Here is a 57,671-nt window from a genome sequence, read left to right as displayed (position 1 = left end):
ATAATGACAGTTTATCAGGAAATTTTTGAAGTTATCAAGGAGAGAAAGAAGCAGTTCGAGAACGGCACAGCTGCTGAGAATTCTTATACCTGCTATCTCTTTGAAAAGGGCGTGGACAAGATATGCAAGAAGGTAGGCGAGGAGGCTACCGAAACAGTTATCGCAGCCAAGAACGGCGACAACGACGAGCTTATGAACGAGATAAATGACCTGCTTTACCATGTAATGGTGCTCTGCGCAAATCAGGGACTTGACTGGTCTGAGGTCGAGAGAGTTCTCGATGAGAGAAACGAGAAGATAGGCAATCTCAAGAAGTTCCACGAGGTAGATAAAAATACATGATAAAAAGCCTGAGAAGCAAGTTCTTCTCAGGCTTTATTTTATCCGTCAAGTCGTTTTTTGAGTTCCGTAGTATCAAGAAAATCAAAAAGGGCGGTCAGAATATCATTGTAGCAGGGGATATAGATATGCATACCGTCACCCGAGGTGTAATCCTCACGGAGATTCTGCTCCTTGTCAGAGACAACGGAATATGCGTCAAAATAGATGACCTGTTCCGAGTCTATATCCTTTACCATTTTTTCAAGAGCCGTATTATATTCGCGGATAATGCTGTTTTTCACAACAGTGCAGTAAGAGCACACAGGAGTTATAGCTGCGACCACGATATTTATCTCCGGCATACGCCTTATTATCTCGTCGATGACCTCGCGGTAGCGCTTCACATAATTTTCGGGATTATTCATGTTTATGTCGTTCATTCCCACTGAGATATAAAGCAGTCTCGGGCGTACCTCGGTTATGGAGTCCACCAGCCCGAGCTCCCCGTTTCCGTGGTCGAAGGTAAAGTAGTCCAGATTCCACATGGATACTGAATCCCCTGCGATACTGTGCATTTTAGGTACAAAGCCGTAATAGCAGAATCCAAGTGCAAGAGAATCTCCTGCAACTGCAAGCCTTTCCTGATAAAACGCACTGTTGGGAGAGGTCCCTGCATAGCGGTCGGGCTGCAGCACCTCATATGGCGAAGTTGTTGTTGTAATTGCTGTAGTTACTGTAGTGGTCGTGGAAGTCGTTGTGCAGGCAGTAACGGGACAGGTGGTCAGCTCATCGTTGACAATGTCCGCAGCCGCATCGACAGCGGCAACTGCAAATGCTCCTGCTGTTTCCGAGTTCTCATTCTGTCCGAATGAGGAAGTGAGGGAAAAGGTAAGAATAACTGACAGGAATAAAAGCATAGCAAGCACAGGACTTTTCAGCAGACCGATAATTTTATCTTTCATAGTCAACACTTCCTGTTTGACGCGGTGTTTCATAATATTGCTCCGTCAACTAAACCTTGCCAGCCAATATTCGGCATAAAGGAAATATCTCGGCGTCAGAAAAACATGAAATGCCACAGCATTCCTGCGTTTTCCTTCCTTGAAAAATTTTCTTCCTGCTTTCGCCTTTCCGGTAAAGCATAATTGGCGGAGCAATAAATCAGCCGTAAAATGGCATAAATATATTTTACCATATTTTTCCATAGTTGTAAAGCGCAAACGAAAAAACGGCTGAAAAAGCAGCCTGTGATATTGACTTTTATAGATGCAGGTAGTATAATAATTATATCTGTATATATTTTTTGAATTAGGAGTCAGGAAAAATGGAAAATGTAAAAATAAATCAGCTTTATGACCTTTCTCATACTGCTGCAAAGAATTATCTCACTAAGTTCACATATCCGTGGGAGGCTCTCAAGGGTATCAGTGAGTTTATAATCACACTGGGCAAGTCACTCAGCAAGGATGAGTATGATAACCCCTCCGAAAACGTGTGGGTACATAAAACTGCAAAGGTATTCCCCACAGCATACCTCGGAGCTCCCTGCATTATCGGAGCTAATACAGAGGTACGCCACGGTGCATTTATCAGAGGAAGCGCACTTGTAGGCGAGAACTGCGTTGTGGGCAACTCTGTCGAGCTCAAGAACGTTATACTCTTCGATAACGTGCAGACTCCACACTATAACTATGTAGGCGACAGTATACTTGGCTACAAGTCACACATGGGTGCAGGCTCAATAACCTCAAATGTAAAGTCAGACAAGACCAATGTTGTGGTAAAGTCCGGCGATGAAAAGATAGAGACAGGCATCAAGAAGATAGGCGCAATGTTGGGCGATTTCGTAGAGGTAGGCTGCAACAGCGTTCTCAACCCTGGTACTATCATCGGAAGAAATTCAAATATCTATCCTACAAGCTGCGTAAGAGGTGTTATACCCTCAGACAGTATTTACAAGACCGGCGGAGTCATTGTACATAAGCAGTGAGGTGAGCACTGATGATAAAAAAGACGATTTCGGCTGTTATGTGTGCAGCAGCTATTGGGCTTGCCTTTACAGCTGCCTGTACCGATAACAATACCGATGATTATATTCCTTTTGACGCAACAACAGAGACAACTACAGAAGTCACAACGACCTCCACTACTCAGCCCACTACAGAGGCAACAACAGCTGCAAAGAAGGAGTATCCCGAGCTTGTGAATACCTATTCGGGAACTTATGAGGCAGCTAATGGACTTACTGCTCTTGATCTTTCAGTATTCGGAACAGACGATGACGGCGATATACAGGCACTTTTCTCATTCCATGAGGATCCTTCGAATCCGGGAGTACAGGCAGGCAGTTATCTTATTGAGGGAACTGTCAAAAAGTCTGAAAAAAAGGATGTCATTGAAGTTGAGTTTACCGGCTCAGAGTGGGAAAAGTCCTCCGTGACATACGACATCGTTGATTTTACGGCATATTTTGACACCAAAAACGGCACTGTCACCTCTGATAAATATGAGGTCGATCTTAAAAAGTCAGCAGGTGCAGAACTTGACTTCCTTATCGGCGATTACAACGGCACTTATACTCCAGAAACAGGGGAAAACTCAATAAGCTTCACAATTGAGGATATCGGCGATCACGGTGATATACAGGCAGTATTCGAGTACGAGCCGCAGACAGGAAAAAAGTGCAGTTTTATCAGCAAGGGACAGGTAACAAATATCGCTCCCGATGGCAGAGTTGCAGTTAGCTTTAAGGGCGATGAGTGGATGGTCGAGCCAGACGAGAAAAAGTTCATCGACTTTGACGGTGTATTTACCGCAGACGGCAGAAGCTTTACCGAAAACGGCGGTCATAATATCAATTTAACAGTAAAATGATCTTTCAGCTCCCATTAGGGAGCTTTTTTGTTGATTTTTTTCGCCTTAAATATTGTAAAAAAAAGCAAAATGTGGTATTATTAATAATGTAATCTCAATAACCGCCTAAAGGCAGTTATTGCTCCGAACTGCGTTCGGGGAGCGCAAAATCTTTAATAAATTCAGAAATTTGCGCATCACATTAAATATGTATATTTTTTCGCCGAGGGCAGAATGGAGGATCGTATGGAGAACAAGATCACATTCAGCGGCAATATAGCCGCTCAGATAAACTTCGCAATGCAGCAGAATTATGTCCCTGTTTTCAGAAATATCGTCATGACAAACAATACTGACGAGGAACTGACAAGCGTAAAGCTGAGGATAAGGTTTGAACCCGAGTTCGCAAAGACCTTTGAATCAGCGCCTGTTGATCTTAAACCGTCACAGCCTGTTGAAACAGCTCCGATAAATATAATCATAAATGCCGACTATCTTTTCAGCCTTACGGAAAAGCTTGTGGGCAGTGTTACTATTGAGGCTTTGCAGGGCGGCGGGGTCATTGCCGAGGAGACACGTACTATCGAGCTTCTTGCATACGATCAGTGGTCTGGAATTAACTTCATGCCTGAGACTGTTGCTGCCTTTGTTTCGCCTAATCACCCGAAGGTTCAGGAGATAGTGTCAGCGGCAGGGAAATATTTGCAGAAATGGTGCGGCGATCCTTCATTTACAGGCTATCAGACAAGAAATCCAAATATAGTCAAGCAGCAGATGGGCGCAGTTTATGCGGCTTTACAGGAGCAGAACATCGCCTACGCTATGCCGCCTGCAAGTTTTGAACAGGCTCAGCGTATCCGTATGCCTGACGCAGTTCTTGAATCAAAGCAGGGAACCTGCCTTGACCTTGCGGTGCTGTACGTCTCCTGCCTTGAGGCTGTGGGACTTAACCCCCTCATCATAATGATACATGGTCACGCTTTTGCAGGCTGCTGGCTGGAGGAGGAGACCTTCTCGGACTGCCTCCAATACGATATGTCCGCAGTTACAAAGAGAGCCGCACACGGTATCGACGCTATAAGCCTTGTGGAGTGCACCGACTTTACCGCAGGAAAGAATACCGACTTTGACTGCGCTGAAGGTCACGCTTTATCTGCACTTGATGACGAGTCGAAGTTCTATTTTGCAGTGGATATTAGCCGTACCCGTTCCAGCGGTATACGGCCCGTGCCCTCAAAGATTTCGGAAAACGGGACCTTCAAGGCTGAGGATTACGGTGAAAGGAAAAAGTCAGAGATAACCTCTGCACCCAATGAGATAGCTCAGCAGGGCGTTGTCAGCGGAGATGGCAGAGAGGTGACAAAGCAGCTGATTTGGGAGAGAAAGCTCCTTGACCTCAGTCTGCGAAACAGTCTGCTGAATTTCCGTGCAACTGCAATGAGCGTTCAGCTCATGACAAGTGATTTAGGTGTATTAGAGGACGAGATTTCCAAAGGCGAGGACTTCAAGGTAATGCCCATGCCCAATGATATGACCTTGCAGGTATCAGACAGTAAGATATTCGAGATTGAAAACGACCGTGACATCATTACCAATATATCCGAGTCAGAGTTTAAAAGTCATCGTCTGCGCACCTTTTTATCTGAAACAGACCTTGAAAAGACTATGAAGAAGCTGCACAGACAGGCAAAGGTGAGTATTGAGGAAAACGGCGTAAATACCATATATCTTGCACTTGGCTTTTTAAAGTGGTTCGAGACCGAAAAGAGCGACAAGCCTCGTTATGCACCGCTGGTACTTATCCCGATAGACATTATCCGCAAGGTACAGGAGAAATCCTATGTTATCCGTATGCGCGACGAGGACACACAGGTGAATATCACCATGCTGGAGTATATCCGTCAGACCTACGGCATCGACATAAAGGGACTTGATCCTGTTCCCGAGGACGAGAACGGCGTGAACCTACAGCTTATTTTCAACACGGTAAGACAGGGCATACTCTCTCAGCCCCGCTGGGATATAGCGGATTATGCCTTTATAGGGCAGTTCTCCTTCAACCGCTTCATCATGTGGAACGATATCCGCAACCGTGCCGATGAGCTTGCAAAGAATAAAGTCGTTGCAAGCCTTATATCCGGCAAGACCGAATGGGCGGGGGACGACCTCTACATATCTCCACTTGATCTTGATAATAATGTTGCGCCTACCGATCTTGTTGTACCTCTCAGTGCGGATTCATCGCAGCTTGCGGCGGTATATGCAGCCTCACAGGGCAAGAGCTTCGTGCTTCACGGACCTCCCGGAAGCGGTAAGTCACAGACTATAACGAATATGATCGCAAGCGCTCTTTATCAGGGAAAATCCGTGCTCTTTGTCGCTGAGAAAATGGCAGCTCTTTCTGTTGTTGAGAAGCGTCTCAACAAGGTCGGTCTGGGACCGTTCTGCATTGAGCTCCACTCAAATAAGGCACAGAAGCGAGCCGTGCTCAGTCAGCTTGAGGAAACTCTCAATGTGGGACGTATCAAGAAGCCTGCGGAGTACAAGGCTCAGGCTGACAAGATAGCGGAAATGCGAAAAGAACTCAACGGCACTATGGAGGAGATACATAAGAAGCGCAATTTCGGCTGCTCTATGTATGACGCGGCTGTAAGATACGAGAAAAACAGCAGCTTCGGCGGAAAATTCACATTTACCAATGAGCAGCTCGACGCTATGAGCGAGACCTCTTATTCTGCATGGCGTGAGACACTTGAGAGCCTTGCTGCGGCAGGGCGTGAATTCGGTGACGTTACAACTACAGCTCTCGGAGTATGTGAGCTTACAGAGTGTACTCCCGAAACAAGGGGAGCTATGGAGTCAAAGCTCCGTCAGCTAAAAACCGCCCTCACTGATGCACAGAGCGATACACCGCAGATAGCGTCATTCACAGGCAGCAGCGAGATGACCTTCGAGGAATGCAGACTGGCGGCAGAAATAATGACTGCTTCTGCAAAGGGTGAGCAGCTTCTCCCCGATATGATAACAGACAGCCGCTGGAACGGCTTCAAGGAGCCTGCTCAGGCGCTTATTGCTACAGGCAGGGAGCTTATGCAGGTGAAGAACGAGCTCCTTGAAAAGTTCGAGCCCTCAGTACTTGCCTATAATGCTCAGGACGCTCTTGTAAGGTGGAAAACTGCACAGGGCAAGTGGTTCCTTGCTAAGAGCATTGGCAGCAAAAAGCTTGTAAAGGAGCTTGCAGCTCATGCTAAGGTTTCTTCGGCTGTTACAAAGTCAAATATCACTGAGTATTATGACAAGATAAATAATTTCAATGCTCTCAGATCACAGGTGACTTCTGCTCAGCCTGAGTTATTGAAGTATTTCGGTAATCTCAGACTTGATGAAAATACCGACTGGAACGCTGTTGAGAGCATAGCTGCACGTTCCTCGGAGCTTGGCGAAAAAGTTGCGGCTTCAACATTCTCTCCCGAGATAAAACAGAAGCTCTGTTCAAGTCTGACTACAGGCGTAAACGTTGATACAACGAAGCTGACAGCAGATTATGCGGCTCTTGAAAACGCAGCTTCACAGCTCCGCGAAGAATTTGGTATCAACACTGACAAGCTCATCACAGGCGAGAGCTGGGGCAGTGACGCACAGCAGAAGACCGATGCAATTATCGACGAGCTGCCTATGCTCAAGGAGTGGACAGGTATTGTCACTATCTGCAGCAGGCTCAGAGAGCTTGGTATCGGCAATGTTGCCGAGGCATACATGAACGGAGAAGTTCCCACAGAGCAGCTTATACCTGCCTTTGACTGTGATATCAGCAAGGCAATGGTAACAAGTACTATCTCTCGCAGCAGTGTGCTTTCAAGGTTTCAGGGAACGCTCTTTGATGAAACTATCAGAAAATTCGGCGAGGTGCTTGATAATTTCTCTACACTTTCTATCAAGGAGCTTGCCGCTGAGCTGTCGGCTAAGATACCGGCTCCCGGAAGCTCTGCAAACAGCTCTGAGATAGGTATACTGCAAAAGGCAATAAAGTCGGGCGGACGAATGATGTCCATTCGCAAGCTTTTTGACAGCATACCAAATCTTCTGCGCAGAATATGCCCTGTAATGCTCATGAGCCCTATTTCTGTGGCTCAGTATATTGATCCGTCTTATCCTAAATTCGACCTTGTTATATTTGATGAGGCGTCACAGCTCCCTACCTGTGAGGCTGTAGGAGCTATCGCAAGAGGTGAGAATGTTATAGTTGTGGGCGATCCAAAGCAGCTTCCGCCTACAAGCTTCTTTGCTTCAAATCAGGTGGACGAGGAAAACTATGAGAAGGAAGACCTTGAAAGCGTTCTGGACGATTGTCTGGCACTGTCTATGCCTCAGAAGCACCTGCTCTGGCATTATCGTTCACGTCATGAGAGCCTTATCGCATACAGCAACTCAAAGTATTATGAAAATAAGCTTTATACCTTCCCGTCTCCCGACGATCAGGTATCGGAGGTAAGCTGGGTACACGTTGAGGGCTACTATGACAAGAGCTCTACACGTACAAATAAAGCCGAAGCACAGGCAGTCGTGGCTGAGATATGCCGCAGACTGAGAGATGAGAAGCTGAGAAAGCTCAGTATTGGCGTTGTAACATTCAGCCTTCCTCAGCAGAATCTTATCGACGATCTGCTTATGGACGCTTACCGCGAAGATCCTAAGCTTGAGGAATACGCCAACGAGATGTATGAGCCCATCCTTATCAAGAATCTTGAAAATGTACAGGGTGATGAGCGTGACGTCATCATGTTCTCTATCGGCTACGGTCCCGACAAGGAGGGAAAGGTCTCTATGAACTTTGGTCCTCTCAACCGTGACGGCGGCTGGAGGAGACTCAATGTTGCTATATCACGTTCAAAGTGTCAGATGATAGTTTTCTCTGTTATCACTCCCGAAATGATAGACCTTTCGCGTACACGCTCCGACGGTGTTGAAGGGTTAAAGGGCTTCCTTGAATATGCGGCAAAGGGCAGAAAGGCTCTCCCTGTAAGGGCAGGTACAAGCAGCGGCTCTGAGGGCTTTGAGACAGTTGTGGCTGCGGAGCTGAAAAAGCTGGGCTATGACTGCAAGTGCAGCGTGGGCTGTTCAGACTACAAAATAGATGTTGCTGTAGTAAATCCCGATAAGCCTGACAGCTATATCATGGGTATAAACTGCGGAAACGAGGCAAACTTCCACAATGGCACCGCAAGCGACAGAACTCTGTCACAGCCGAGTGTACTGAAGGGACTTGGCTGGAACGTTATGAGCGTTTATATCATCGACTGGCTTGATAACAAGGAAAAGGTTCTCGGCAAGATAAAGGTTGAGATAGATTCAGCCGTTGAGCGGTATCGTAATCCGCAGGAAGCTCCGAAGACCGAGGAAAAGAAGAAGCAGGAAATAGTTTTCGAGACCGAGGAGGTCAGCAGCTTTGCCGAGAGCTTCGACGAGTTCAGGTCCTTCAAGATAAAGGCGCTGGGCAGCTCCGAGAACTTCACAGAAGCAGCTTCTGCAAAGATAACCAAGTGTATCAATGATATTCTGGCGGCTGAGGCACCTATGAACAGGAAAGTCCTTGCTAAAAAGACATTCTCATGCTGGGGTATATCACGTCCCGGCAGCAATATGAAGGCACTTTTTGACAGTGCTTTTGAGAAGTCAGAGGCTAAGGTAACTCAGGCAGGAGAAAATGAGTATGTATGGCTCAGCTCACAGAAGCCCGAAGAATATGACAGGTGCCGTACAGTTTATAAGAACGACGAAAAACGTGATATTGACGATGTTGCTCCCGAGGAGATTGCTGTTGGCATCAGAGAGATAATGTCCCGTCAGGTGGCTATGGCACGTGAGGACCTGCTTCGCGAGGTGGCACATCTCTTCGGCTTCACAAGGATAACACCTTCACTGGAAACGTCAGTATCACTTGGCATTAAAGCGGCTAAAAACCGCGGCTGGGTAGGCTTCTCCGAGGACGGAAGAGTGTCCTACACAGGAAATTGAAGCAATGGAGAATTAAATTGAAACGACTTTTGATATTAATAGGAAAGATAATTGTTAAGCTTTTACAGCTTATGCACCGCAATGCAGGAAATCTGCCGGGAATCGTGCTGTGGCATTTGTCACGGCACAAGGCGGTGTCAATGTTCAGGGTGGACTGCCCAATAATAGCTGTAACTGGTACAAACGGAAAGACCTCAGTGACCAACTGTATTGCACAGCTTTTTGAGCGCAGCGGCAAGAAGATAATCATCAATAGAGAAGGCAACAATCTCGATACGGGTATATGCTCTATGCTGCTGAAATACTGTGATATGTCGGGAAAGGTCAAGGCTGATTACCTTATTCTTGAAACAGATGAATCACACGTGCCGGTAGTTTATTCACAGCTCAGACTGGATACCCTTGTGGTGCTTAACTTCTTTCGTGACCAGCTTGACAGAAACGGCGAAATGGAAACTCTTATCCAGAAGATAAACGGCTTCTGCAAGTCCTTTGAGGGCAATCTTATACTCAACGGCGACGATCCGAATACTGCTCGTCTGGGCAGGGCTAACCCAAAAAACAAGAACGTGAAGTACTTCCATGCAGAGCCTTATGCTTTTGCAACAAAGAAAATATTTGAAGCCTCTGAGGGCAGGTTCTGTCCGTTCTGCGGTGAGCCTTTAGAGTATGAGTATTATCAGTACTCACACATCGGAAAGTTTATCTGTAAAAAATGCGGCTTCGGCGATTATCAGCCGTATATCACAGCTAAGGATATTGACCTTGAAAAGCCTGTGTTCACAGCTGACGGGCATACCTATTCGCCAAAGCTCAACAGCATTTACAACGTATATAATATGACGGCTGTTGCAGCAGCAGCAAAGCTGTACAGCATTGAACAGAGCATAACTGACGGTGTTATCAACAGCTACACCGTGAAAAACGGTCGTATGGAGAACTTCATGCTCGGCAGGAGCAAGGCTACGCTGAATCTTGCGAAGAATCCTGTGGGCGCAAATATGACGCTCCGTGTAATGAACGAGATGCAGGGCGAAAAGGAGCTCCTTTTCGTGCTCAATGACAACATCGCCGACGGTCTTGATGTATCGTGGATATATGATATAAATTTCAGTATCTTCGAGCGCGTAACAAGAGTGGTCACATCCGGTACAAGAGCCTATGATATTGCTGTCCGCATAAAGACAGCAGGCTACGATCCCGACAGGATCGTTGTGCGCCCTGACCTTGACAAAGCTGTTGAGGAGCTGGCAAGTACAGAGGGAAGAAAGTTCATTATCGCAAATTACACGGCTGTACAGCCCACAAGAAGCGCACTGAAGCGCTATATCTCAAAGCATGGAGGTAACAAATGAAAACTGTAAAAATACTTCATATGTACGCCGATATGCTTGACCTCTACGGCGACAGCGGCAATATGGAGGTGCTTTCATTCCGCTGTAAGAAGCGCGGCATAGACTGTCATATAGACAAGTATTCCATTGATTCGGAAATGCCTGATTTCAGCTCCTATGACCTTATCTACATCGGCGGCGGAGCTGACCTTGAGCAGCAGCATATTTCTGCCGACCTGCTGAAATGCAGGGACGGCATAGTCAAAGCCTATAAGAGCGGAACGTTCCTGTTTCTTATATGCGGAGGCTATCAGCTCATGGGCAAGTACTACCGCGATGCTGACGGAAACGACATCAAGGGACTTGGATTGTTCGACTATTTCACAGTTGCGCCTAACAGCCGCAGAAAGCGCTGTATCGGCAATATCGTTGTCGAGACTGAGCTCACGGGGAAGCCTGTTAAGGTCGTGGGCTTTGAGAATCACGGCGGTCAGACTCAGGGAGTAAAATCACCCTTTGGAAAGGTGCTTTTCGGTAACGGAAACTGCTCAAAAAGTGAGTCTGAGGGCTATTGCGAGAAGAATGTCATTGCCACTTATCTGCACGGTCCATGCCTGTCAAAAAATCCGGAGATTTCGGACTATATGATAGAGTACTGCATCAACAGGGGAGAGAGTGAGCATATCGCTCTTGAAAAGTTTGATGATACCCTTGAAAAGGAATGCCGTCAGGTAATGCTGGACAGGCTTCTTAAAAAGTAGTTTATAGGCGCACATTGTGCGCCTTTCTGTTTAGCAACAGACAGTTGCTTGCTTTTTTTACAGGCTGTGGTATAATATCCTCAGAGGTGATCATATGGAAACTAAAAATATTATTCTTGAACTCAGAAACAAACACGGATTGTCACAGGAGGAGCTTGCCGAAAAGGTCTTTGTTACACGTCAGGCTGTGTCACGCTGGGAAACAGGCGAAACTGTGCCCAATACAGAGACCTTGAAGCTGCTGTCGGGGATTTTCGGAGTGTCAATAAATACAATTTTAGGCTCGCCGCGAGAGCTGTACTGCCAGTGCTGTGGTATGCCTCTTGAAGACGCTTCCATAAGCAGGGAAAGTGATGGCTCGTTCAATGATGACTACTGCAAATGGTGCTATGCAGGCGGTCAGTACACCTATCATAATATGGATGACCTCATTGACGTATGCGTAAAGCATATGGCAGGCGAGGGCTTCACCGAGGATCAGGCACGTGCTTATATGAAGGAGAGACTGCCTCAGCTTGACTACTGGAAAAATCACAGGGAGCTTGAGGACGGCGGTAAATTCGAGAGCTTCAAAAAGCAGCTCATTGACGAGTTCAACGCTTTGAATATCAATGGTATGCCAAAGGTGGAAAAGCTCAATGCGCTGGTTGGCAGCTATGTCAATCTTGCCTATCCTATGCCGAGCGGCTGTGCTGTGAAGCTTCTGGACGACAATGCTACATACCTCGGTACTCAGCTTGAAGGTGAGAACGGCAGATGCTTCGGTGTGCTTGCAAATGAGAACTTCCTTATGGCGGCTGCATATGAAAAGGACGGCACGGAGCCTGAGCTACTTCTCTATAAAAAGAGATAAAGCCTTTCATATATACGCCGAAAATGCACTTTTTTCAATGCAAATACGTTTAATTTCAGAAAACTTTTTTTGAACTTTGTATACCTGAACAAATCATGATACATATATTTGTAGATTTTTAACGGGCAGCTTTTTGCTGTCCGTTTTGTCATTTTCGCAGCTTTTATCCCATAAAATGTAGAAAAAACGGAGGAACTGCGATGATAAAAAGTAAGGTAGTCCGCGATACACTGCTGCTAACCGTAATGCAGCTGTTTCTCGACTCCGCAGCACTGCTGCTCAATGTGTTCATAAATAAACAGCTTGGAACTTCAGCTATAGGCATACTTAGCCTTATGGGCTCTTTTCTGGGACTTGCAGGGATACTTTCAAACGGCAATGCCTTTCTCTGCACAAGCCGTCTTATTTCAGAGGAATTCGGCAAAAAGTGCGGTGATCCTGCCCGAATACTAAGCTATGGCGTAAGACTCTGTCTGATGCTGAGCGCCGCTGTATCGGCGGTGGTCATATTACTTGCTGAACCTATAAGCCGTCGTTTCTTCAGCGGTGCTCACATGACCGCAGCCCTGCGTCTTATGCCCCTTGCACTTGTTACGGGTGCAGTAGCAGCCTGTTTGAAGGGTTATTTTAATGCCGCTCGCAGGGTGGCAGTCACTGCAGCTGGTGATATTGCAGAATTTATTACGAGGTGTACGGTCATTGTTTCTGCGACCTATGCTGTTGGAAGCTGCACAGAGGATATGGTGTGCGGTATAATGATATGGGGCATAATAGCCGGAAATACGGTCTCTTTGCTGTTTCTTGCCGCTTCATATCTCAAGTGCAGGGAAAAGAGAAACGGGTGCTGCTCTATCAGCTTTCGGCAGTACGCTTCATTTTCATTTCCTATAATGGGCGGTAGTGTTCTGACGGCTGTTCTCAGCAGTACAAATGATGCGCTGATACCTGTATGTCTACGGCAGTATGGGGACACAGCAGGAGCTGCGCTTGGAAAATTCGGAGTTTTTGAGGCGATAGTCATACCTACGCTGTTTTTTCCGTCGGTAGTATTATGTTCAATGTCGGGAATAATAGTCAGCGAGGCTGCCCGTGCAAAGGCTGCAAAAAACAGACAGCGCATAAAAAGTCTTACAGAGCGTATCAAGTTCTGGACGCTGGTGTTTTCGGTATTTGCAGCGGCTGTACTCATGCGGTTCGGGCGACAGATAGGGGAGCTTCTCGGAGGGGGAGAGCTGGCAGGGACAATGATAACAATAATAGCTCCTGTGGTGCCGTTTATCTATATGGAAATCGTTCTCGAAGCCATAGTAAAAGGACTGGGGCTTCAAAGCTTTTCTTCTATGAATTATCTTGCGGAATATGTCATAAGGATAGCCGCCGTCCTCATTCTTGTGCCGAAAATCGGCTTTTACGGCATAGTGGTGTCTTATTATGCAAGCAATATCTTCGGCAACTGTATGCGTTTCGTAAAGGTAACGAAAGCAGCAAAGGCTCGGCGGGCACTTTGTGGAACATTGATACTTCCCGTAATACTGGCATTTGTAACGATGTGGGCTGCGGAAGCAGCGGTGAGCCTTTTAGGGCTTGATCTCGAAAAGCCCGGTATTATGCTGTTTTTCGGGATCATCTGGGCAGCGGTATATTTCACGGTTTTCTGCGCATTGGGGAAAGTTAAGCTATTTAGTAAATGCGGAGAAGGGCTTTTTGTAAAAAATGCACAACAAAGTATTGAACGCATATTATAAAATGTAGAAAATTTTATGTTAGTATTGCAATTTTTTTATTAATGAATTATAATATTTGTATGCCGTGAATATCAGACGGATAAACCATTTAAGAGGAGATACTTTGTCATGAAAGAATATGATGTAAACAAGGTGAAAAACATAGCATTTGCAGGCCATAACGGTTCGGGAAAAACTTCTCTTGCAGAAGCAATACTCTATAAGGCCGGAGCTTCCGACCGTCTTGGAAAGACTGCTGACGGCACAACAGTTTGCGATTACGATCCTGAAGAGATCAAGAGACAGATTTCTATCGGTACTTCTCTTGCTTCCTTTGAATATAACGATCTTAAAGTTAATCTGCTTGACACACCCGGTCTGTTTGACTTTGCCGCTGAAATGATAGAGGGTATCAGAGCTTCTGATACCGTTATGATAACCGTTTCTGCCAAGTCGGGTGTTAAGGTAGGTGCAAAAAAGGCTTATGAGGAAGCTGTAAAGCAGGGCAAGTCAAAGATGTTCGTTGTCACAAAGATAGACGATAAGGACGCTAATTTCTTCAATGTGCTTACTGAGCTCAAGACAGTTTTCGGTCCTACAGTATGCCCTGTAGTCGTTCCTGTTGTAAGCAACGGTCAGATAGTTGAGTACGTAAATCTCATTGAGATGAAGTGCTATAAATATGACGCAAAGGGCAATCCTGTTGAGACAGAGATGCCTACAGCTGAGATTTCAGAGAAGTTTGAATACCGTATCGACGGTCTCGTTGCTGCTGTTTCAGAGGCTGTTGCAGAGACCTCTGAGGAGCTTATGGAGAAGTTCTTCGAGGGTGAGGCTTTCACTCAGAAGGAGCTCATCGACGGTATACACGACGGTATGAACAGAGGTATCATTACTCCTGTGGTGTGCACATCTGCTGCTGATCTTGGCGGTATTGATATGCTTCTCAAGGAGATAGAGCTGCTTCTCCCGTCACCTAATGAGGTATTCGCAGCTGAGGCTTATACTACCACACAGGACGTTACAGAGGTAAAGTGCGAGGTGGGTGATCCGCTTTCAGCTTTCGTTTTCAAGACAGTTGCCGATCCTTTCGTAGGCAAGATGTCATTTATAAGAGTTATGTCAGGCAAGCTTTCTGCTAACAGTGACGTTATCAACTCTACTACAGGCACAGCTGAAAAGATAGGCAAGCTCTATTCGCTCTGCGGCAAGAAGCAGACCGAGGTATCTGCTGCTATGGCAGGCGATATTGTTGTTGCTTCCAAAATTTCCGCTAATACAGGTGATACTCTCTCGGATGCTTCAAGAGTTCTGGAGTTCGGTAAAATGGAATTCCCGAGACCATGCTACTCAATGGCTGTAAAGGCTAAGGCACAGGGCGATGAGGCTAAAATATCTGCAAGTATGCAGCGTCTTATCGAGGAGGATCCTACTCTCACATATGAGCAGGACGAGACAACTAAGGAACAGATACTCAGCGGTCTCGGTGAGCAGCATATCGAAGTTGCAGCTGCAAAGCTCAAGACGAAGTTCGGCGTTGAGGTGAACCTGACAGTTCCTAAGATCGCTTACAAGGAGACTATCCGTAAGAAGGTTAAGGTTCAGGGACGTCACAAGAAGCAGTCAGGCGGTCACGGACAGTTCGGTGATGTATGGATTGAGTTCGAGCCCTGCGTAAGCGATACTCTCGTATTTGAGGAGAAGATATTCGGAGGCGCTGTTCCGAAGAATTACTTCCCGGCAGTTCAGAAGGGACTTGAGGAGAGCGTCAAGAAGGGCGTTCTGGCAGGCTGCCCTGTAGTCGGACTGAAGGCTATACTTGTGGACGGTTCCTATCACCCTGTAGACTCATCGGAAATGGCATTCAAGACTGCCGCTTCTATCGCATACAAGGAAGGCCTCAGACAGGCTGATCCTGTTATGCTTGAGCCTATCGGCGAGCTTAAAGTAATTGCTCCCGATGAAAATACAGGTGATATTATGGGCGAGCTCAACAAGCGCAGAGGCAGAGTTCTCGGTATGGAGCCTGTTGGAAACGGTATCACTCAGATACTTGCAGAGGTACCTATGCGTGAGATGCACGACTTCGCAATGTATCTCCGTCAGACCACAAGAGGCATGGGAAGCTTTACCTTTGATTTCGTAAGATATGAGCAGCTCCCTGCAAATCTGCTTACTGAGGTCATCTCAGCTGTTGGAAATGTTGAATAAGTAATATAAAGCGGCTGCCGCGGTTGCGGCAGCCGCTTTAGTATTTGTAAGGGGAGAAGGATATGGGGAAAAACCAAGCCCAAGAGCAAAAAGCGCGTGGTTCTTATAGTGATCGCGCTGTTTATCATTATTTCTATCGTTGTAGGATATATCATAACCTGTGTGGAGATGAACAAGAATTTCGGACGCGGCGATTATCCCGAAAGACGATTTGCAGCTACATACTTCTATGACCACTATGAAAATGACTATCCGCGGCAGGACGTAAGCTTTACATCGGGGGAAAATACCCTGAAAGGCTATATCTACGGCAGCGGCAATGACAGAGGAGTGATCGTATTCGCTCATGGCATAGGCGGCGGTCATGAGTACTATCTCAAACTTATAACCGATCTTGTGGACTGCGGTTGGTGTGTGTTCGCCTATGACGCCACAGGAAGCGGTACAAGTGAGGGAGAAGGCTCAAAGGGGCTGGCACAGTCCGTTCTTGACCTTGACAAGGCTCTTGATTTTATGGAGAGCGATCCGCAGCTTGGCAGCCTTGATACCTATGTTCTGGGACACAGCTGGGGCGGCTATGCAGCGGCGGCAGTTCTGAACTTCGACCATGATATAAAGGGCTGTGTAACAATGTCGGGCTATAATACTCCATATGAGCAGCTTGCGGAATCCTGTGACAGTATGTTCGGAAAGCCTTCGTTCCTGCTTTATCCATTTATCTGGACGTACAACAAGATGACATTCGGCAAGGATTCTTCATGGTCTGCCGTTGACGGCATAAACAGGTCTGATATACCTGTGCTTATAATCCACGGCAATAACGACGAGACTATCGACTTTGAAAATTCAGCAATAATCGCTCACAAGGACGAGATAACCGCTCAGAATGTGGAGTACAAGGTTTTCTCAGAGGCGGGCAGAAACGGTCATAATACCTATTTTTATACTCCTGAGTACAAAGAATACAAAGAGAAAGTGCTTACTCCAAAGTATGACGCTCTTAAAGAAAAGTACGGCGAGAATATCCCCGCTGACGAAATGGAGGAGTACTTTGCTTCAATTGATAAGGAGCTGTATAACGGCTTCAATCAGGAGCTTATAGACATTATCGACGGATTTTTCACAAAATGCAATGGATAATTCAAAGGGCTGCGTAAAGCTGCCTCTTCTTAGCGGAAAAATATGGTTATCGACCTGAAACATCAGGCTCGTAAATACAGCCTGCTTTCTGCCTGAGGGGACTCACCTGCGCAGCCGTTTTCGCGTCTGTAAGGGACTTGATTTATTTTTGTCAACGTGATATAATATAATTTGAACGATTTTATAGAAAGAAGTGTTTGTATGACAAAAATAACTATTTTCTCGGGATTCCTCGGCGCAGGAAAGACCACTCTTATAAAGAAGCTCATTCAGGAGGGATATAAAGGCGAAAAGCTGGTCCTTATCGAAAATGAGTTCGGTCAGATAGGTATCGACGGCGGCTTTTTACAGGACGCAGGTGTCGAGATAACCGAAATGAACTCAGGCTGTATCTGCTGCAGTCTTGTCGGTGACTTCGGCAAGGCTCTTGAGAAGGTGCTGGCTGACTATGCTCCTGACCGTATCCTTATCGAGCCCTCCGGTGTCGGCAAGCTCAGCGATGTTATCCGCGCTGTTCAGAACATCAATGCTCATGATGTAGAGCTGGACGGCTTCACTACAGTTGTTGACGCTAAGAAGTACAAGATGTATATGAAGAACTTCGGCGAGTTCTTTGACAATCAGATAACCTATGCAAGCTGCCTTATCCTCAGCCACACAAGCGGACTTTCACAGGAGAAGCTTGACGAGTGCGTAAAGAGCCTCAGAGAAAAGAATCCTGCTGCTCCTATCGTTACCACAGAGTGGAGCGAGCTTACAGGCAAGCAGCTTGTTGATGCTATGACTCAGAAGAATACCCTTGATGACGAGCTTAAAGAGCTTCTTGAGGAGGCTGCACATCACGATCATGAGCACCATCATCATGACTACGATCACGACGAGCATGAGCATCATCATGACCATGATCACGATGAACACGAGCATCATCATGATCACGATCACGACGAGCATGAGCATCATCATGACCATGACCACGATCACGATGAGCATGAGCATCATCATGACCATGATCACGATGAACATGAGCATCACCATGATCACGGTCCTGACTGCACCTGCGGCTGTCATGACCATGACCACGATCATGAACATCATCACCACCATGCTGACGAGGTGTTCACAAGCTGGGGCAGAGAAACTACAAGAGCTTATACTATGGACGAGATACAGTCTGCCCTTGAAGCATTGGGAAATGAAGAAAAATACGGTATGATACTCCGTGCAAAGGGTATCGTTGCAGGAACTGACGGTCAGTGGATACACTATGACTATGTTCCCGACGTTCCTGATGTACGCACAGGCAGTGCAAGCACTATCGGCAGGCTTTGCGTTATCGGCTCAAAAATAAACGAAGAAGCTATTGCCGAGCTTTTCAAGGCTTGATAGAAAGGAGCATTTAACGTGCCTGATCAGAATGATTTGATACCGATTTACCTGTTTCTCGGCTTTTTAGAGTCGGGAAAGACTAAGTTCATACAGGAAACTCTGGAGGATAAGCGCTTCAATAAGGGAGAAAAGACACTTCTCCTTATTTGTGAGGAGGGCGTTGAGGAGTACGACATCTCACGTATGCCAAAGAAAAATGTCATTACTCATGTTATCGACGATAAATCTGAGTTTACTATGGAGAACTTCACAAAGCTGCTCAAAGATAGCGGCGCTGAGCGCGTTGTTGTTGAATACAACGGTATGTGGCTTATGAATGACTTCTATGCGGCTATGCCTGATGAGACTACTATCGCTCAGGTAATGTGCTTCGTTGATGCTTCTACATTCAATAACTATAATGCAAATATGCGAAGCCTTGTGGTTGATAAGTTCAATGCCACGGAAATGGTGGTTTTCAACCGCTTTGACAAGAGCTATGATCCAAATGAGTTTCACAAGATCGTCAGAGGTGTAAGCAGACGTGCCGAGATCGTTTATGAGTATACAGACGGTCAGGTAGCTTACGATGATATTGAGGATCCGCTGCCATTTGATGTGGAAGCTGATGAAATAACTCTCGAAGACAAGGATTTTGCTCTCTGGTACAGAGATATTATGGAAGAACCCATGAAATACGACGGCAAGACCATGACCTTCAAGGCACTTACTGCTAAGAATGAAAAGTTCCCTGTGAATACATTCGCTGTGGGACGTCATATCATGACCTGCTGTGTGGAAGATATTCAGTACTGCTGGCTCGTAGCGCAGTATGAGGACGGTGCAGAGCCTGCAAACAAGGAGTGGGTTACTGTTTCGGGCAAGATAAGCGTACAGAAGCATAAGCTCTATCGAGGAAAAGGTCCTGTGCTTCTCGTTAGAAGTATCGGAAAGGCAGAGGCTCCCGAGCAGCCTGTGGCTACATTCTATTAAAAATAGTAAAGCTCCGAAGTGGTTATGCTTCGGAGCTTTTTGTAATAAATCATAAATTAACGCAATAACTTGCCGAGCCCATGAACGGGATTCCAAAGGGACTGTGTTCCTTTGGCGGAGTCCAGAGGCAGCGCCTCTTGTGGGGTGACTCCCCACAGTGTGGGGAGATGTCGCAAAGCGACAGAGGGGCTGGGGCGGTTAGCCTGGGGCAAAGCCCCGCAGTTACGAAGGCGCTTCGCAAGGGTGAATTTCAAAAACAGTCCGGTGGACTGTTTTTGAAAGAGGGTGACTCCCCACGTGGTGGGGAGATGTCGCAACGCGACAGAGGGGACGGACCCGATTAGGGGGCCTTGCAAGTGAAGGCGTCCCTTAACGGGACGTCGAGGACGCCGTCCCCTACGTTTTTTCAACGGGCGTATAATATCCGCCCCTACAAATTATGATTTTCTTGATTTTTATTTGCGTAAGTGATATAATTCTTGTTGCGGATAGTAAAAAACAATTTTTGTTTTGCCGCGCTAACAAGATTGAAAATTTTTTTGAAATTATTTCGTCTTTTTCGGCGTCTGAAATCACTTATATATGAAAGCTTTCATTGGAGATTCAGAGGAGCTTGCAAGTCAGGGAATGCCACTCTGCCTCTGATACTCGAAAGGAGTGAGAAAAATGAACGCCGATACTAAATTACTAAGCGGAGGTGACGGAGCGATTTTTACTAATGTATTGAATAAGGAACAAAGTTTTTCTGCGGATAAAGATGATACTGTAAATCGCCTTATCATAAGCTGCAAAGAATCAAAAGAAAGCCTGAATACCCTCTATACAATGTTCAAGGACAGCGTTTTTGCTGTTGCTTTCGGTATCACATCGGATTATCATCTTGCAGAGGATTGTGTGATCGAGACTTTTGTCAGACTTACACAGGTGAAAAGATTTTCTGCTCAGAAAGGTGACGGAAAGGGCTTTATTCTCACTATTGCGCGCAACGTTGCATTAGAGCTTCGCCGAAGACATAAAAGAGAGGTCTCAAATTTTATCATACAGAGCTACGGCGAGGCTGAAAAGACTGTCGAGGACAGTATTTACATAAATCAGCTTTTAAAATATCTGAACGAAAAGCAAAGACAGACGGTGATACTTCACTGCTGTGCTGAGCTTACGTTCAAGCAGATCGCTAAGATAATGAAATGTCCCGAGACTACGGCAAAATCAAGGTATCAAAAGGCAATATCCATATTAAAGGAAAAGGCAGGTGAACAGCAGTGAAAGATAACAGAATCAATGGTGCGGAGGAGCTCGAAAAGGAGCTCAGAAGCAAGATGTCAGAGCTTTCGGCTAATGTTGATTGCTTTGATAAGATATCCGCAAGAGCTTTTCCTGAGAAAGATCAGGCTTTTTCAGACAGTGAGCTGACCGTAAGCGACCTTGAGAATGTCACAGGCAGACGCAGTGCTGTTCCGATTTTGAAATGGGTATCCATTGCTGCGGCAGTTGTATTTTGTCTTGGGGTTCTGCCGAGAACGGTGTTTTTTCAGGATTTTATGGCAAATATCAGTACAGATACAAATAAGAAGTACCGCGGTATAATCTCCGAGATACAGAGTGAGACTAAAGAAAATGACTATAAGGTCTATGATATGCCGCTGAGTGAGTATGTCAAGGATGATATACTGGTTACTCCATTATATAGCTGTCCTTTTGAGGCAGAGGATTCGGACGATATCAGCGTCCGCGTCTTTGTCAGAGAGATAGATGGGCTTCCCACAAATCAGATATATGCAGTGGAGTATACAGGCGACTACAGCGAATCAAATTTCCTTGCGGCTGCGGAGTCAAATGCTAAATTTACCGATAAGGATGTAGAAGCCATTGGAGTTATAAATATAGAAGCTGATGACGGCATGGCTTATATGGCTGCCTGCAATGCATTTACCGGTGATAGATACTTTATGCTCACTGATGAGAATGGTAAAAGAGCTACCGCTGCTTCTTTCTCATATGTCCACATATTTAAATATGATGACACGGTAAAGGCTTTGCAGACGCAGGCGCTGTACTGCAATTATGCGAATGAAAGTGATACGTATTATTACGATACGCTGACAAGATGCTATGACGAGAAAAATAAGGCTATGATCGAATATGAGATGCCCGAGGCTAAAAAGCTTTGGAAAACATCGCTTAATTACGACGGATCAAATGCTATGCCGGAGGAGAATGATTCAGATTTTATTAAGAAGGATTTCTTTGCAAATATTACCGAACGTGATGACGATGAAACACTCAGCTGGTATGAGCCATACAGTATAGCAGCTGATGCTCTTGTTGATGACAAGGTGCAGACAATGAGATTCGGGCTTAACGCAGACAGTATTGTGTTTAAAACTCCTGCTGACAGCATAATGAAGCAGACTATGTGTATATATGAGCCTTATATCACTCATTTTATGTATTCATCGCAGAGCGATCCGACTATAGACATCAGTATCGACGGCAGAGATGAGCAGATAATCGTTCATAATAACGATATTCAGGGTGCATTTGCAGAACTGGGCAAAAATATAGATACAACGTCGGTTATTGAGTTCAGTGATGAACGTCTGTTTGAAGGACAGGAGCAGATCCGTAAAGAAGTCGAAAAAAACAGACAGGCTTATGAGCAGGAAAAAGAGGTAAAGAATGAAGCTGAAATAACTATCCAGCCTTATGAATCATTTATATTCAGTACAGATTCACCATTTATACTTAAAAGCGAAGAACAAAAATAAGCTTACGGCAGCTTGCTGAAAACAAAAGAAAGAAACATACAGCCCTCCGCGAAAACGGAGGGCTGGTTTTATACAAAAAAAGATGCTGTCTGCGGGGGGAATTGCAGACAGCACGGAGTGAGGAATGGTGATATAGAACAGATCGCGTGTCGATCTTGGATCAAGCTGCGTGACTGAGCTTCTCAGGCTTAGCCTGTGGAGCTGCTATGTTTTTTTTGAGCGTATGCTCAAAAGCGGTCATGTTGAGAATCAGAGCTCCTATCCATGCCGAGGCTTCTGCATAAGCAGTAGCGCGGAATCCGATTACCGGCATGAACAGTGCGATAACGCCTATTCTAAGAGCCATTTCTACGATACCCGATATCATGGGAGTCATAGGCTTTCCAAAGCCCTGATTGCCGTTTCGGAAGATGAAGAGGAAATCAACGGCAAAGAGGAATATTCCGCATATTGGAAGATATGTCTTTGCAATAGCGATAGGCTCTGAACCGTTTACCATTATTTTTGCAAGATATGTAGGCAGGAACACCATTACCGAGCCGAGTATCACATAGGAGACAGTTGCTATTGCAAGGCATACGTGAAGTCCCTCACGGATACGGTCGAATTTGCGGGCTCCGTAATTCTGGCTGGTGAATGCTGACATCGCAAATCCTGCTGTGCAGGCTGGCTGCATAAATAGAGTATTGAATTTGCTGCAAGCGGAATATGCTGTGGTATAGGCAACGCCCAGACCGTTTATGAAGTACTGGATCACCATGCAGCCTACGGCAGTAATTGAGTTCATAAATGCCATAGGGAGACCGTTGCTGAAGAGCTCGATATAAAGAGCTCCGTTGCTGCGGAAATCCTCCTTTGATATGTTGAGAACGTCTATCCTGCGTATTTTTCTGAAGCATATAACCGTTGAAACTATCTGTGAGAAAATAGTTGCTATTGCAGCTCCCTCAACGCCTGTTTTCAGCACGAATATGCAGAACGTATCGAGGAAGATGTTAACTATGGTCGATATGATTATTGCTACAAAAGGCGTTTTGCTGTCGCCCAGTGCGCGGAGTATGCATGAACAGAGGTTGTAGGCAATAGTGGCGATAAGTCCGCCGAAAATAAAGTAGCCGTATACAAGACCGTCGTGCATTATAGCTTCGTCGGTGCGGAGCAGGTGTAGTATAGGCTTTAAAAAGGCTGTACTCATTGCTGTCAGCACGATTGCTATGATGAAGCAGAGTATTGCCGATGATGCAACTGAGCGGCGGAGCTTTGAGTAGTCCTTTGCGCCGAAGCTCTGTGCAGTTATTACTGAAAAACCGTTGGCAAGTCCCATTGAGAATCCGAATATAAGAAAAGTAAGTGACGACATATTTCCTACCGCTGCAAGTGCGTTGTCGCCTAATCCCTTGCCTACTATGGCAGTGTCAGCAATATTGTACATCTGCTGAAGCATATTTGTCAGCAGCATAGGGAAGTAAAATTTGAGAATGAGTGAGCTGACTTTTCCCTGCGTGAGGTCATTTGCCTTTGCCATAACCATGCCTCCCCTTTGAAAATACTTCTTTTTTGCTTTCTGACTCTATTATAATCAAAACTCTGAGTAAATTATATCAAAACTATTGCTTTTATATCAAAAATCCGTTATAATAGGAACAAAGCAAAATATGAAGCATCACCGCAATTATTGAAGGGAGGTATCCTATGAAAACTGACCGTGATCTGAACTACAGGCTGTATATCCAGCGCAGTGACGGATTTACCCGTAATCCGTTCCAGAGAGAGCTGAGCTTCTACAGGACTATTCAGGCAGGCGATGTTGAAGGCGTAAAGAAGCGGTTTGAGATCGTTCGCAAGAATTTTTTTGAGGGCAAGGGGACTCTTTCCGATGATCCTGTGCGTAATATCGTATATCATTTTGTTACGGCTGTAGCTCTTGTGTGCCGTTTCTGCGTTGAGGGCGGAATGCCCCATGATACGGCTTACACTTTAAGCGATATTTATATACAGCGAGCTGACAAGCTCAATGACGTTGAGAAAATGATAGACCTTTTCGGTGAAATGCAGCTTGATTTTACAGAGCGAATGCATATTCTCAAAAAGGAAAACGTCATATCTCTCCATGTACGCAGATGTATAGATTATATATATGAGCATCTTCATGAGGAGCTGACTCTCGGCATACTTGCGGACTATGTCGGGCTTAATCCGTCGTATCTCTCCAAGCTCTTTTCAAGGGAAACAGGTCTGAGCGTAAAGGCCTTTGTTACAAAGGCAAAAATATCAACAGCAGAGAATCTGCTGAAGACTTCAGACTTTACCTGCCTTGACATCTCGCTTGCGCTGGGCTTTTCGTCGCAGAGCGCCTTTATAAGCGTGTTCAGGAAGGTCAACGGTATGACACCTAAAAAATACAGGGAGATGCATTACATGGACGTCATCGAAGCCGACAAAAAGGAGCAGGACGCTTAATGAAGTATTGTAACATCAAGGCGGCAGAATTTATATCCCGTCCCAACAGATTTATTGCCAAAGTCAGGATCGGAGGCGTGGAGGAGACTGTTCATGTGAAGAATACGGGCAGGTGCAGGGAGCTTCTTACTAATGGCTGTAGCGTTTATCTTGAGGAGTCAGATAATCCGAGCCGCAAGACAAAATACGACCTTGTAGCCGTAGAAAAGCTGAGAAATGGCAAGCAGCCCCTCCTTGTGAATATGGATTCCCAGATACCAAATGCCGCAGCCGAGGAATGGCTGAGAAAGGGCGAGCTCTTTTCGGAGCAGGCTGTGATACGCCGTGAATTTACATACGGTGAGTCGCGTTTTGATTTCCGCATAGATGACGGGGATAGGATTTCATTCCTCGAAGTCAAGGGAGTTACCCTTGAAAATGACGGCATTGCCAGCTTTCCCGATGCACCTACAGAGCGCGGCGTAAAGCATATACATGAGCTTATCCGTGCACACAGAGAGGGCTTCGGAGCTTATATCCTCTTTGTTATCCAGATGAAGGAGATACGTGAGCTTCGCCCCAATGACTTGACACACAGAGCATTCGGGGACGCGCTGAGACTTGCAGAGAGTGAGGGCGTGAATATTCTTGCTTATGATTGTATCGTAACTTATGACAGTATTACTATTGATAAACCAATTCCAATAAGGACGGAGCTGAATATATGAACTGGAAAAATCTGCTCTGCGAAAAAAGACGCAGAGGCTATTCAACATCGGCTGTCAGTGCCGATCCGAGAAACGAATTCCAAAAGGACTATCACAGGATAATCGGCAGCGCTTCATTCAGACGGTTACAGGACAAAACACAGGTCTTTCCTCTTGACAGGGGAGATTTTGTGCGCACCCGTCTTACACATTCGCTTGAGGTATCGTCCTTCGCCAAGTCGCTGGGACAGATGATATTCCGCAATATACTGGAATACAAGAAGGATAGCGAGCTTGAAGGAGCGGATATAGAGAAGATATGCAGTATTCTTGAATGTGCAGGGCTTGTTCACGATATAGGCAATCCTCCCTTCGGTCACTTCGGCGAGGATTACGTCCGTGACTGGTTCAGAAGGAATCTTCCGGAAATGGAGTTTGACGGCAAGAAGCTTGATGAGCTTCTCTCACCGCAGATGATGGGTGATCTGTGCAACTTTGAGGGCAATGCACAGGCGCTGAGACTTCTCACAAAGCTGCATTTTCTTGTTGATGAGAACGGTATGAACCTTACGTATCCGCTGCTGAATACTATTATAAAGTACCCCGTGCCGTCTACAGGCATAAACAAAAAGAGCGGCAACATCAAGGACAAGAAAATGGGCTTTTACTATGCCGATAAGGAGATATTCGAGGATATTGTAAGCTCTACAGGTGCTGTGGACTGCCGTCACCCTTTGGCATTTATCCTTGAAGCTGCCGACGATATCGCCTATAAGACAGCTGATACCGAGGACGCAGTAAAAAAAGGGTTTATAAGCTATTCTCAGCTTCTTTATGAGCTTAAAAATACGTATATGGACAAATGTGCAGATGAGGGTGAGCGGCAGGAATACTGCCGAGCTGTTGAAAAGCTTGAAAGCTATTACACTCAGGCTGTTGAGAATGGGCTTTCGTCTCCGGAGCAGAATGCAGTTCAGCGCTGGATAATCTATGTGCAGGGTGTTTTGCTGAGATGTGCCGCATTTGGCTTTACGAGCAATTACAGCGACATTATGCAGGGCACATTCCCGAAGGAGATATTAGCAGTGTCCCACGGAAATGCCCTTGCCTATGCTCTCGGAGACATGGCGTACCGTTTCGTATTCAGGTCAAAAGAGATATATAAGCTTGAGGTGGCGGCAGGGGAGATATACGAATTCCTGCTTGACAAATTCACAAGGGCGGCACTTCTTTACGATACAGAGCTGGAAAGCTCTGCTATAGAACAGCGTGTTATGCGGCTCATATCCGAAAACTATATCCGTGCCTACAAGGTGAACTCTAAGGGGAAAACAGAGACTGAAAAGCTGTATCTGCGCCTTATGCTTGTTACAGACTATATTTGCGGCATGACCGACGGCTATGCAAGAAAACTTTACAGGGAGCTGAGCGGAATTGAGTGAAAAGACAAAAGACGGCATTAAAAGGCGTGTATTTGACATTATACAGATAGGCAACAGAAATGATCTACCCAGCCGACTGTTTGATTACTTCATAGTTGCGGTAATATTTATCAATATCACTATAGTTATTCTCGGAACATTTGACGAGCTTTCGGGCTATTATATCCTTTTCAGAAATATTGAGACTATAACCGTGGGAGTTTTCTGTATCGAATATATCCTGCGTATCTGGACTGCTGATCTTTTGTATCCAAAGAGAAGTACTCTGAGCGCAAGGCTTAAATTCCTCCGCTCATTTGACGGTATAGTTGATCTGCTGACTATACTGCCGTTTTTCTTCCTCAGCGGCTTTATTGTATTCCGTATGCTGAGAGTCGTGCGTATATTGCACCTTTTCCGTGTCAATGCACATTATGATTCAATTCATGTAATAACTACCGTGCTTGTTGAGAAAAAGAACCAGATATTATCATCTGTATTTATCATAATCGTGCTTATGCTGGCTTCGTCACTGGGTATCTACAGTGCAGAGCATGAGGCACAGCCGGAGGTTTTCAAGAACGCCTTTTCGGGCGTATGGTGGAGCGTTTCTACCCTTTTGACTGTGGGCTACGGAGATATATATCCTGTTACGGTAATAGGCAAGATAATGGCTATCCTCAGCGCTTTCCTCGGTGTCGGAGTAGTTGCTATCCCTACAGGTATCATCAGTGCAGGATTTGTTGAGCAGTACACCAAGAAGCAGTATTCAGATGTGCGGTTCAATGACCTTGACGAGATAGGAGAGATACTTGTTGATAAAAACAGCAAGCTTAAAAATATGACTATCTCGGAGTACACCTCGAAATACAATATCAATATACTTGTTATCCTCCGTGATGACCTGACAGTGGTGCCAAATGATGATATGCGTATCAAGCAAAATGATATACTTATTGTGCGCGGTGACAAGATTGATAAGTGAAATATTTATTTAAATATAAAATCAGGGGCAATATTTGTTCAGAATCCCCAAATAATGCTTCCCCTTATTGACATTAGTGAATATAAATGATATAATGTATATGCGAAAATAATTGGGTTATTATTTGAGCGTGACCGATGTCGGCTATCTGCACAACAGCTGTACGGAGGTAATTTCTTTGTAATGGACAAATCAGAGGAGCTGTATTCATAGGCGAATACAGCTTTTGTCCTTTTTTGAGATAAAATAAAGGCAAAAAGGTCTCCCGAGGGAGACCTTAAATATTTGCATCGTATAAAAAAGCTTTACAGTTATTTCTTTATTATTATCGTATATTTTTGTGAGCTATATTCTTTTGCTCGATGTATATTTCCTTATAATCACGTCCTTTATCGTCAGCGCACCATACGGTTACCGCTGACAGCAATATCGTTACGATTATTATTCTGAGCACAGAGCTTTACCGCTCAGCTGCCGCAGAACAGCTCGTAAAGTCTGTCGGGCATTGGAGCATAGCCCCAATCAGTTCCGTTCTGTCCGAACTTCATTACCCATTTGTCCTCAAAGTTAAGCGCATATACTCTATGGTCATCGCTTTCGTCTATGAGGTAAGTATTGCACATTCCGCGGTCATCGTCAGGGGTGTATGTGATGCTTCTGAGTATCTCAAACATTTCCGGACACTGGTACGAACGCCATGTTACATTTGAAGCTTTGGTACATGGCAGATGTATTACCCAAGGTTCTGTTGCAGATGTCGGTTCCGTTACTTTTGAAACTGTTGTTTTTACTATAGTTGTGGTAGTTTGGGCTGTAGTAACAGGCTTCTGAGTTGTAGGTTCAGATATTGTCTTTTGGGGCTCTGTATTGAGCTCGGTTGGTTTTTCATCGGGAGCGTTGTTTTCAACATTTGCAGGCAACTCGTCGTTATCGGCTTGGAAGTTCACAGCAGCAGGCTTTTTCTCCTCATTTCCCTCAGTTGTGGGCGCTGTATTTGAAATTTCCTTTGTTTCTTTCACTTTATCCTTTTCTTTCTTGGTTGCAGGTTCGGTGTTTTCTGTTTGTTTATCCTCTGTAACTGTGGTGCTTTCTGTAGCAGGAGGCAGTACTATCTCAGACGGCTCTATATGCCTTGTGGGACGGTGCTTGTGGAGCAGGCCTCCGACTGCACCAAAGCCTGCTATAAGTATGAAAGCCGAGGCGAGAGCGGCTATGCGCTGCCACCTGATACCGCTGCGGACCTCAACTCCTGAAACAGTTATAGCGGATTCTTCCTCAGAGGTACTGCCTGCCTGTTTTTCTGAGCTCATATCGGCTTCTCTGATAAGGTCATCATCAATAAGGTCAATAGCTTCAAATAATTTCATTTTATTCATGCTTGAACCCCTCTTTCTTTAAAAATTCTTTTAGCTTCTTTCTTGTCCGAAAAAGATATGTGGCGACTGTTTTCTCGTTCATGCCGAAATACTCGGCTATCCTTGACAGGCTGTCACCGTACCAGTAGCGGCGTACAAAAATCTTTCGGTGACGCTCGTCCTGTGTCCGCAGAAAACTGCTTATTGCCTCAGCAAGCTGCTTTGCGGAGACATGGTCATCGCTCCTGTCGGGGATACACTCTGCAAGCTCGTCAAGGGATACACTCAGCTGTGCGTTCCGCTTGGCTGCTGTGTTGTATTTGAGGCGGTCTATAGCCTTGTTCCTGACAATGCGGCACAGATATGTTTTTAGGTCATCAGGTTCGTCAGGCGGTATCTTGTTCCATATGTCATAATAGGCAGAGTTTATGCACTCATCGATGTCCTCGTGCTGTGAAAGGATATTGCCTGCTATATGACAGCATAGTCTGTCGTATTTCAGCTTCAGCTCGGCAATTGCCTGTTCATCTCTGATTAGGAAAAGTTCTATGATGCTTTTATCATTCATTGTGTTTCCTCCTTTCTGGAGGTTGAGATCCCTCTTGACTATATAGTCGATTTCTTGAAAAGAATATTTCATATTATAAAAATTTTTCGCTTTACATTGAAATGAAGTATGGACTTTTCTGCAATTAAAGTGCCATAAATAACGGCTTTAGCGGTCTTTAACGGCACGACTTTCTATATTATTCCCGTAAATCGTTGACATATAGATAAAAATATGTTATAATTCTACAAATGATACGGTGCTGCTTGATTTTTCAGAATTATATTTTACCGGACAGCAGCTGCAATTCGTATCAATTATCCGGAGCTGTGAAAAAGGCTTATCAAACAAGGTTTAAAAGGAGAATTATATATATGTTTATTCCCGAAATACCACACAACAGTTTGACAGATGAAATAACTCAAATCGTTGAGTTGAGTAAAAAGCTTGAGGAAAAAGATTATTATTTTGAATTTTTACAGCCCGAAGATGAAGGAAAAATTATTGCGTGGGAAAAAGAAAATAGTATTATCATTCCTCAATCAGTAAAAGATTGGTTACAGTTTACAAGAGGAGCAATTTTAGCTGATGATATAGCTAGAATTGGCGGTGTTAATGGATTTGAATTCGGACGTGATTATGTGCCTGATGAAATGGTAATAATCGGTCAAATAATAGGCGATGGCCAACTTATTGGTTTTTCAAAAGAAACAGGAGAGATCATGTGGGAAACTCATGCGGATATTGTTAAATTCGATTCGTTTGCATCGTTTTTAAATGAAGTAGTAATTAGAATGTTAAAGAGATCATAGTAAAAGGAATGCCGATAAAATGAGGAGAAGGTTATGAAAGAACTGGAACTGGAAGCTAAAGTAGAAAATTTATCAGACGTACTTGCTTTTGTTGACGAGGAGCTTGAAGGAGCAGGCTGCTCCATGAAAATTCAGATGCAGATAGATATTGCTGTTGAGGAAATCTTTGTGAACATTGCAAATTATGCTTATTCTCCCGAAATAGGGACTGCGACTGTGCGCGTCGAGGTCATGGGTGATCCGCCTGCGGTAGATATAACATTTATTGACGGCGGTGTTCCGTATGATCCGCTTGCAAAGGATGATCCCGATGTTACCCTCCCTGCAGATGAACGGCAGGTCGGAGGTTTGGGGATATTCATGGTAAAAAAGAGCATGGATGATGTTAAATACGAGTATCTTGACGGGCATAATGTACTAACGCTGAAAAAAGGTCTGGTGAGCAGATGAAAAAAATATTTGGTTTGACATTCGGCGGACTTCATCAAAGGATTCTTAACCTTGTGCTGATCTTCATACTGGCGATAGTAGGCGTTTTCGTTTCTGTTGCAGTTTATCAGAGCAAGTCACTTTCAGATACTGTGAGTGAGGCGAGTGATGAACAGCAGAGGTCGATCAATTCAGTTTCAAACGAAACTATGGAAGCTGTGGTTGCTGCATCTCTTACAAGCTCAACGGGTATGCAGGCATATATTGCTGATGATATGTTCTCTGATGTAAAGAGCGATGTGCTGACGTTGCGATCTATTGCAACTGCGCTGTTTAACAATGCCTATAATTTCGACAGCCGTCCGGTAAGTTACCCTGACCCTGCAAATGACGGCACTGCCACAGTGCAGATCCAGCACGAAGAGGGGGTTGACCCGGAAAGTACCGAATCACTCGCACTTATCAGCAATATGAGCGATGTTATGCTCTCTATGTTCAACAGCTCAGACAAGCTTGACAGCTGCTTTATCGGAACGGCTGACGGTCTTATTCTTTACGTTGATGACCGTTCGGGCTCTTACGTTGACGAGAACGGCGAGAGCATCAAAACCTTTGATGTGAGGAACCGCCCCTGGTACAAGGGAGCTGTGGAAAAGGGAGATGTTTATTTTACCGGCATAGAGCTTGATACTTCTACGGGTATCGCAGGGCTTGTATGTGCAGCCCCTGTTTATAAAGACGGTGAGCTTGTGGCAGTTGTAGGTGCTGATATTTTTCTCACCAGTATTTCAGACTATGTCAGCAGGTCCAACGAGCAGGGTGGTTTTATCTGCGTAGTCAATGAGCAGGGCAAGGTGATTTTTTCTCCGCAGACTGAGGGGACTTTTAGTGCAAAGCTTTCAAATAATGCGACGGATCTCAGAAAAAGTGACAATGCGGAGCTTTCTGCTTTTGTTACAAAGGCACTGACCGAGCATACAGGTCTCGAAACGATCATCGTTGACGGAACGGAGTACTATCTCACAGGTTCACCTATGAGTACTGTAGGCTGGACAGTCATAAATGCAGTGGAAAAAGAAATTACCCGCCAGCCAACCGAAATGATGCTGGACCGTTACAACAGGATAAACGAAAGTTCGGCGGAAAAGTTTGAGCAGGGTGTGGATAGATCGAGACAGACACTGCTTGTAATGACACTGGTGGTCTTGGTGCTTGCGACGATAGGTGCACTGTTTGTGGCAGGAAGGATAGTAAAGCCGATTGAGCGTATGACTGCTCGTATGAGTATGCTGAGCGGTACAGACCTTGCATTCGAGATGGAGGACGCATACAAGACAAATGATGAAATTGAGGTCCTGGCACAGGCGTTTGCTACCCTTTCAAAGAGAACAAGGGACTATATAGACCAGATCACCACGATAACTGCCGAAAAAGAACGTATCGGCGTAGAGCTGGAGCTTGCAACAAAGATACAGGCGGATATGCTGCCTAATATTTTTCCTGCTTTCCCGGAACGTGATGAGTTTGATATTTTTGCTTCAATGACTCCTGCAAAGGAGGTCGGCGGTGATTTTTATGACTTTTTCCTTATTGATGATGACCACCTGGGAATGGTAATGGCTGACGTTTCGGGCAAGGGCGTTCCTGCGGCACTGTTCATGATGATGTCAAAGATCCTTGTAAATAACTTTGCCATGATGGGCGGCAGCCCTGCTGAAGTCCTGGAGCAGACCAATGCACAGATATGCAAGAATAACGATGAGGAAATGTTTGTAACCGTTTGGTTTGGCGTTATGGAGATTTCCACAGGTAAGATAACTGCCGCAAATGCCGGTCATGAATATCCTATGATAAAAAAAGCTGACGGCAGCTTTGAGCTGTTCAAGGACAAGCATGGCTTTGTGATCGGCGGTATGGACGGAATTCGCTACAGGGAGTATGAGTTCACGCTTGAAAAGGGCGGAACACTGTTCTTGTATACTGACGGCGTGGCGGAGGCTACAAATGCTCAAAACGAGCTGTTTGGTACTGAAAGAATGCTTGAAGCACTTAACGCAGAGCCAAATGCTGCGCCAAAAGTGCTGCTGAAAAACATTAAGGATGCAGTTGATGGCTTTGTGGGCGATGCTCCTCAGTTTGATGATCTTACCATGCTCGGAGTAAAGCGGATTTAATTTATTCCGTTTATACATAACTTTTTTCGCGGTCAGCTTCTGATTAAATGACAAAGAATTCAAAGGCATTAACAACAATAAAGCGAATCTTCAGCATAGGCTGAGGATTCGCTTTTTCTGATGAATCATAACATAGATATGTGCAAAAAAGAATCAGGTAAAAAATCGGCTCATATATTTTGGTTACAACGTTTGGGATTGACTCAAAGCATACATTGCCGATCAGGCAGAGGGATCAGATTTGTCGTTATTACCTTGACTACTCCAAACCTTCGGAGCTATTTCTTTGATTATATCAAGTATTCCGCCTCCGCTGACATCTTCAAGCTGTTCGAGGTCGAGCTCTTCGTTGTCAATGTTTTTATTGATGTTATCGGTCATAGTGATTCCTCCTTTGTGAAATCTGTTTATATTTCTTTTTGTGAAATACAAACAATTTACGTTCGTATTCTTCAATTTTATTATATCATAGCATTTTTTTAATTAAAATAGACAAAGTGTAAACTGTCAAAGAATAGTCAACAAATTTCAGCTGCGGTCGATGTGCATATTCCACAAAAATGCGAAATTTCACAAATATTTTCTATCGAATATACGGCATTTTATTGACTGTTTTCAATTTATGTGGTAAAATAATTATTAGATAACAAAACATTATCAGCATATACAGCAGGAGGTAACGACTATGACTGTAACAATGAACAGAAATGATAAAGAACTGGCAGTAGCTATTAACGGAAGACTTGATACACTGACTTCACCTGAGCTTGAAGAAAAGCTTGAGCCTGAGCTTGAAAACACAGAAAAGCTGATATTTGATTTTGAGGGGCTTGAATATATATCGAGTGCAGGACTCAGAGTCTTGTTATCCGCTATAAAGGTAATGGATGAACAGGGTGAGATGATAGTAAAAAATGTCCGTCCAGAGATAATGGAAGTCCTTGAGATTACAGGTTTTGTTGATTTCCTAAACATTGAATAATTCGGGAGAATAGTATGGCTGAACAAAAAGAAAAGATTTTCAGGAAGGAATCACTTGAACGTATTTCATCGCCTGAGCAGCTTACAGATTATTTGCGTGTCACAAATCCTGGTATATGGATCGTCCTTGCTTCTATAATTATTTTACTTGGAGGTCTTATTGCCTGGAGTATGGTTGGAAACCTTGAAACAGTTACAGACAGCGTTGCAGTTATTGAGAACGGTCGTGCCAAATTAATAGTGAATGACAGGACATACAGTGAAATAACTTCGGGAATGACGATACGTATCGATGATGATGAATACTGTATTTCCTCAGTTGATAAAGACGATTATGGAAGAACAGTTGCATACGCTGAAATTGATAAAACTGACGGCAGATATGAAGCGGAAATAGTAACAGAAAGCGTTCATCCTATCAAATTTTTGTTCAATTGAACGAGGGAAAAATGAGTAAAAATAAAGCTAAGATAATTCAGCCTATCAAAAAGGGCATAGCAAAAGTTCCTGTAATTATGCAGCTTGAAGCGCTTGAATGTGGAGCAGCCTGTCTTACAATGGTATTGGCTTATTATAATAAATGGACCCCTCTTGAACAGGTAAGGGCAGACTGCGGTGTATCCCGTGACGGTTCAAATGCAAAGAATATCGCTAAAGCAGCAATGTCTTACGGATTAAAGGTACGTGCTTACAGCCTGTCGCCTGAGTCTATAAAAGAAAAAGCTGATTTTCCCTGCATTATCCATTGGGATTTCAATCATTTTGTTGTGCTGAAGGGCTTCAAGGGGAAATATGTATATATAAACGATCCGGCAAGAGGCGATGTCAAGGTCGGTATAGAGGAGTTTGACAAGTCGTTTACAGGTATTGTTATCTGTTTATCTCCTGACGAAGGCTTTGAGCAGGGCGGCAAGCGAAGAAGCACTCTGGATTTTGCGCGAAAACGTCTTATCGGTGCCGGGGCAGCTGTGGCATTTGTTATGCTCACTACAGCTATAACCTCAATTTTCGGCATTATTAATCCTATAATGTCCAAAGTATTTATGGACAGGCTGCTCACAGGTCAGAATAAAAATTGGCTCATGCCGTTTATAGGGATAATTTCATGCCTCGCAGCCGTACAGATAATCGTTGAGTGGATCAAGGCTGTATATAGTCTTAAATTAAACGGAAAAATGTCTGTAACAGGAAGTACGTCATATATGTGGAAGGTGCTCCATATGCCTATGGAGTTCTTTTCACAGCGAATGGCTGGTGATATTCAGTCAAGACAGAGCACAAATGCAAGTATTTCGGGAACACTCGTTAATACTTTTGCTCCGCTTCTGATCAATACAATTATGATGATATTCTACCTTGTGCTTATGTTAAGACAAAGCCCTGTCCTGACATTGATCGGCATTAGTACCCTCGTTCTGAATATTATTATGTCGAGATATATCTCTGAAAAGCGTATAAATATTACAAGAATAATGCAGCGTGACAGAGCAAAGCTTGGAGCTACTACTGTTGCTGGTATTGAGATGATAGAAACGATCAAGGCAAGCGGTGCTGAAAGCGGTTTTTTTCAGAAGTGGGCAGGCTATCAGGCGTCGGTAAATGCACAGGAAACCAAGTCTGCAAAGATGAATAACTACCTTGGAATCGTCCCTGTTTTTTTATCTCAGACAGCAAATTACGCTGTTTTGATAATGGGTGTATGGTTCGTTATGAACGGCAGATTCACACTTGGAGCATTGCAGATGTTTCAGGGATTATTAGGTGCGTTTATGTCGCCTGCAATGACACTGATAAAGGCAGGTCAGACGCTGCAGGAAATGCGGACATATATGGAACGTGTCGAAGATGTTATGCAATATCCTGCTGATCCTAATTCAGCAGATCATAATGCTTCGGCTGAGAATTTAAAAAAGCTGAAGGGCGGAGTTGAGCTTAAAAATATAAGCTTTGGCTATTCTAAGCTTTCTGCTCCGCTTATAAAAGATTTTTCGTTGAACATAAGACCGGGCGGAAGAATTGCTTTTGTAGGTGCTTCGGGCTGCGGAAAATCAACAGTTTCTAAGCTCATCTCGGGACTTTATGAACCGTGGAGCGGAGAAATACTCTTTGACGGAAAAAAAAGGAGCGAGTATGATCGCTCCGTTATGACAGGCTCGGTAGCAGTAGTAGATCAGGATATTACACTCTTTGAGGGTACTATCGCTGATAACATAAAGATGTGGGACGAGTCAATAAAGGATTTTGAAATGATACTTGCAGCGCGTGATGCACAGCTGCATGAGGATATTATGGCAAGAGACGGCGGCTATCAGTACAGGCTGACTGAAGGCGGACGTGACCTGTCGGGCGGTCAGCGCCAGCGGCTTGAAATAGCCCGTGTTCTTGCACAGGATCCTTCGATAATCATACTTGATGAAGCTACCTCGGCACTCGATGCTAAGACGGAATATGAAGTGGTAAGGTCAATTAAAGAAAGAGGTATCACCTGTATTGTTATTGCTCACAGGCTTTCGTCTATCCGTGATTGCGATGAGATAATCGTGCTTGAACACGGACAAGTAGTTGAACGCGGTACACATGAAGAACTAATGAAGCTCGGAGGGGCATATACTGAGCTTGTAACCAACGAATAAAGGCGGTGAGAAGGATTTGGGTTGGTTTGAACACCAGATAAAGCAAAGAAATGATTATGACCAGCAGATGTTTGAGGATTCCTTCTTACGTGTTGCAGGCGTTGTTTTAGGCAAAAGAACTGCTGAGAAGATAAGTGATGACTACATAATTACAAAACAGGCAATAGACGATGTTTTGAAGTATTATCATTTTAAGCCTGTTGATATTCCTAAGGTCATAAAAGATCATGAGGAGCAGCTTGATTACTGCCTTAGACCTCATGGCCTTATGAAAAGACAGGTAATACTGGACAGAAACTGGTGGAAGGACGCATACGGTCCGATGATAGCTTATACTAAGGATAAGGGCGAGCCTGTTGCGCTGCTTCCCTGCAACTTGAATGGATATTATTATCTTGACAGGAACAGCGGGAAAAAGGTCAGGATCAAAAAAAGCGTTTCAGAGCTGTTCAAGCGGGAAGCGTATTGCTTTTATAAGCCGCTTCCTCAGAGAAAGCTCGGGATCACTGAACTGCTGTTGTATATGAAAAGCTGTATGACTATGAGTGATTCTGTAATAATGGCAGTATTGACACTTGCGGTTACAGGAGCAGGTATGCTTATGCCGAGGATAACAAAGGCACTTACAGGTCCTGTAATATCCAGCGGCAGCAACAGAGTTCTGATCGGTATTGCAATATGCTTGCTCTGTACAGCTATATCTGCACAGCTTCTGAACGCTGTAAAAACTTTGTTTAATACAAGATTGCAGACAAAAACAAATCTTGGTATACAATCTGCGATGATGATGAGAATCATGAGCTTGCCTGCCAATTTCTTCAGAAAGTACAGCGCAGGAGAGCTTAACAGCCGTTCACAGTCGGTCAGTCAGCTATGCTCTCTGATGATCGGTCTTTTCATAGGGACAGGTCTTACATCTATAGCATCACTGCTGTATATAACGCAAATAATGAGCTTTGCACCCAAACTTGCTGTTCCTTCACTGATTATAATTCTTATTACCGTGACCTTCAGTACAGTTTCGTCGATAGTTCAGATACGTATAAGCAAGAAACAGCTGGAGCTTGACGCTAAAGAAGCCGGTTTATCTTATGCGGTGGTAAGCGGTGTACAGAAAATAAAGCTTTCCGGAGCAGAAAAGCGCTTTTTTGCCCATTGGCTCAATCTCTACTCGGATAGTGTAGAGCTTACCTACTCACCGCCGAACTTTATTAAGATGAATAGTGTTATAACAACAGCGATCTCTCTTATATCAACTATAGTACTGTACTATCTTGCTGTGAAAAGCGGAGTTGATCAGTCAGGCTATTATGCTTTTACAGCTGCATATGGTGCAGTAATGGGGGCTTTCGGTTCGCTTTCGGATATAGCTTTGGCTGTTGGCAAGATAAGACCTATCATTGAAATGGCGGAACCATTTCTCAAAGCTGAACCCGAAACTTCGGATAATAAGGAAATGGTGACAAAGCTTGCAGGCGGTATCGAGCTTAACAACGTATATTTTCGTTATAATGAAAAATCACCTTATATAGTTAAGAATATGTCCTTAAAGATAAAGCCGGGGGAATATGTTGCTATAGTCGGTAGAACTGGCTGCGGAAAAAGTACATTGATGAGGCTGCTTTTAGGATTTGAGAAGCCCGAGAAAGGCGCGATCTATTATGACGGAAAGGATCTGAACAATCTCGACCTCAGCTCTTTAAGACATAAGATAGGTTCTGTGATGCAGAGCGGAGGCCTATTTCACGGGGATATTTTCTCAAATATAGTTATCTCGGCTCCGCATTTAACTCTTGATGAAGCTTGGGAGGCTGCGGAAATAGCCGGTATCGCTGATGACATACGTGAAATGCCGATGGGAATGAATACCTTGATATACGAAGGACAAGGCGGCATTTCAGGCGGACAGAAGCAAAGGCTCATGATAGCAAGAGCTATTGCACCAAAGCCAAAGATACTTATGTTTGATGAAGCGACAAGTGCCCTTGACAACAAGACACAGAAGCAGGTTTGTGAAGCACTCGATAAAATGGGCTGTACCCGTATCGTTATTGCCCATAGGCTTTCGACTATACGTCACTGTGATCGTGTGCTTGTGATCGATGGCGGTGAGGTTATAGAAGAAGGAAGCTATGAACAGCTTATTGAAAAAGGCGGCTATTTTGCGGAGCTTGTAGAACGCCAAAGACTTGATACATGATAATATTATGAGAGCGCTGCTGATCTGGACACTACAGATCGGCGGCGCTTTCGTCGTAATTGCTTTTGTATGCTTTGGAGAAGCAGAAATCGGCTTGAATATTTACTATATGTAAAAAATGAGCACTATTTAAAGAATGGAACAAATAATGTTGCGAAAATATGATGCATTTTACATTAGGGTGTGTTATAATAATTTTTAAAGTTATTAATGCTTTCTTTGCAAATAGTATTCAGAATGTAACTAATTTCTTCGAGAGAGGGATGAGAATGGATAATGATGCCGTAGAAGTCTCTGTTTATGAAGCTGCCGCAGAAACAGAAACAGACCTGTCAGGTCTAAAAAACGAACGTCGAAATACTATGCCATTTTCCTTTTTTATAAAGGTTGGAATAACAGCTGTCGCCTTGTGGATATTGTTTACTTTTGTAGTAGGTGTACATATCTGCCATCTGTATCTGTTATCAGTATCTGTTGGTGTATATGTCGCTGCGAAAGGATTATTGCCTACATTGCCTACACTTGTTGCAGGAGCGTCCCATGTCCAGCCTGTAGGGAGTGTTACATCAGACAGCTTCTTGCCGTAAGCGACGGTCAGAACTGTTACTGCATCGGGTGTCGGATCAGCCTTTGCAACATTGATTGTCACATCCTGCTCGACAGCAGTATAGTTTGGACTTGAAGGTGTGAATACAGCCTTAAATGTCTGCTCGCCTGCGTTGCCGACAGATGTTGTGCCAGAGTCCTTCCAAGCCCATGTACCGTCCTCGGGTGTCGGGAGGGCAACATCGGCAAGGGTATCGCCGTAGGTCGCATTGAGCGTACCAACAGCAGTTGGTGTTGCAGAGATAGCTGTAACTGCAACTGTCAGGTTAGCCGAGTAGTTGTTATAGTTAGCAGTATCTGTAGGTGTAAATGTTGCAGCAAATGTATTATTACCAACATCGCCTACGCTTGTATCGGGAGCGTCCCATGTCAAGCCGTCAGGGAGCGTTATATCTGACAGCTTCTTGCCGAAAGCAGCTGTCAGATTTGTTGGAGCTTCTGGGGGAGGAGTTGCCTTTGCAATCGTAAAGTCAGTAGTCGTTTCGCCAGCCTTGTACTCGTCAGTTTCGGCGATGACTGCCTTGACGGTGTACTCTCCGGCAGCGGTCGGAACAGTTGCGGAATAAGCGGTATCATCGGCAGTTTTGAGCTTATACTGGTATGTCACAGCGCCGTTTCCGTCATTTCCGGTCACTGAAGGAGTATTCCCAGTACCGCCGTAAGTCCAGCCTGTCAGGGAGACAGTCGGAGTAATGGACTGCTTTATCTTCAATGTGATAGTAAGCTGACCTGTTCCCGTCTTGGCTTCGTCCGTTACCGGAGTTATCGTAACCACTGACGGTGTTTCATCTGCAACTGCACTCATACCGACTGGAATCGTACCTGTCAGCAGTTAAGCTACAAGAATACAGGAGTATGATATTATGAGAGCATGGCTCTATTACAGACTGTCACGAGACGAAGACACTGAGATGAACAGCTTACAGAATCAGCGGCAGATACTCGCGGACTACGCAGAGCAGAACGGCTACGACATCGTAGGAGAAAGCTTCGATGATAATGTATCGGGAATGACATTCAACAGAAAGGGGATAGGAGAGCTTGAAACAGCAGTTGATGAAGGAAAGCTCGATATTGTTTTAGTAAAGGATTGTCAAGGCTCGGCAGACACAGAACCCAGACGGCACTTTTCATAGACCACCTGCGGGAGAACAATGTAAGGGTATATTCAGTGACCGAGGGGATAGACACAACAAATGAGAACGACGATATGCTCATAGGTTTCAAGCAGCTTTTCAACGACTTTTATGCCAAAGACATAAGTAAAAAGGTGCGTGCAGGAGTGCGGCAGAAGCAGAAAAACGCAGGACTTGTAGAAACACTTCCATTGGGATATCTGAAGGATAAAAATACAGGAACCATAAGTATCGACGAAGAAACATCATGGATAGTGAAAGAGGTATTCCGCCTGTATATAGACGGATACGGTCTGACGACCATAGCAAAGAAGATGAATGCAGAAGGCATAAAGTCTCCTGACTATTACTTCAACAGAAAATTGTCCGAACATAAGCCAGACATTTCCAAGAAATATTTATGGGTTCAGACTACAGTGAAACGTATGCTTACAAATGAGCTTTATCACGGAACACTTGTTAATCACAAGACGGTCAGCTCCAAGATTTATAAGACAATAACCGCAGTACCGGAGGATGAGCAGTTCAAACACGAAAACTTCTGCGAGCCTATAATTGACGAAACTACATGGAAACAGGCACAGTTCATGCTGGAGCAGAGGTCGAAGATCAATCCACGCTCGCAGTGTGGACGTAACATTCACAGATATGCAGGAATGATAAAATGCGCTGAGTGTGGTGCGAGTCTTATCGCACGGCGAAGGAGGTGGATGGACAAGGAATACGTTGAATACACCTGCAACAGCAACCACCGTTATGGTAAGGAATACTGTACACCACATTCAGTTCGCGAGGAGCAGCTTGATGAACTTATCAAAATTGAAGTTGTGTCGCTGCTTGAGTTCATTCAAGATGAGAGCGTAAAATATGAAAAGATCGTCAAGGACTGGCTGAAAAAGAAGCCTAAGTACGACAGGGCAATACAGCACAATAATGAGAAGATCAAACAGAAGCATGACGAGATCGAACAGCTCATCATAGAGCGAATCAATGACCGCGAACACGCCAAGGTCTATAATAATATGATCGAAAAGATAGAAGCAGAGATACAGACAATCGAAAATAAAATTGCAGACCTCAGAAATTATGATGAGGTCTGCAAAAAACGGCGTGAGGAATTGAAGAACACTTCCGAGTTGATAGAGACTATACTCGCGGACGGACATATCTCAAACGTCAACCTGAGAATGCTTGTACGGCAGGTCACAGTTCACCAGAACGAGGACAAGTCTATCGACATAAAGTTCGAGATGAACGGCGCGTTCAATTACAACATTATGGAAGATGTTACAACCGATATACTGTGATACCGGATACTATCTGACAGGAATCCGAGTTTACATAGCTTCAGTTATATGATACAATAACAAAGAGTGCCCAGCAAACTTTATGAGCTTTTTGATGCTTCCTCATAACTTTTGCTAAGGCACTCTTCACTTTGGTGCGGATAACAGGACTTGAACCTGCATGTTCTTGCGAACATATGGACCTGAACCATACGCGTCTGCCAATTCCGCCATATCCGCTTGTATAATTGAGCCGAAAATTTTTACACGGTACGACTCTTGACCGAGGCGGACTGTATAACCAGTAGTTCCGCAGTACCATAATATTTTATCACAAATAGGTGAGTTTGTCAAGCTTTTTTTGAAAAAAGTTTTGTATCTTTTATTTAAACAAAGTATCCTCACTCGTTAAGAAGTGGGGATACTTTGTTTTTTCACATTATCAAGCATCAATATTATACCTATGTAATATGGAAGAATGGCAGAGAGAAGTGCTGATTGGTTATATTAGCTAATTATTAGATTCAGAGTAAAAAACACTGGCTTTTTTGCTGGAATTATGGTATAATGTAAAAGTATTTATTATACAGGCAGCCTGAACATAAACGATGTTCCTTTGCCCACTTCACTTTCTGCCCATATCTTACCGCCGTGGGACTCGATTATGAACTTGCATATATAAAGACCAAGTCCAGTGCCTGTTTCGGAGTGTTTACCCTTGTAGTATCGATCCCAGATATGAGGCATATCCTCTGCGGAGATACCGCTTCCTGTATCCTTTACGGTTACTTTTATGAAGTTTCCTTCCTCCTCTGCTTTGATAAGTATAGTACCATTTTTGGTATGCTTTAAGGCATTGGAGACAAGATTTACGAAAACACGCTGTAATCTTGAACTGTCAGCATTTACTTTAGGCAATTCAAGAGGGATACGAATTGCGAGCCTGTTGTTGTTCTTATTGAGCACGGCAAAATAGGTCTCAACTGTTTCGCGCACAAGGCTGTCTATATCGCAGGGAGCAGGCTCAAGAACCATTCGTCCTTCCTCGATTCGGGTAGCGTCCAGTATCTGCGTTACCATAAGAGCCATACGGTTGGCTTCCGAGGAGATACGTTTCAGCTTTTCTTGTAAGGCAGCCGTATCGCCGCCGTTTGCAAGCTCCATTTCCGCATTCTGAGCATATCCCGACATAGTCGCAAGAGGAGTTTTTAGCTCGTGGGAAGCGTCTGATAGGAAAGTGGTCTTCATCTCGTTTACCTTTACCAGCATATCATGCTCAGTAACGATAGGATCTGACAGTTTTTTTGAGAGAATGACCGAAATCACGATAAACAATATCAGTACTCCCGAAATAACCGCGACCATGATATATATTGACCTTTGGAAAAGATCATTCATTTCACCTAACAGAGAGTCAGTCTGCTCAGCTGCGATCTCATTGATAAGGTCTTTATAATGATTCTGGTTGAACAGAATTATACCGTAACATATATCATCATATCCAACATTGTGATTTATCAGATGATCCCATGCGCAGATAAATCCCTGACCTTCCAGAGTATATATTCCTGTGCTTATCTCGGTATATTGTTCAATGTTTCTCTGAAGTGTATTTCCAATACCGTAAAAGGAAGGTTCTTTTGCATATTCTTTATCCAGTGCTTCGATGGCTTGCTGGATCATACGGTCACACTCAGGCTCGGAAGGTATACTGTGAAATTCACCGTTAGAATAAGTAAAACCAATAACATTATTAAACTCATATGAAGTATCTATTTCGAAAAAATCAATCATATGTGTTTCAAGAACAAGCTTCTGATCTATATCAGGTATATCCTGCAAAGAGCCGAGCACTGTACATATGTTAGTTCCGAAGCTTTCGAGAGATGACTGCAAATTTCCAAGCGTGACCTGATAGAAGCCATGAGCGGTAGTATCAACGGTATTGCTTGCAATCTTAGATGTATGTGAAACAACTATATTAGTCGAGCGCTTATATACAAGATTAAAGACAAAAACAAATATTATCATTATAGTAATAAAACATATTAACAGAACACTAAGAAGCCTTCTCCGTAAAGCGCGGCTTTTGGAAATTTCTTTTTTCATTTTATCACTCCTTTATGGTGTTGAATACATTATACCATATTTTTTTCATTAAGTGAACAGAATTACGAAATTGTAATCACAGGGGGATTAATTATGCCACACATATTATTAGTAGAAGACGATTCAGACATCATGCGTATCAACAGAACATTCCTTGAAAACGAGGGCTATACCGTACACTGTGCGGATTCGGTACAGACTGCCTCATTTATGCTTGAAGAGTGCGTTCCCGACCTTGTACTTCTTGACGTTATGCTCCCTGACGGCGATGGTATGGACTTCTGCAAGATACTGCGGCAGAAAACACAGGCTCCCGTGATATTCCTTACAGCCCGTGACGAGAACGACAGCGTTATTATGGGCTTCCGCAGCGGCGGCGACGACTATATAACAAAGCCATACGACCTGAACGTATTAAAGGCGCGTATAGAAGCACAGCTCCGCCGCAATGTAAAGCAGTCTCCTCAGCACCCGAAGATAGAGCTGCCCGAACTTACAGTTGATCTTTTTGCGGGAACAGCCACACTTGATGGAAATGAATACTCATTGCCTCAGCGTGAACTTCAGATACTCTATATGCTCGCCTCGCAGATAGGCTCGCGTATAAGCTATCATGATATATACAAGACTATATACGGCTGCGACGTGGAGGATAGCAAAAATACTATAAGAGTCAATATTTCCCGTCTGAAAAAGCATTTGAATATGGATGATATGAGTACATATGAGATAGCCGTCACATCGGAGGGCGAGTACGTTCTCAGACGTGTCATATTCTAAAATTGTTTTCAGATTACAAATCTGTAATTTTGCAACATGGTCTCTGTTTGCAATGCTATAATGGCATTGTCGGCAGAGACCTTAATATTTTTGAAAAGGAGAATAATTATGAAAAAGACTTTTATTATCATTGCAATGGCAGGCATACTTACAGCAATAACAGGCTGCGGAAAAACAGACAGCGGTATAACCTCTGATAACAACAAAACTACAACAAAGGCTATAGTAACAACCACAGCAGTTACTACTGCTGAAAACACATCAACTACTTCTGCAAAAGTTGACAATAAAAAAACTGAAAGCAGCGATACCAGCACAACAGCTGTATCTGAAGAAAACACCGTAGCTTCACCTGTTACCAAGACCGATCATATGCAGATAGCAGGTGTATGGTATGAGGAAAATGTTCTCGATTCCCGTACACTTACTATTGAAGGTGACGGAACATATAAGCTCTCGTACAGAGGCGGCGGAAGTGAATATGGCAATATTCAGATAGAGCGTCAGGTGCTTGGCTTCGACGATGTCACAATTATCTGGTACTGCTTCTACAGAGCGGACGGTACTCTGTGGGAAAGCTTCCGTTTTACAGAACGTGAAAATATGGCTCCTGCTCTCGCTTCGGGATTTGACGAGACAGCATCAGTATTTTGCTTAGGAGACAGCTCTGAACCGACACAGACCGACAACACCTTAGCGGCAGTCAAAAGATTCATGGGTAATTGGAGCTACGGAAGGTGCTATATCAGTATCAGCAATAATGGCGACGGAACATACAACGCAGATGTAAAGTGGAGCTCCAGCGCGGCTGATGGCAGTGCGTGGACATACATCTGTACATACGATGCGGAGAATGACGCTCTCGTTTGCAGCGGTTCGGGAGTAAATGTTGATTATTTTTATACAGATGACGGTCAAAGCTCATATACGGAAAATTATAATAACGGCAGCGCCATGTTCTACACCGATAATAATGGAAATCTCCTGTGGCTCGACTACTATGCAAATGTGGCTGATGAAATTTTATTCACAAGATGCTGAAAAAGAAATTACAAATTTGTAATTCTGGACACATGACGAAAAAAAATGATATAATATAATTAAAGAAAGGCACAAAGCCGAAACAAAGCTATTTTTAAGGAATGAGGTATTATTATGAAAAAAATGATTTCTTGTCTGGCAATACTCACAATGTTATCTTCTATGGTATCATGCGGAAACACAGAAAACGGCGGAACACATGAAAATTTGATTTCGTCATCAAAAATAACTACATCAGCTGCTGAAACAACTACAGCAGGTTCAGCAAAAGATGAAAAAACAACAACAGCTGCAAAGACAGCAGAAAAGTCAAAGGATACCGCCAAAACTGAAACATCTGTTAATGATGCAGCAATCAGTAATTTCGAACTGAAAGAGGAAGACCGTTTATTCGGCGCATATGTTGATACTAAGGGGGACGGTCTTAATCTGAGAAACGAGCCATTCCCCACAGCAGATATAATCGCCACTATACCCGACAAAACTCAGATTGATATTTACTCATGCGGAAAAGCAGGCTGGTACTGTACAAGCTATAACGGCAAATCGGGGTATGTAAGTGCAGACTATGTCAAGGAGATACAAGATTATGAGCCGCAGGAGAATACACAGAAATTAATAACTGACATCAGCGAGCTTGTCGGACAGTGAAAGTATCAAATAGCTCCTGAAGGTATGAATATTACAGCAGGAGTGACTGACAACGGCACTATTGATATAAAATCAGACGGTACATATACATATACCGACCTTGACGGCAATAATCATTCAGGCACGGTAAAAGTGGATTATGATACATTCGGCGGAGATTACAGTGTTCCTTTCTTTGCATTCTATGAGGGCGATCAGTTCTTTATAGGCTGCTATTGTCACGAAACACATTCCGATGTGTATATGACAGGCAACGGCGGTATGTCACAGATAGTCAGAATAAAGTAAAAACAGCATTTCAGCTTATACTCCTTATTAGGAACGGTCATCTGACCGTTCCTTTTTTTATATATGTGATTACAGTATTATAATTAAATTACAAATTTGTAATTCTGCGCACAGAGCAGAAAAAATATGCTATTATATAATCACAGTAAAGGCACAGCGCCTAAACAAAATAATTTTAAAAAGGAATGAGGTAGTTTTTATGAAAAAAATGATTTCTTGTCTCGCAGTTCTTGCAATGCTCACAGCAGTCTCCACAGCTACTGCTTTTGCAGAAGACACCGCAGCCATATCAGTCACATCAGAGACTTCTTACTATGAAACTGACATCAGAAACCTTGTAGGTCAGTGGAAGTATCAGGTAGCTCCCGAAGGTATGAATATAACAGCAGGAGTAACTGACAACGGCATCATAACCGTAAAAGAAGACAGCACATACACATATACAGACCTTGACGGCAATACTCATTCAGGCACGGTAAAGGTGGATTATGATACATTTGGGGGAGAGTTCAAAGTTCCGTTTTTTGCATTCTATGAGGGTGACAAGTTCTTTATCGGCTGCTATTGCAGTCAGAATAATCCCAATGCATATATCACCGGAAACGGCGGAATGGCTCAGCTCTTATTGGTTGATGCTGATTTTTCCGCAATAACAGGTGAATGGGAAGAAGTGAACGGCAACAGAAGAATTTTCAATATCAGTGCAGACGGTGCATATACTGTTACCTATCCCGACGGCATAATTATTCAGGGTTTTATCAAGATCGGAAATGAGATGTTCAGCGAAAACAGCGACGGCAAATGGTACAATTTCTATAATACAAACGGAATTGCATGGATAGGCTTCCCAAAGACTGATAGCGGAACAGTCGATGAATTAAAGGCCGGCGACTTTACTCTCAGGCGCAGTAACGCCGATACAAATGCTAATGCTCATCAGGAGCAATCAGAAGGCGAAAAGACTGATGACAAGAACGAGAGTGCATCATTTGATAAAGAGGATAAGACTATGGGGGCTATAAGAGTTATGGAAAACTTCAATGTAATTATGGCATTAACCGGTGCAAGTCCTGTTTATACTATCGATGACGGAAAAGTTAAGGGGTATGTAAAGGTAAATGACAGCCGTTTTACTTCTATAGCTGATCTGTATGCATTTATTGCAGATAATTTCACAGGAGAAGCAAAAGAATCTTTTATAAGATACATTGATGGCTATTTCATTGAGAAGGACGGTTCACTCTATGTACAATTAATACCTCGTTCTTTCTATCAGTTCCATACAGAAAACGGTGTTACCATCACAGATCCTGCTATGGACTACTGCACAGCTACGGCTAATAAGGGCGATAAACTCTACGGTTTTGGCAGAGCCGTACTCAAATGCGAAAGCGGCAAATGGCATATCGAAAGCTATGAATTCGGTGATTTTTACGGAGTCGAAGGACATGATGTTTCAGAGATAGCAGGCACATGGGACGAAGTTGATACACTTTATCCGAGGCAGCTTATCATAAGAAACGACGGTTCGTTTACTCTTATCTTCGTTGACGGAAGAGTAATGTATGGTACTGTTGAGGCAGAAGATATAGGTTATCCAAACGGCAGCAGAATGACATGGTTCAATCTTTACGATGAAAACGGTAACTTCTATACTGGTTTTGAAGCAACTTCACTGACTCCTCTCAATGACCTCTATACAGGTCAGGACTGCTCAGAACATTTTGTCCGCTATATAGAGCCCGAACACAAATATTCAACAGATGAGCTTCAGAAAATGGCGGCAAAAGATTATGAAGAAAAAACAGGTATCAGACCTGCTGATACACATTCAATGACTAACGTAGGCGGTTCTGTCACTGTTGTATTTACAGATGAAAAAGGCGAAGATTTTGACGCATATAATCTTGATCCCGATACAGGCGTTGGTGAGAAATTCTCTGACGGCAGCGTGGTAAATCTCCCGCAGACAGGTGTTAATTCCCTTGCGCTTGCAGGTACATTAGCAGGCGCTTCCGCTGTTGCACTTCTGGGTCTCGGTGTTGTTATCTGGTCGGGAAAGCTCCGCAAAAAAGAAGAATAAGAATAATACAAGCATAAGTACAAAAGGAAGTTAAAAAGCAGCGAGTCCTGTTTATAACAGGACTCATTGTGATAATAGCAGGCATAGGTTTGAGCTTGACTTCTAAAAGCTATATTAATCCGATTTTTAGTTGTTGAGCAGACATTAAATATAAAAAACGGTCTCACATAATCGTGAGACCGATATTTTTTCACTATCATAGCGAAAGTTGAACCATACGCGTCTGCCAATTTCGCCATATCCGCATAATGCCTGATGAATTTTACACGGCTCAGACTGACCGAGGCGGACTATATTAACAGTAACTCCGCAGTACCATGATGTTTTATCACAAACAGGAGCATTTGCCAAGTGATTTTTTGAAAAAATAGTAATGCTTTTAGCATCAACTATGAAATATCGTCTTCTTTTTTATAGTCCATATTTCTGAACAGATAATACTCATAAGTATCGGGAGTTCTGACTGCAACTGCTTCTTCTTCGCTGACATCTGATATTCTGAAAACAGGTAATTTATAATCAATCGGAAGTGCCTCGTCAGGCTTTGTTATCTGAACGTGATATGCAAAAATAAAACCTTCTATTAAATCTTTGGAGATGATCTCATTCTTTTTTTCATAGAAAATAGGATCATCATTATCATTGATTACAAGAGTTGCCGTTGAATCCATGAAAAAGCTATTTAGGTTAGTTATTGTTGTAACATTAGAAGTTAAAACAGTAGCAGTTGCAGAATTAGGATAAGTTACCAACTGTGTTGACTTTACGGTTTGTGTGACATTCGCAGCACCCTCAGCCGTAGTAACTGTTACTGCTGATACATTAGTTGCTGATGTAGTTTGAACATTATCAGCGGTCGTTTGAAGCACTTTTGTAGTTTGAGGAACTTTTGTGGTTTGAAGAACGGCTTCTGTTCTGGTCGCATTTGAAGTAGTTACTGTAGTTTGCGTGGAAGTTTCAGTTTTGGTTGTTATTATTGCAGTTTGAGTTGTTGTTTGTTCTATCACATTTGAAGTAGTTGTCTCAGTTGCGGCAGGTTCGGTTGCAGAAATTATTTCAGAGCCATGGAAATTATCGTTTGGCATTTTCATAGAGAAAGAAAAGTGCCATGCACCAACGCAGACTATAACTGCGGCGCATAATCCAGATACAGCATAAGAAATATGACGTATCTTAGCGGCTCTTTTTTTGCGCTGTTCCAATAACTTGTCGCCATTTTCAAATATTCGCTCAGCGACCTTCAAGGTCATTTTATCATATTTCCTCATATCTGAAGCCCTCCCTTTCCAGAATATTTCGCAAAGACTCCTTTGAACGATAGAGAAGATTCCTTATTTGCCTTTCCGATCTGCCCATTATTTTAGCCGTTTCAGTGTTGCTGAAATTCTCAAAATATATCAGATACAGTACCTGTCTGTAATCATCATTCAGCTTTTCCAATGCTCTGAGGAGCTGTTTTTTGTCCTCGCTTTTGATATAATCCTGCTCTATATCGTCCCTGTCTGAAACATCATACATATCGTCAACAGGTACTTTTCCAAGCTTTGATGCTTTTCTGATATAGTCAACAGCCGTATTTCTGCCTATAGAATAAAGCCACGATTTGAACGAGGATTTACCCGAGAATTTAGGTCTGTCCACATAGAGCTTGAGTAGAGTATCCTCCGCAAGCTCTTCGGCAAGGCAGAAATCGCCTGTAATACTGTTCAGAAACAGAACGAGACCTCTGCGGTAGTCCTCTATTATATCAATAAGAGCATTTTTATCACCATCAAGAAAACGGCGGTAGCTACTTGCACCGTTATCCATATTAAACTCCTTTCGCAGACGTGCTTTCTGCACCTGTTTGGGTTTAGTGATATGTCTCTTCATATATAAGTCGTAAAAAACACGAAAATGTCTCACCTAAATTATAAATTTTCCGAAATTTATTGTCAACAAACATTTTCTGAATTTTTTTAATAAAGGGTGAGACAAAATGCGTTTTTTTACGACTTATTAGTGAAAGCAAAAATCAAACTTAATAATTTCCTAAAAGGAGGTCATATTATGAAAAAGAAGATAATGTCAATAATTGCAGCTGCGGCTGCAATAGCAAGTGGTTCTCCGCTTTGTACAAATGCTGTTTATACTGAAAGAATGACTCCGACAGACCACACGGATTACCTCAAAATCGACTTCATGTCAGACGTAAATCAGGATTTCTATATTCGTACAGGAGACAAAAAAGATCCCGAAAACCCATATTATTACAATATACTTGTGGAGGAAAAATACAGTGACAGAGTATTCATTGGTATGCCAAGGGAGGAAACAGATCCAAGGAAAGGTTTTACCATTGAAACGAAAGACGAAGTTTCCGAGCGTATTAATTTGCAGTTCGAAGACTTTGTTACCGAAAGCGGCAATAAAGTAACTGTTTGCAGAAACCCATTCAATAGTGCTTACGGCTATTATGTAACTCCTTATGACGCTGAAAAGCCCGGCGCAGTATTTGAGCTGACAGCTAATGACGCCCGCAGAATAAAGGACATACTTATCAAAGGCGGCATAACTGCTGATATGATCTACTCCACTGATGTTAACAGTCCGCACAAGGGGTATACATACCTTACTCTGATGAAATATCCGTCCGATGTTTATACAGAAAGAACAGTGGGATTATCAGGACAGGCAAGAACTGCTGTATATAGTGAAATTAAAGCAGAGGCAGTATCCGCACTTGAAAAATACATTGAAGATAATAACTTGGATTTCACTCTGACTACTTCTGGTGAAAATGTGATGGAAATAAGCCTTAAACCTAATTATGAAATATCCTTTGAAGATCACCTTGCAGTCCTTAAAGATATACACGACAAGACCAATATTGGAGTGATCAGTATACTTGAATTGGCTGCGGCAGGTGAAAAATTCGGTGGCGTTGACCTTATGAATGCTGTTGACGGCGACTCCAACTGCGACGAGCAAATGGACATGGCAGATGTTGTGTTTATCATGCAGGCTCTTGCAAATCCTAATAAGTATCAGCTTTCTGCACAGGGAAGCTTCAATGCAGATCTTAACGGTAACGGCATAACAGTTGGCGACGCTCAGGCGATACAGAATAAACTCCTCGGACTTAGCTGATATAAATTATATATATGCAGCCTGTAGAAATACAGGCTGCGTTTTTTTACTTGACAAAAGTTCATAAATTGTTTACAATATTCTCTGCTCATGAGGTGTCACTAAAACGTTAATCATTATGAAGGGAGGTCACAACGTGTCAGAAGAATTAAAAGAACAGTACGAAAAAATATTCCGATATTGCTTTTTTAAAGTCCATGACCGTGAAACTGCGGAAGATATCACGCAGGAGACATTCCTTCGATTCCTTGAAAGTCCGAATTATACGGACATGAACAAGGAGCTCAGGTATCTGTATACGATAGCCGGCAATCTGTGTGCAGATCATTTTCGCAGGAAGCCAGCTGAGGAACTCAGCGAGGATATCCCTGATGAATCCGACTTTGAGGATTGTATCCTTAACAGCGCAGCTCTCGGAACAGCAATAAGGTCTCTGCCGCAGGAGGACAGGGAGCTTGTGGTGTTAAGGTACATAAACGAGACACCTGTGAGTGTGCTTGCGGAGCTTTACGGCATATCGCGATTTAAAATGGGACGTAGGATAAAGGTCATTCTTGACGAGCTCAGAAAGCAATTCAAAGGATAGGAGGTATCGGCTTGGACAAGAAATTAAAGAATGCCATTCGGGAGTCTTTTGTATTCCCTGAATCAAAGCATAAAGAAGATTTTTTCGCACAGGTCGGAGCCTCTTATGCAGAAAAGCGAAAAAGGCGTTTTCCTGTGGCTTCACGGCTTGCGGCGGCAGCAGCCGCGCTTCTTATAGGTATAGGCATTTACGGAGCTTCAAAGCTTCGCACGGATTTTGACGGCAATGACACCGAGCATACAGCTCAGCCCACTACAGTATCCATAGCGGTCACGGAGGACTCAACGGCTCAGCCAACAGAGACCTCTACCGCGTCGGTAACAGGCGCAGTATCTGCGGCGACCACTTTAACGGCTGCCACCACCGCAAGGGTGCGGACCACAGCGGCTGCCAGAACAAATATCACGCGCACAGCCAAAGCCACGGCGCAGGCAAGGACAACAGCGCCTGTACACACACCGGCTGAGGCAGAAACAACAACTATATCCGAGTATGAGGAAGGGAGTGTTACTATGAAAAAAATGATAGCTTTCTTATCTGCTATGGGAATAGCAGCTACAGCAAACCCGACAGGCGTATATGCCGAAAACCCGAATAAGATAAGATTTTCTTGGGGTGAAACAAGTTGGTTCAGTTCACTCCAAGAGACAAATTGGAAGTACGATATGAATAGTGACGGCGATTTTGACATCGAAGATATTTTTGAATTAAAGCTGTATTCAGACCACGTTTGGCACTATTGGCAGGAATACCGCGAAGACCAGTCGAAATATACGGATATGTATAAATATTATGATGAGCAGACCTTTAAGCACGTCAAAAAGATAATGCACAACGAAAATTTAATATATGAAATACTGCCTTTTGACATCAGAAGTGTAAACCAGATTGCAAGGTATTACCTATATATAAACGGCGAATATCCTACAACTGATGAAATAAGGGAAGCATTAAGAGACTACGACTTTATGACTGTTGACGGACCCGACCATGTAGATGAGTTTATCGAATATATGGAAAAGCTGAGAAGCGAGGTCAAGACATACGAGGATAAGGACTATACAGAAGCACAGCTTGATTGCTTCAGACGCCTTGACAGCGGTGAAACGGAAAAAGATGTAAACGGCGACGGAGAGTTCAATTATTTTGACGTATATGATATTCTTGGATATGTCGTAAACGCAGATGTGATCGCAAGAAATAGGTCTATCGAACTTGACGGAGTTCCCATGTCCGACGAGCTTAATGCGAGAGTTGAGCAATACGGTGATATGAACCTTAACGGTGAAATTGACAGTGATGATTTCGGATATCTGGCTCTTTATCTTGATAAGATGAACCTCAAGCCGCTTCCTATCACAGACCATTTAAAGGTTATGAAGACCTATACGGTAAGCGGCGCAAAAGAGGTCAACGACGAGATGAACAGGTATAATGCTCTGGATTATTCCCTCGGTGACGTTGACAACAGCGGCTCAGTAAATGCCATAGACGCTTCTTTGGTTCTTGACTATTATTCCAAGACCTCCACAGGTCAGAGCACAGGTTTTGATGATACACAGAAAAAGTCAGCCGACGTAAATAAAGACGATAGCATAAATGCTGTTGATGCCTCAGAGATACTTTCCTACTATGCATACACTGCAACGGCAAATGGCAGCGTCATGACCTTAGAAGAATACATAAACAGCTGACAAAACAGCCGTGCACTTCGCACGGCTGCTTTCTTTTAGGAGACATTATCTTTTTTTATAGCTTGGATCTCTGAACAAGTAATATTCGTCGGTATTTGGACGAAAACAGCATAAGGTCTCACAATCGTGAGATCGCTATTTTTACACAAAAATAGCGCGACCTGAACCATACGCGTCAGCCAATTCTGCCATATCCGCATTGCTATAATGTTATATCACAAGTGCGGAGGTTTGGCAAGTGTTTTTTGAAATGTTTTATACTTTGAGATACATAAGTCTCTGAACACTGTCTATAAAAGTGAACGCTCATGGTTGTACAGGTGTACGGAATTCTTTGCAGTTACCGTCATGGTATTGCCGGGCAGGCACATCTTTTCTGTTCGGCTAAGGTCAAATCCACTAAGCATCTCTACAGCTGCGGAGTAGGGGAGACAGGCTTTTTGCTGGAAGCTAACCAATGAAAAAGCGTCCTCAATGAAAGCTCAGAGAGAACGCTTGCAGTTAGTGTATGCATTGTGAGTCGTCATATGTAAATGAGATGACTCCGCCTCTGCCAATTTTAAAATCAGAACGCAGATCATCAGTGGTAACATCATCGTCAAAATCGGCGTGTTCCATAGCCTTGAGAAGATTGTCTTCGCTTGCAAGACCTCCGAGGACCATATCTGTAAGAGCATTGCCGTCCTTTGTGTAGATGTTGCAGAAAGTAGTATTATTGTTGTCCGACTGTAATGATACACCTTCCAGCATAGTGTTCATGCTGATTTCCATAAAGCAGACGGTCAGCGTCTGTCTGCCAAGCGGAAGCCTGTCCACCGGAACAGCGATAATAACGCTTTTGCTGCCGCTGTCATCGCTCCTGACGGATATTTCGGGATCGTTGATATTGTTGTAGTCAAAGCTGTACTGCTCTATATTGTTCATAGTGCCGTCTGCGGTATAGATAAGTCCATTTGTATCCACGAAGGCGAATTTTTCAAGGGTATAGAGCTTTCTCATACGCTGCTGATATGCCTGCAAATGGGATTTATCGCTGAGATCGTCGCTTGTCAGAAGTCCGATAGCCGTCTGCATATTCCCGATGTTACGTTTCAATGCAGAAGCGACCACCTGTTCGCGCCTGCCGGTAAGCTCGTCAAGGTACAGCTTGCTTACGGATGCTGCGGCCTTTTCGGTGTCCTGCTTTGCCTTCTGTCCCGTCCAGTATGTTCCGAGTATAAGAATTGCCGCTATCAGCAGACTGCCTATAACGGCTGTATACAGTCCTGTTTTATTATTTATCCTTTTCATACCAATATTTTACTCGTTATATTGATTTATAAACTGCACAGTTTATAAAACTGAAACTTAGCTTCCGTTATGAGCGAAGAATAATCTGTTTCTGTTCTGCTGCGAAGCAGCTCTGTTATCTCGCTGATCGGCTTTGTCAGCGGAGTAAGCGACAGATTAGCGTACATACCTTTTAGTACATGAACAGTCTCAAACGCCGCATCAAGATCGCCTTCTCCGATCTGCTGTTTGAGCAGAGGAAGTCTATTGTCAGCAAGTGCCTTTTCGACAAGTCCGATATAAAATTCTTCCATACCCATGCACCGCGCAAGTCCCTCGTCCACATCAGCGCCATATTCTCTCAGTTTATCAATTGTAAGCATGATCTTTCTCCTTCAGCTCTTTTTCTATTAAAGTTCCGAACTCTTCAGGCGGAAGAGGCTTTGAGAAATAATAGCCCTGTATGATGTCACAGCCCAGTTTTTTCAGCAGTTCCATCTGTTCCTTTGTTTCAACGCCCTCCGCAATAACAGGGACTTCAAGGAGCCTTGCAATGTCGATCATGATGCCGACAAGCCGAGCGCTTTTAGGCTTTTCGCAGATAGTCCTGATAAATTTCATATCCAGCTTCAAAGCGTCTATCGGCAGAGCAGTCAGCATATTCAGCGAGGAATAACCGCTGCCAAAATCGTCCATTTCTATCCTGAATCCGCACTTGCGGAGTGTATTCACTGTTTCGATGATCTGGTCGGAATCGTCGGTATAGGCAGATTCCGTGATCTCCAGCAGAAGCTCGGCATTCTTCAAGCCGTTTTGTCTTGTGATGCTCTCCAATATCTCCACAAGGTGTGCGTTGAACATATCGACTCTTGACACATTGACCGACACCGGAATATCGGTCCCGTACTTGTCTTTCCAAAGCTTTATCTGCGCCGCTGCTTCGTTCCACACGAACCGGTCGAGTTTCTGTATCAGACCGTTCTCCTCAAAGAGCGAGATGAACTGTCCCGGGCTTACCATACCGAATTCGGGGTGAAACCACCTGATAAGCGCTTCAGCGCTTGAAAGCTGCGGTCTGCTGCCTCTTATTGAATACTTCGGCTGATAATAGACCTTGAACTGTTTTTCGGACAGTGCCTTGTCCATATCATTTATGAGCCTTTCGGCGTACAGCTCTTTGCTGTGCTGCTCATCGTTATAGAAATTAAAGCAGGATACATAGCTGTTTCTGAGCTTCTGGCAGGCAAGTCTGGCATAATCGAAACGGTGCTCCATACACTTTTCGCTGCCGTCATCGGAATACACACCAAACCGCAAGCTTATACTGCTGTCGTTTATACGCTTGTCTATCACAGCTATATAATGCGGCAGTTTGCCTTTAAGCTCATCATTATGAGGAAGATAGACGTAAAACTGGTCGTTGTCACGGCGGCAGGCAATTCCGCCGTTTTTGCTGACAAGTTCATGGAGGCTTTCACCAACGGTTCTAAGCACCTGATCACCGTACCTTCTGCCGTATAACTCATTTACTATATGAAAACGGTTTATATCGATCATAACTGCATCCATCGGCATATGGTTATTTAGTTCATCAAGTCTTTTGCCGTATTGAAAGAAAAATTCCTTATGAAACAGTCCTGTAAGCTCGTCACGCTCCGTTTCATGTATAATAACGCTGTCCTCAGCGAGTTCGATAGAGTGACTGACTCTTGCACAAATGACCTCCGGCATATCAAAGGGCTTTGTGATAAAATCCGCTGCTCCGATCTTCAGACTCTCTACCTCTGCGCCCTTTTCAGAGATCAGCACAATAACAGGGATACGCCTCAGCTCATTGTCGCTGCGGAGCAGTTTCAACAGACTGTATCCGTCCATTTGCGGCATATGCAGATCAAGTATCACAAGTGAGAGCTTCAGTTTGTCCCTCTTTATGATATCGAGGGCTATCACGCCGTTTTCGGCATAGCTGATTTCGTATTGGTCTTTCAGTAT

At 43.9% G+C, this 57,671-nt stretch carries 48 protein-coding genes, 1 tRNA gene and 1 pseudogene (2 of these 50 cut by a window edge); 36 read left to right on the top strand and 14 right to left on the bottom strand.

Translation table 11 applies throughout. From position 1 onward, the window contains the following. Positions 1-4 carry the final stretch of a phosphoribosyl-AMP cyclohydrolase gene (gene hisI, locus K5677_RS06405; protein ID WP_072951279.1) on the top strand. 347 nt of this gene lie to the left of the window's left edge, so the window shows 4 of its 351 coding nt (coding positions 348-351); its start codon lies off the left edge, out of view; the stop codon is at positions 2-4. Continuing rightward, entirely contained in the window at positions 4-342 is a 339-nt protein-coding gene (gene hisE / locus K5677_RS06400) for a phosphoribosyl-ATP diphosphatase (protein WP_294410645.1), read from the top strand. The genes hisI and hisE overlap by 1 nt, the downstream gene beginning before the upstream one ends. Positions 343-380: 38 nt before the next feature. Here hisE and K5677_RS06395 read toward each other — a convergent pair whose 3' ends face one another. Then, positions 381-1,283, bottom strand: a complete 903-nt coding sequence (locus K5677_RS06395; RefSeq protein ID WP_296725960.1) for an SGNH/GDSL hydrolase family protein — start codon at positions 1,281-1,283, stop codon at positions 381-383. Positions 1,284-1,645: 362 nt separating this feature from the next. Here K5677_RS06395 and K5677_RS06390 point away from each other — a divergent pair, with 362 nt between their 5' ends. From K5677_RS06390 to K5677_RS06330, 13 genes are all read left to right on the top strand, one after another. Continuing rightward, positions 1,646-2,311 (top strand): UDP-N-acetylglucosamine pyrophosphorylase, encoded by a 666-nt coding sequence (locus tag K5677_RS06390; protein WP_296725958.1) that lies wholly within the window; start codon positions 1,646-1,648, stop codon positions 2,309-2,311. Positions 2,312-2,322: 11 nt separating this feature from the next. Next, entirely contained in the window at positions 2,323-3,195 is an 873-nt protein-coding gene (locus K5677_RS06385) for a hypothetical protein (RefSeq protein ID WP_296725955.1), read from the top strand. 225 nt (positions 3,196-3,420) lie between these two features. After that, positions 3,421-9,189, top strand: a complete 5,769-nt coding sequence (locus tag K5677_RS06380; RefSeq protein WP_296725953.1) for a DUF3320 domain-containing protein — start codon at positions 3,421-3,423, stop codon at positions 9,187-9,189. A 17-nt stretch (positions 9,190-9,206) separates the two neighbouring features. Next, complete coding sequence (locus K5677_RS06375) at positions 9,207-10,544, top strand: MurT ligase domain-containing protein (protein WP_296725951.1); 1,338 nt, start codon at positions 9,207-9,209, stop codon at positions 10,542-10,544. Continuing rightward, positions 10,541-11,284 (top strand): glutamine amidotransferase, encoded by a 744-nt coding sequence (locus K5677_RS06370; protein ID WP_296725950.1) that lies wholly within the window; start codon positions 10,541-10,543, stop codon positions 11,282-11,284. Before K5677_RS06375 ends, K5677_RS06370 begins: the two co-directional genes overlap by 4 nt. A gap of 94 nt (positions 11,285-11,378) precedes the next feature. Beyond that, positions 11,379-12,137: a zinc ribbon domain-containing protein gene (locus tag K5677_RS06365; RefSeq protein ID WP_296725949.1), complete on the top strand. Its 759-nt coding sequence runs from the start codon at positions 11,379-11,381 to the stop codon at positions 12,135-12,137. Positions 12,138-12,337: 200 nt separating this feature from the next. Further along, entirely contained in the window at positions 12,338-13,882 is a 1,545-nt protein-coding gene (locus K5677_RS06360; protein WP_296725947.1) for an oligosaccharide flippase family protein, read from the top strand. A 108-nt stretch (positions 13,883-13,990) separates the two neighbouring features. Next, positions 13,991-16,072, top strand: a complete 2,082-nt coding sequence (gene fusA, locus K5677_RS06355) for an elongation factor G (protein ID WP_296725944.1) — start codon at positions 13,991-13,993, stop codon at positions 16,070-16,072. Positions 16,073-16,168: 96 nt separating this feature from the next. Further along, positions 16,169-17,212 carry an alpha/beta fold hydrolase gene (locus tag K5677_RS06350; protein WP_296725941.1) on the top strand — a complete coding sequence of 348 codons (1,044 nt, stop codon included), beginning with the start codon at positions 16,169-16,171 and terminating at the stop codon, positions 17,210-17,212. A gap of 201 nt (positions 17,213-17,413) precedes the next feature. After that, positions 17,414-18,595, top strand: a complete 1,182-nt coding sequence (locus K5677_RS06345; protein ID WP_296725935.1) for a CobW family GTP-binding protein — start codon at positions 17,414-17,416, stop codon at positions 18,593-18,595. Between the two features lie 18 nt (positions 18,596-18,613). Next, complete coding sequence (locus K5677_RS06340; RefSeq protein WP_296725933.1) at positions 18,614-19,570, top strand: GTP-binding protein; 957 nt, start codon at positions 18,614-18,616, stop codon at positions 19,568-19,570. Between the two features lie 666 nt (positions 19,571-20,236). Next, a complete protein-coding gene (locus K5677_RS06335; protein WP_296725931.1) occupies positions 20,237-20,836 on the top strand; it encodes an RNA polymerase sigma factor in 600 nt (199 codons plus the stop codon). After that, on the top strand, positions 20,833-22,338 hold the full coding sequence (locus K5677_RS06330; protein WP_296725929.1) for a hypothetical protein: 1,506 nt from the start codon (positions 20,833-20,835) through the stop codon (positions 22,336-22,338). The genes K5677_RS06335 and K5677_RS06330 overlap by 4 nt, the downstream gene beginning before the upstream one ends. Positions 22,339-22,498: 160 nt before the next feature. On the opposite strand, the gene K5677_RS06325 is transcribed toward K5677_RS06330, so the two are convergent. Then, a complete protein-coding gene (locus K5677_RS06325; protein ID WP_296725927.1) occupies positions 22,499-23,863 on the bottom strand; it encodes an MATE family efflux transporter in 1,365 nt (454 codons plus the stop codon). A gap of 167 nt (positions 23,864-24,030) precedes the next feature. Between K5677_RS06325 and K5677_RS06320 the strand changes: the two genes are divergently transcribed. The 4 genes from K5677_RS06320 to K5677_RS06305 are packed head-to-tail and all read left to right on the top strand — an operon-like array spanning position 24,031 to position 27,890. After that, on the top strand, positions 24,031-24,798 hold the full coding sequence (locus K5677_RS06320; protein ID WP_296725925.1) for an AraC family transcriptional regulator: 768 nt from the start codon (positions 24,031-24,033) through the stop codon (positions 24,796-24,798). Continuing rightward, entirely contained in the window at positions 24,798-25,505 is a 708-nt protein-coding gene (gene sfsA / locus K5677_RS06315) for a DNA/RNA nuclease SfsA (RefSeq protein WP_296725924.1), read from the top strand. Before K5677_RS06320 ends, sfsA begins: the two co-directional genes overlap by 1 nt. After that, complete coding sequence (locus tag K5677_RS06310) at positions 25,502-26,926, top strand: deoxyguanosinetriphosphate triphosphohydrolase (RefSeq protein ID WP_296725923.1); 1,425 nt, start codon at positions 25,502-25,504, stop codon at positions 26,924-26,926. The genes sfsA and K5677_RS06310 overlap by 4 nt, the downstream gene beginning before the upstream one ends. After that, complete coding sequence (locus K5677_RS06305) at positions 26,919-27,890, top strand: ion transporter (RefSeq protein ID WP_296725921.1); 972 nt, start codon at positions 26,919-26,921, stop codon at positions 27,888-27,890. Before K5677_RS06310 ends, K5677_RS06305 begins: the two co-directional genes overlap by 8 nt. Positions 27,891-28,357: 467 nt before the next feature. Here K5677_RS06305 and K5677_RS06300 read toward each other — a convergent pair whose 3' ends face one another. Together K5677_RS06300 and K5677_RS06295 are read right to left on the bottom strand one after the other, a co-directional pair. Next, positions 28,358-29,266 carry a hypothetical protein gene (locus K5677_RS06300; protein ID WP_296725919.1) on the bottom strand — a complete coding sequence of 303 codons (909 nt, stop codon included), beginning with the start codon at positions 29,264-29,266 and terminating at the stop codon, positions 28,358-28,360. Beyond that, complete coding sequence (locus tag K5677_RS06295) at positions 29,259-29,813, bottom strand: sigma-70 family RNA polymerase sigma factor (RefSeq protein WP_296725917.1); 555 nt, start codon at positions 29,811-29,813, stop codon at positions 29,259-29,261. The genes K5677_RS06300 and K5677_RS06295 overlap by 8 nt, the downstream gene beginning before the upstream one ends. Before the next feature lie 353 nt (positions 29,814-30,166). Here K5677_RS06295 and K5677_RS06290 point away from each other — a divergent pair, with 353 nt between their 5' ends. Genes K5677_RS06290 through K5677_RS06280 form a run of 3 tightly spaced genes read left to right on the top strand, consistent with a single transcriptional unit; the run spans position 30,167 to position 33,207 of the window. Then, positions 30,167-30,604 (top strand): hypothetical protein, encoded by a 438-nt coding sequence (locus K5677_RS06290; RefSeq protein ID WP_296725915.1) that lies wholly within the window; start codon positions 30,167-30,169, stop codon positions 30,602-30,604. 33 nt (positions 30,605-30,637) lie between these two features. Further along, positions 30,638-31,054 (top strand): ATP-binding protein, encoded by a 417-nt coding sequence (locus tag K5677_RS06285; RefSeq protein ID WP_296725914.1) that lies wholly within the window; start codon positions 30,638-30,640, stop codon positions 31,052-31,054. Then, positions 31,051-33,207, top strand: a complete 2,157-nt coding sequence (locus K5677_RS06280) for a SpoIIE family protein phosphatase (protein ID WP_296725911.1) — start codon at positions 31,051-31,053, stop codon at positions 33,205-33,207. Before K5677_RS06285 ends, K5677_RS06280 begins: the two co-directional genes overlap by 4 nt. 222 nt (positions 33,208-33,429) lie before the next feature. Here the strand turns inward: K5677_RS06280 and K5677_RS06275 are convergent, their stop codons facing one another. Then, entirely contained in the window at positions 33,430-33,588 is a 159-nt protein-coding gene (locus K5677_RS06275; RefSeq protein WP_296725909.1) for a hypothetical protein, read from the bottom strand. Between the two features lie 304 nt (positions 33,589-33,892). Between K5677_RS06275 and K5677_RS06270 the strand changes: the two genes are divergently transcribed. From K5677_RS06270 to K5677_RS06255, 4 genes are read left to right on the top strand one after another with little or no spacing between them, the layout of a single operon-like run. Further along, positions 33,893-34,189 (top strand): STAS domain-containing protein, encoded by a 297-nt coding sequence (locus tag K5677_RS06270; RefSeq protein ID WP_296725906.1) that lies wholly within the window; start codon positions 33,893-33,895, stop codon positions 34,187-34,189. A 14-nt stretch (positions 34,190-34,203) separates the two neighbouring features. Further along, positions 34,204-34,626 (top strand): hypothetical protein, encoded by a 423-nt coding sequence (locus K5677_RS06265; RefSeq protein ID WP_296725905.1) that lies wholly within the window; start codon positions 34,204-34,206, stop codon positions 34,624-34,626. An 11-nt stretch (positions 34,627-34,637) separates the two neighbouring features. After that, the gene (locus K5677_RS06260) at positions 34,638-36,821 is read left to right on the top strand and encodes an NHLP family bacteriocin export ABC transporter peptidase/permease/ATPase subunit (RefSeq protein WP_296725903.1); all 2,184 of its coding nucleotides are present in this window, start codon (positions 34,638-34,640) and stop codon (positions 36,819-36,821) included. A gap of 16 nt (positions 36,822-36,837) precedes the next feature. Further along, positions 36,838-39,021 (top strand): NHLP bacteriocin export ABC transporter permease/ATPase subunit, encoded by a 2,184-nt coding sequence (locus K5677_RS06255; protein ID WP_296725902.1) that lies wholly within the window; start codon positions 36,838-36,840, stop codon positions 39,019-39,021. A 298-nt stretch (positions 39,022-39,319) separates the two neighbouring features. On the opposite strand, the gene K5677_RS06250 is transcribed toward K5677_RS06255, so the two are convergent. After that, positions 39,320-40,432, bottom strand: coding sequence for a hypothetical protein (locus K5677_RS06250; RefSeq protein WP_296725900.1), 1,113 nt, complete (start codon positions 40,430-40,432; stop codon positions 39,320-39,322). 58 nt (positions 40,433-40,490) lie between these two features. On the opposite strand from K5677_RS06250, the pseudogene K5677_RS14460 reads away from it, so the two are divergent. Continuing rightward, a pseudogene (locus K5677_RS14460) lies at positions 40,491-41,353 on the top strand (recombinase family protein); the annotation flags it as partial. Continuing rightward, positions 41,351-42,070: a recombinase zinc beta ribbon domain-containing protein gene (locus tag K5677_RS14455; RefSeq protein ID WP_366849068.1), complete on the top strand. Its 720-nt coding sequence runs from the start codon at positions 41,351-41,353 to the stop codon at positions 42,068-42,070. The pseudogene K5677_RS14460 and the gene K5677_RS14455, both read left to right, overlap by 3 nt. A 132-nt stretch (positions 42,071-42,202) precedes the next feature. Here K5677_RS14455 and K5677_RS06235 read toward each other — a convergent pair. After that, positions 42,203-42,289 (bottom strand) — tRNA-Leu (locus K5677_RS06235). Between the two features lie 342 nt (positions 42,290-42,631). Then, the gene (locus K5677_RS06230; protein WP_296725896.1) at positions 42,632-44,158 is read right to left on the bottom strand and encodes a HAMP domain-containing sensor histidine kinase; all 1,527 of its coding nucleotides are present in this window, start codon (positions 44,156-44,158) and stop codon (positions 42,632-42,634) included. Between the two features lie 93 nt (positions 44,159-44,251). Between K5677_RS06230 and K5677_RS06225 the strand changes: the two genes are divergently transcribed. From K5677_RS06225 to K5677_RS06205, 5 genes are all read left to right on the top strand, one after another. After that, complete coding sequence (locus tag K5677_RS06225) at positions 44,252-44,938, top strand: response regulator transcription factor (protein WP_296725894.1); 687 nt, start codon at positions 44,252-44,254, stop codon at positions 44,936-44,938. Positions 44,939-45,046: 108 nt separating this feature from the next. Continuing rightward, positions 45,047-45,979, top strand: coding sequence for a hypothetical protein (locus K5677_RS06220; protein WP_296725893.1), 933 nt, complete (start codon positions 45,047-45,049; stop codon positions 45,977-45,979). A gap of 114 nt (positions 45,980-46,093) precedes the next feature. Then, on the top strand, positions 46,094-46,630 hold the full coding sequence (locus K5677_RS06215; protein WP_296725891.1) for an SH3 domain-containing protein: 537 nt from the start codon (positions 46,094-46,096) through the stop codon (positions 46,628-46,630). Positions 46,631-46,654: 24 nt separating this feature from the next. After that, positions 46,655-46,918, top strand: a complete 264-nt coding sequence (locus K5677_RS06210; protein WP_296725890.1) for a hypothetical protein — start codon at positions 46,655-46,657, stop codon at positions 46,916-46,918. A gap of 199 nt (positions 46,919-47,117) precedes the next feature. Beyond that, complete coding sequence (locus tag K5677_RS06205; protein WP_296725888.1) at positions 47,118-49,001, top strand: hypothetical protein; 1,884 nt, start codon at positions 47,118-47,120, stop codon at positions 48,999-49,001. Positions 49,002-49,390: 389 nt separating this feature from the next. On the opposite strand, the gene K5677_RS06200 is transcribed toward K5677_RS06205, so the two are convergent. Continuing rightward, positions 49,391-50,269, bottom strand: coding sequence for a hypothetical protein (locus K5677_RS06200; protein WP_296725887.1), 879 nt, complete (start codon positions 50,267-50,269; stop codon positions 49,391-49,393). Then, the gene (locus tag K5677_RS06195) at positions 50,256-50,810 is read right to left on the bottom strand and encodes an RNA polymerase sigma factor (RefSeq protein WP_296725886.1); all 555 of its coding nucleotides are present in this window, start codon (positions 50,808-50,810) and stop codon (positions 50,256-50,258) included. Before K5677_RS06195 ends, K5677_RS06200 begins: the two co-directional genes overlap by 14 nt. Before the next feature lie 240 nt (positions 50,811-51,050). Here K5677_RS06195 and K5677_RS06190 point away from each other — a divergent pair, with 240 nt between their 5' ends. From K5677_RS06190 to K5677_RS06180, 3 genes are all read left to right on the top strand, one after another. Continuing rightward, on the top strand, positions 51,051-52,130 hold the full coding sequence (locus K5677_RS06190; RefSeq protein ID WP_296725884.1) for a dockerin type I repeat-containing protein: 1,080 nt from the start codon (positions 51,051-51,053) through the stop codon (positions 52,128-52,130). A gap of 136 nt (positions 52,131-52,266) precedes the next feature. Beyond that, positions 52,267-52,716, top strand: a complete 450-nt coding sequence (locus K5677_RS06185; RefSeq protein ID WP_296725883.1) for a sigma-70 family RNA polymerase sigma factor — start codon at positions 52,267-52,269, stop codon at positions 52,714-52,716. Between the two features lie 11 nt (positions 52,717-52,727). Continuing rightward, the gene (locus tag K5677_RS06180; RefSeq protein ID WP_296725881.1) at positions 52,728-54,410 is read left to right on the top strand and encodes a dockerin type I domain-containing protein; all 1,683 of its coding nucleotides are present in this window, start codon (positions 52,728-52,730) and stop codon (positions 54,408-54,410) included. 290 nt (positions 54,411-54,700) lie between these two features. On the opposite strand, the gene K5677_RS06175 is transcribed toward K5677_RS06180, so the two are convergent. The 4 genes in view from K5677_RS06175 to K5677_RS06160 are tightly spaced (at most 43 nt apart) and all read right to left on the bottom strand, a layout consistent with a single transcriptional unit that may run on beyond the window. Beyond that, complete coding sequence (locus K5677_RS06175) at positions 54,701-54,868, bottom strand: hypothetical protein (RefSeq protein ID WP_296725880.1); 168 nt, start codon at positions 54,866-54,868, stop codon at positions 54,701-54,703. A 43-nt stretch (positions 54,869-54,911) separates the two neighbouring features. Further along, positions 54,912-55,700 carry a hypothetical protein gene (locus K5677_RS06170; protein ID WP_296725878.1) on the bottom strand — a complete coding sequence of 263 codons (789 nt, stop codon included), beginning with the start codon at positions 55,698-55,700 and terminating at the stop codon, positions 54,912-54,914. A 26-nt stretch (positions 55,701-55,726) separates the two neighbouring features. Beyond that, positions 55,727-56,062: an Hpt domain-containing protein gene (locus tag K5677_RS06165; RefSeq protein ID WP_296725876.1), complete on the bottom strand. Its 336-nt coding sequence runs from the start codon at positions 56,060-56,062 to the stop codon at positions 55,727-55,729. After that, a protein-coding gene (locus tag K5677_RS06160; RefSeq protein WP_296725875.1) for a bifunctional diguanylate cyclase/phosphodiesterase crosses the window boundary here: on the bottom strand, positions 56,049-57,671 show its 3' portion. The gene runs 90 nt beyond the window's last position; the window shows 1,623 of its 1,713 coding nt (coding positions 91-1,713); the start codon falls outside the window, past its right edge — the gene reads right to left on this strand; it ends in the stop codon at positions 56,049-56,051. Before K5677_RS06160 ends, K5677_RS06165 begins: the two co-directional genes overlap by 14 nt.

It is taken from the genome of Ruminococcus sp. (assembly GCF_024684275.1).
This window is presented reverse-complemented; position numbering and strand designations above follow the sequence as displayed.

Coding starts and splice junctions, on each gene's coding strand:
- hisE (WP_294410645.1), top strand. CDS start 4: ATGACAGTTTATCAGGAAATTTTTGAAGTTATCAAGGAGAGAAAGAAG.
- K5677_RS06395 (WP_296725960.1), bottom strand. CDS start 1,283: ATGAAAGATAAAATTATCGGTCTGCTGAAAAGTCCTGTGCTTGCTATG.
- K5677_RS06390 (WP_296725958.1), top strand. CDS start 1,646: ATGGAAAATGTAAAAATAAATCAGCTTTATGACCTTTCTCATACTGCT.
- K5677_RS06385 (WP_296725955.1), top strand. CDS start 2,323: ATGATAAAAAAGACGATTTCGGCTGTTATGTGTGCAGCAGCTATTGGG.
- K5677_RS06380 (WP_296725953.1), top strand. CDS start 3,421: ATGGAGAACAAGATCACATTCAGCGGCAATATAGCCGCTCAGATAAAC.
- K5677_RS06370 (WP_296725950.1), top strand. CDS start 10,541: ATGAAAACTGTAAAAATACTTCATATGTACGCCGATATGCTTGACCTC.
- K5677_RS06365 (WP_296725949.1), top strand. CDS start 11,379: ATGGAAACTAAAAATATTATTCTTGAACTCAGAAACAAACACGGATTG.
- K5677_RS06360 (WP_296725947.1), top strand. CDS start 12,338: ATGATAAAAAGTAAGGTAGTCCGCGATACACTGCTGCTAACCGTAATG.
- fusA (WP_296725944.1), top strand. CDS start 13,991: ATGAAAGAATATGATGTAAACAAGGTGAAAAACATAGCATTTGCAGGC.
- K5677_RS06345 (WP_296725935.1), top strand. CDS start 17,414: ATGACAAAAATAACTATTTTCTCGGGATTCCTCGGCGCAGGAAAGACC.
- K5677_RS06335 (WP_296725931.1), top strand. CDS start 20,237: ATGAACGCCGATACTAAATTACTAAGCGGAGGTGACGGAGCGATTTTT.
- K5677_RS06325 (WP_296725927.1), bottom strand. CDS start 23,863: ATGGCAAAGGCAAATGACCTCACGCAGGGAAAAGTCAGCTCACTCATT.
- K5677_RS06320 (WP_296725925.1), top strand. CDS start 24,031: ATGAAAACTGACCGTGATCTGAACTACAGGCTGTATATCCAGCGCAGT.
- sfsA (WP_296725924.1), top strand. CDS start 24,798: ATGAAGTATTGTAACATCAAGGCGGCAGAATTTATATCCCGTCCCAAC.
- K5677_RS06310 (WP_296725923.1), top strand. CDS start 25,502: ATGAACTGGAAAAATCTGCTCTGCGAAAAAAGACGCAGAGGCTATTCA.
- K5677_RS06300 (WP_296725919.1), bottom strand. CDS start 29,266: ATGAATAAAATGAAATTATTTGAAGCTATTGACCTTATTGATGATGAC.
- K5677_RS06295 (WP_296725917.1), bottom strand. CDS start 29,813: ATGAATGATAAAAGCATCATAGAACTTTTCCTAATCAGAGATGAACAG.
- K5677_RS06290 (WP_296725915.1), top strand. CDS start 30,167: ATGTTTATTCCCGAAATACCACACAACAGTTTGACAGATGAAATAACT.
- K5677_RS06285 (WP_296725914.1), top strand. CDS start 30,638: ATGAAAGAACTGGAACTGGAAGCTAAAGTAGAAAATTTATCAGACGTA.
- K5677_RS06280 (WP_296725911.1), top strand. CDS start 31,051: ATGAAAAAAATATTTGGTTTGACATTCGGCGGACTTCATCAAAGGATT.
- K5677_RS06275 (WP_296725909.1), bottom strand. CDS start 33,588: ATGACCGATAACATCAATAAAAACATTGACAACGAAGAGCTCGACCTC.
- K5677_RS06270 (WP_296725906.1), top strand. CDS start 33,893: ATGACTGTAACAATGAACAGAAATGATAAAGAACTGGCAGTAGCTATT.
- K5677_RS06265 (WP_296725905.1), top strand. CDS start 34,204: ATGGCTGAACAAAAAGAAAAGATTTTCAGGAAGGAATCACTTGAACGT.
- K5677_RS06260 (WP_296725903.1), top strand. CDS start 34,638: ATGAGTAAAAATAAAGCTAAGATAATTCAGCCTATCAAAAAGGGCATA.
- K5677_RS06250 (WP_296725900.1), bottom strand. CDS start 40,432: ATGAGTGCAGTTGCAGATGAAACACCGTCAGTGGTTACGATAACTCCG.
- K5677_RS14455 (WP_366849068.1), top strand. CDS start 41,351: ATGCTGGAGCAGAGGTCGAAGATCAATCCACGCTCGCAGTGTGGACGT.
- K5677_RS06230 (WP_296725896.1), bottom strand. CDS start 44,158: ATGAAAAAAGAAATTTCCAAAAGCCGCGCTTTACGGAGAAGGCTTCTT.
- K5677_RS06225 (WP_296725894.1), top strand. CDS start 44,252: ATGCCACACATATTATTAGTAGAAGACGATTCAGACATCATGCGTATC.
- K5677_RS06220 (WP_296725893.1), top strand. CDS start 45,047: ATGAAAAAGACTTTTATTATCATTGCAATGGCAGGCATACTTACAGCA.
- K5677_RS06215 (WP_296725891.1), top strand. CDS start 46,094: ATGAAAAAAATGATTTCTTGTCTGGCAATACTCACAATGTTATCTTCT.
- K5677_RS06210 (WP_296725890.1), top strand. CDS start 46,655: ATGAATATTACAGCAGGAGTGACTGACAACGGCACTATTGATATAAAA.
- K5677_RS06205 (WP_296725888.1), top strand. CDS start 47,118: ATGAAAAAAATGATTTCTTGTCTCGCAGTTCTTGCAATGCTCACAGCA.
- K5677_RS06200 (WP_296725887.1), bottom strand. CDS start 50,269: ATGAGGAAATATGATAAAATGACCTTGAAGGTCGCTGAGCGAATATTT.
- K5677_RS06195 (WP_296725886.1), bottom strand. CDS start 50,810: ATGGATAACGGTGCAAGTAGCTACCGCCGTTTTCTTGATGGTGATAAA.
- K5677_RS06190 (WP_296725884.1), top strand. CDS start 51,051: ATGAAAAAGAAGATAATGTCAATAATTGCAGCTGCGGCTGCAATAGCA.
- K5677_RS06170 (WP_296725878.1), bottom strand. CDS start 55,700: ATGAAAAGGATAAATAATAAAACAGGACTGTATACAGCCGTTATAGGC.
- K5677_RS06165 (WP_296725876.1), bottom strand. CDS start 56,062: ATGCTTACAATTGATAAACTGAGAGAATATGGCGCTGATGTGGACGAG.